At 36.0% G+C, this 57,671-nt stretch carries 52 protein-coding genes (2 of these 52 cut by a window edge); 28 read left to right on the top strand and 24 right to left on the bottom strand.

The window, feature by feature from the left end; genetic code table 11:
• Positions 1-1,515, bottom strand: the 5' portion of a protein-coding gene (gene amaB, locus AC5P2S_RS12960) for an L-piperidine-6-carboxylate dehydrogenase (protein WP_283416651.1). 24 nt of this gene lie to the left of the window's left edge; 1,515 of the gene's 1,539 nt are visible here — the first part of the coding sequence; the start codon lies at positions 1,513-1,515; the stop codon falls past the left edge of the window.
• A gap of 300 nt (positions 1,516-1,815) precedes the next feature.
• Here amaB and AC5P2S_RS12965 point away from each other — a divergent pair, with 300 nt between their 5' ends.
• Entirely contained in the window at positions 1,816-2,007 is a 192-nt protein-coding gene (locus tag AC5P2S_RS12965; protein ID WP_283416650.1) for a hypothetical protein, read from the top strand.
• 52 nt (positions 2,008-2,059) lie between these two features.
• On the opposite strand, the gene era is transcribed toward AC5P2S_RS12965, so the two are convergent.
• The gene (gene era / locus AC5P2S_RS12970; protein WP_283416649.1) at positions 2,060-2,935 is read right to left on the bottom strand and encodes a GTPase Era; all 876 of its coding nucleotides are present in this window, start codon (positions 2,933-2,935) and stop codon (positions 2,060-2,062) included.
• A 150-nt stretch (positions 2,936-3,085) separates the two neighbouring features.
• Here era and AC5P2S_RS12975 point away from each other — a divergent pair, with 150 nt between their 5' ends.
• On the top strand, positions 3,086-4,150 hold the full coding sequence (locus AC5P2S_RS12975) for a T9SS type A sorting domain-containing protein (protein WP_494555149.1): 1,065 nt from the start codon (positions 3,086-3,088) through the stop codon (positions 4,148-4,150).
• Positions 4,151-4,269: 119 nt separating this feature from the next.
• Entirely contained in the window at positions 4,270-5,274 is a 1,005-nt protein-coding gene (locus AC5P2S_RS12980) for a DHH family phosphoesterase (protein ID WP_494555150.1), read from the top strand.
• Positions 5,275-5,370: 96 nt separating this feature from the next.
• On the opposite strand, the gene AC5P2S_RS12985 is transcribed toward AC5P2S_RS12980, so the two are convergent.
• From AC5P2S_RS12985 to tilS, 7 genes are all read right to left on the bottom strand, one after another.
• Complete coding sequence (locus AC5P2S_RS12985; protein WP_283416646.1) at positions 5,371-5,736, bottom strand: DUF1304 domain-containing protein; 366 nt, start codon at positions 5,734-5,736, stop codon at positions 5,371-5,373.
• A 1-nt stretch (position 5,737) separates the two neighbouring features.
• Complete coding sequence (locus AC5P2S_RS12990) at positions 5,738-6,520, bottom strand: alpha/beta fold hydrolase (protein ID WP_494555151.1); 783 nt, start codon at positions 6,518-6,520, stop codon at positions 5,738-5,740.
• 3 nt (positions 6,521-6,523) lie between these two features.
• On the bottom strand, positions 6,524-7,021 hold the full coding sequence (locus AC5P2S_RS12995; protein WP_494555152.1) for a hypothetical protein: 498 nt from the start codon (positions 7,019-7,021) through the stop codon (positions 6,524-6,526).
• Positions 7,022-7,163: 142 nt separating this feature from the next.
• On the bottom strand, positions 7,164-7,682 hold the full coding sequence (locus AC5P2S_RS13000; RefSeq protein ID WP_494555153.1) for an ExbD/TolR family protein: 519 nt from the start codon (positions 7,680-7,682) through the stop codon (positions 7,164-7,166).
• A gap of 125 nt (positions 7,683-7,807) precedes the next feature.
• Entirely contained in the window at positions 7,808-8,242 is a 435-nt protein-coding gene (locus AC5P2S_RS13005) for a GNAT family N-acetyltransferase (RefSeq protein ID WP_494555154.1), read from the bottom strand.
• A gap of 2 nt (positions 8,243-8,244) precedes the next feature.
• Positions 8,245-10,314: a protein-disulfide reductase DsbD family protein gene (locus tag AC5P2S_RS13010; protein WP_494555155.1), complete on the bottom strand. Its 2,070-nt coding sequence runs from the start codon at positions 10,312-10,314 to the stop codon at positions 8,245-8,247.
• Between the two features lie 101 nt (positions 10,315-10,415).
• The gene (gene tilS / locus AC5P2S_RS13015) at positions 10,416-11,708 is read right to left on the bottom strand and encodes a tRNA lysidine(34) synthetase TilS (protein ID WP_494555156.1); all 1,293 of its coding nucleotides are present in this window, start codon (positions 11,706-11,708) and stop codon (positions 10,416-10,418) included.
• Between the two features lie 83 nt (positions 11,709-11,791).
• On the opposite strand from tilS, the gene AC5P2S_RS13020 reads away from it, so the two are divergent.
• The 3 genes from AC5P2S_RS13020 to AC5P2S_RS13030 all read left to right on the top strand — a co-directional run bounded on the left by AC5P2S_RS13020 (position 11,792) and on the right by AC5P2S_RS13030 (position 14,109).
• A complete protein-coding gene (locus AC5P2S_RS13020; protein ID WP_283416640.1) occupies positions 11,792-12,628 on the top strand; it encodes an OmpA/MotB family protein in 837 nt (278 codons plus the stop codon).
• Positions 12,629-12,714: 86 nt separating this feature from the next.
• Complete coding sequence (locus AC5P2S_RS13025; RefSeq protein WP_494555157.1) at positions 12,715-13,362, top strand: O-methyltransferase; 648 nt, start codon at positions 12,715-12,717, stop codon at positions 13,360-13,362.
• 30 nt (positions 13,363-13,392) lie between these two features.
• Positions 13,393-14,109, top strand: a complete 717-nt coding sequence (locus AC5P2S_RS13030) for a C40 family peptidase (protein WP_494555158.1) — start codon at positions 13,393-13,395, stop codon at positions 14,107-14,109.
• A gap of 50 nt (positions 14,110-14,159) precedes the next feature.
• On the opposite strand, the gene AC5P2S_RS13035 is transcribed toward AC5P2S_RS13030, so the two are convergent.
• The 5 genes from AC5P2S_RS13035 to AC5P2S_RS13055 form a co-directional block, all read right to left on the bottom strand.
• The gene (locus AC5P2S_RS13035; protein WP_283416637.1) at positions 14,160-14,414 is read right to left on the bottom strand and encodes a hypothetical protein; all 255 of its coding nucleotides are present in this window, start codon (positions 14,412-14,414) and stop codon (positions 14,160-14,162) included.
• Positions 14,415-14,432: 18 nt separating this feature from the next.
• Complete coding sequence (locus AC5P2S_RS13040; protein WP_494557033.1) at positions 14,433-16,640, bottom strand: TonB-dependent receptor plug domain-containing protein; 2,208 nt, start codon at positions 16,638-16,640, stop codon at positions 14,433-14,435.
• Positions 16,641-17,014: 374 nt separating this feature from the next.
• Positions 17,015-17,824 (bottom strand): 3-deoxy-8-phosphooctulonate synthase, encoded by an 810-nt coding sequence (kdsA, locus tag AC5P2S_RS13045; RefSeq protein ID WP_494555159.1) that lies wholly within the window; start codon positions 17,822-17,824, stop codon positions 17,015-17,017.
• A 119-nt stretch (positions 17,825-17,943) separates the two neighbouring features.
• Positions 17,944-18,477 carry a DUF1697 domain-containing protein gene (locus AC5P2S_RS13050; RefSeq protein WP_494555160.1) on the bottom strand — a complete coding sequence of 178 codons (534 nt, stop codon included), beginning with the start codon at positions 18,475-18,477 and terminating at the stop codon, positions 17,944-17,946.
• Between the two features lie 127 nt (positions 18,478-18,604).
• On the bottom strand, positions 18,605-22,090 hold the full coding sequence (locus AC5P2S_RS13055) for a glycosyltransferase family 117 protein (protein WP_494555161.1): 3,486 nt from the start codon (positions 22,088-22,090) through the stop codon (positions 18,605-18,607).
• Positions 22,091-22,309: 219 nt separating this feature from the next.
• Between AC5P2S_RS13055 and AC5P2S_RS13060 the strand changes: the two genes are divergently transcribed.
• Together AC5P2S_RS13060 and AC5P2S_RS13065 are read left to right on the top strand one after the other, a co-directional pair.
• On the top strand, positions 22,310-23,347 hold the full coding sequence (locus AC5P2S_RS13060; protein ID WP_494555162.1) for a PLP-dependent cysteine synthase family protein: 1,038 nt from the start codon (positions 22,310-22,312) through the stop codon (positions 23,345-23,347).
• 75 nt (positions 23,348-23,422) lie between these two features.
• The gene (locus AC5P2S_RS13065) at positions 23,423-24,694 is read left to right on the top strand and encodes an aminotransferase class I/II-fold pyridoxal phosphate-dependent enzyme (RefSeq protein ID WP_494555163.1); all 1,272 of its coding nucleotides are present in this window, start codon (positions 23,423-23,425) and stop codon (positions 24,692-24,694) included.
• Between the two features lie 77 nt (positions 24,695-24,771).
• Here AC5P2S_RS13065 and AC5P2S_RS13070 read toward each other — a convergent pair whose 3' ends face one another.
• The gene (locus AC5P2S_RS13070; RefSeq protein ID WP_494555164.1) at positions 24,772-26,307 is read right to left on the bottom strand and encodes a serine hydrolase; all 1,536 of its coding nucleotides are present in this window, start codon (positions 26,305-26,307) and stop codon (positions 24,772-24,774) included.
• Positions 26,308-26,664: 357 nt separating this feature from the next.
• Here AC5P2S_RS13070 and AC5P2S_RS13075 point away from each other — a divergent pair, with 357 nt between their 5' ends.
• The 3 genes from AC5P2S_RS13075 to AC5P2S_RS13085 all read left to right on the top strand — a co-directional run bounded on the left by AC5P2S_RS13075 (position 26,665) and on the right by AC5P2S_RS13085 (position 31,653).
• Positions 26,665-27,213, top strand: a complete 549-nt coding sequence (locus tag AC5P2S_RS13075; protein ID WP_494555165.1) for a DNA-3-methyladenine glycosylase I — start codon at positions 26,665-26,667, stop codon at positions 27,211-27,213.
• 198 nt (positions 27,214-27,411) lie between these two features.
• Complete coding sequence (gene pyrF, locus AC5P2S_RS13080) at positions 27,412-28,770, top strand: orotidine-5'-phosphate decarboxylase (RefSeq protein ID WP_494555166.1); 1,359 nt, start codon at positions 27,412-27,414, stop codon at positions 28,768-28,770.
• A gap of 66 nt (positions 28,771-28,836) precedes the next feature.
• A complete protein-coding gene (locus AC5P2S_RS13085) occupies positions 28,837-31,653 on the top strand; it encodes an aminopeptidase (protein WP_494555167.1) in 2,817 nt (938 codons plus the stop codon).
• A gap of 49 nt (positions 31,654-31,702) precedes the next feature.
• Here the strand turns inward: AC5P2S_RS13085 and AC5P2S_RS13090 are convergent, their stop codons facing one another.
• The 5 genes from AC5P2S_RS13090 to AC5P2S_RS13110 all read right to left on the bottom strand — a co-directional run bounded on the left by AC5P2S_RS13090 (position 31,703) and on the right by AC5P2S_RS13110 (position 37,240).
• The gene (locus AC5P2S_RS13090; protein WP_494555168.1) at positions 31,703-33,541 is read right to left on the bottom strand and encodes a S8 family serine peptidase; all 1,839 of its coding nucleotides are present in this window, start codon (positions 33,539-33,541) and stop codon (positions 31,703-31,705) included.
• A 3-nt stretch (positions 33,542-33,544) separates the two neighbouring features.
• Complete coding sequence (locus AC5P2S_RS13095) at positions 33,545-34,105, bottom strand: hypothetical protein (protein WP_494555169.1); 561 nt, start codon at positions 34,103-34,105, stop codon at positions 33,545-33,547.
• A 270-nt stretch (positions 34,106-34,375) separates the two neighbouring features.
• Positions 34,376-35,164: a T9SS type A sorting domain-containing protein gene (locus AC5P2S_RS13100; protein WP_494555170.1), complete on the bottom strand. Its 789-nt coding sequence runs from the start codon at positions 35,162-35,164 to the stop codon at positions 34,376-34,378.
• A 336-nt stretch (positions 35,165-35,500) separates the two neighbouring features.
• Positions 35,501-36,256 carry a T9SS-dependent surface endonuclease, AS87_RS02955 family gene (locus tag AC5P2S_RS13105; RefSeq protein WP_494555171.1) on the bottom strand — a complete coding sequence of 252 codons (756 nt, stop codon included), beginning with the start codon at positions 36,254-36,256 and terminating at the stop codon, positions 35,501-35,503.
• A gap of 195 nt (positions 36,257-36,451) precedes the next feature.
• Positions 36,452-37,240: a T9SS type A sorting domain-containing protein gene (locus AC5P2S_RS13110; RefSeq protein WP_494555172.1), complete on the bottom strand. Its 789-nt coding sequence runs from the start codon at positions 37,238-37,240 to the stop codon at positions 36,452-36,454.
• 151 nt (positions 37,241-37,391) lie between these two features.
• Between AC5P2S_RS13110 and AC5P2S_RS13115 the strand changes: the two genes are divergently transcribed.
• Positions 37,392-40,634 carry a DUF8818 domain-containing protein gene (locus AC5P2S_RS13115; RefSeq protein WP_494555173.1) on the top strand — a complete coding sequence of 1,081 codons (3,243 nt, stop codon included), beginning with the start codon at positions 37,392-37,394 and terminating at the stop codon, positions 40,632-40,634.
• Between the two features lie 64 nt (positions 40,635-40,698).
• Here the strand turns inward: AC5P2S_RS13115 and AC5P2S_RS13120 are convergent, their stop codons facing one another.
• Positions 40,699-41,529 (bottom strand): sulfurtransferase, encoded by an 831-nt coding sequence (locus AC5P2S_RS13120; RefSeq protein ID WP_494555174.1) that lies wholly within the window; start codon positions 41,527-41,529, stop codon positions 40,699-40,701.
• 95 nt (positions 41,530-41,624) lie between these two features.
• Between AC5P2S_RS13120 and AC5P2S_RS13125 the strand changes: the two genes are divergently transcribed.
• Both AC5P2S_RS13125 and AC5P2S_RS13130 read left to right on the top strand, forming a co-directional pair.
• A complete protein-coding gene (locus tag AC5P2S_RS13125) occupies positions 41,625-42,578 on the top strand; it encodes an NAD-dependent epimerase/dehydratase family protein (RefSeq protein WP_494555175.1) in 954 nt (317 codons plus the stop codon).
• 86 nt (positions 42,579-42,664) lie between these two features.
• Positions 42,665-43,417: a polysaccharide deacetylase family protein gene (locus tag AC5P2S_RS13130; protein ID WP_494555176.1), complete on the top strand. Its 753-nt coding sequence runs from the start codon at positions 42,665-42,667 to the stop codon at positions 43,415-43,417.
• 175 nt (positions 43,418-43,592) lie between these two features.
• Here AC5P2S_RS13130 and AC5P2S_RS13135 read toward each other — a convergent pair whose 3' ends face one another.
• Together AC5P2S_RS13135 and AC5P2S_RS13140 are read right to left on the bottom strand one after the other, a co-directional pair.
• Positions 43,593-44,798 carry a metallophosphoesterase gene (locus AC5P2S_RS13135; RefSeq protein ID WP_494555177.1) on the bottom strand — a complete coding sequence of 402 codons (1,206 nt, stop codon included), beginning with the start codon at positions 44,796-44,798 and terminating at the stop codon, positions 43,593-43,595.
• 82 nt (positions 44,799-44,880) lie between these two features.
• On the bottom strand, positions 44,881-45,960 hold the full coding sequence (locus AC5P2S_RS13140; RefSeq protein WP_494555178.1) for a 3-oxoacyl-ACP synthase III family protein: 1,080 nt from the start codon (positions 45,958-45,960) through the stop codon (positions 44,881-44,883).
• Between the two features lie 170 nt (positions 45,961-46,130).
• Here AC5P2S_RS13140 and AC5P2S_RS13145 point away from each other — a divergent pair, with 170 nt between their 5' ends.
• A complete protein-coding gene (locus AC5P2S_RS13145; protein ID WP_494555179.1) occupies positions 46,131-46,727 on the top strand; it encodes an IMPACT family protein in 597 nt (198 codons plus the stop codon).
• A 3-nt stretch (positions 46,728-46,730) separates the two neighbouring features.
• Here the strand turns inward: AC5P2S_RS13145 and AC5P2S_RS13150 are convergent, their stop codons facing one another.
• A complete protein-coding gene (locus AC5P2S_RS13150) occupies positions 46,731-47,441 on the bottom strand; it encodes a zinc metallopeptidase (protein ID WP_120213586.1) in 711 nt (236 codons plus the stop codon).
• Positions 47,442-47,540: 99 nt separating this feature from the next.
• On the opposite strand from AC5P2S_RS13150, the gene AC5P2S_RS13155 reads away from it, so the two are divergent.
• From AC5P2S_RS13155 to AC5P2S_RS13215, 13 genes are all read left to right on the top strand, one after another.
• The gene (locus AC5P2S_RS13155) at positions 47,541-48,671 is read left to right on the top strand and encodes a GNAT family N-acetyltransferase (RefSeq protein ID WP_494555180.1); all 1,131 of its coding nucleotides are present in this window, start codon (positions 47,541-47,543) and stop codon (positions 48,669-48,671) included.
• Positions 48,672-48,731: 60 nt separating this feature from the next.
• Positions 48,732-48,917, top strand: coding sequence for a hypothetical protein (locus AC5P2S_RS13160; RefSeq protein WP_283416617.1), 186 nt, complete (start codon positions 48,732-48,734; stop codon positions 48,915-48,917).
• Positions 48,918-49,037: 120 nt separating this feature from the next.
• A complete protein-coding gene (locus AC5P2S_RS13165) occupies positions 49,038-49,409 on the top strand; it encodes an NADH-quinone oxidoreductase subunit A (RefSeq protein ID WP_283416616.1) in 372 nt (123 codons plus the stop codon).
• Positions 49,410-49,480: 71 nt separating this feature from the next.
• Entirely contained in the window at positions 49,481-50,041 is a 561-nt protein-coding gene (locus AC5P2S_RS13170; RefSeq protein ID WP_494555181.1) for an NADH-quinone oxidoreductase subunit B, read from the top strand.
• A 36-nt stretch (positions 50,042-50,077) separates the two neighbouring features.
• Positions 50,078-50,572, top strand: a complete 495-nt coding sequence (locus AC5P2S_RS13175) for an NADH-quinone oxidoreductase subunit C (protein ID WP_494555182.1) — start codon at positions 50,078-50,080, stop codon at positions 50,570-50,572.
• Positions 50,573-50,640: 68 nt separating this feature from the next.
• Positions 50,641-51,864, top strand: a complete 1,224-nt coding sequence (locus tag AC5P2S_RS13180) for an NADH-quinone oxidoreductase subunit D (RefSeq protein WP_494555183.1) — start codon at positions 50,641-50,643, stop codon at positions 51,862-51,864.
• Between the two features lie 133 nt (positions 51,865-51,997).
• Entirely contained in the window at positions 51,998-52,507 is a 510-nt protein-coding gene (locus tag AC5P2S_RS13185; RefSeq protein ID WP_283416612.1) for an NADH-quinone oxidoreductase subunit NuoE family protein, read from the top strand.
• Positions 52,508-52,518: 11 nt separating this feature from the next.
• Positions 52,519-53,874, top strand: coding sequence for an NADH-quinone oxidoreductase subunit NuoF (gene nuoF / locus AC5P2S_RS13190; protein ID WP_283416611.1), 1,356 nt, complete (start codon positions 52,519-52,521; stop codon positions 53,872-53,874).
• Between the two features lie 45 nt (positions 53,875-53,919).
• Positions 53,920-54,756: a hypothetical protein gene (locus tag AC5P2S_RS13195; protein ID WP_283416610.1), complete on the top strand. Its 837-nt coding sequence runs from the start codon at positions 53,920-53,922 to the stop codon at positions 54,754-54,756.
• Positions 54,757-54,801: 45 nt separating this feature from the next.
• A complete protein-coding gene (locus tag AC5P2S_RS13200) occupies positions 54,802-55,830 on the top strand; it encodes an NADH-quinone oxidoreductase subunit G (protein WP_283416609.1) in 1,029 nt (342 codons plus the stop codon).
• Between the two features lie 35 nt (positions 55,831-55,865).
• A complete protein-coding gene (nuoH, locus tag AC5P2S_RS13205) occupies positions 55,866-56,927 on the top strand; it encodes an NADH-quinone oxidoreductase subunit NuoH (protein WP_494555184.1) in 1,062 nt (353 codons plus the stop codon).
• 74 nt (positions 56,928-57,001) lie between these two features.
• Positions 57,002-57,556, top strand: coding sequence for a NuoI/complex I 23 kDa subunit family protein (locus AC5P2S_RS13210; RefSeq protein ID WP_283416607.1), 555 nt, complete (start codon positions 57,002-57,004; stop codon positions 57,554-57,556).
• Positions 57,556-57,671, top strand: the start of a protein-coding gene (locus AC5P2S_RS13215; protein ID WP_283416606.1) for an NADH-quinone oxidoreductase subunit J family protein. It continues 382 nt past the right edge of the window; only the first 116 of its 498 coding nucleotides appear in the window; it begins with the start codon at positions 57,556-57,558; its stop codon lies beyond the right edge, outside the window. Before AC5P2S_RS13210 ends, AC5P2S_RS13215 begins: the two co-directional genes overlap by 1 nt.

Genomic DNA, 57,671 nt, shown 5'->3' on the forward strand with positions numbered 1-57,671 from the left:
AGCTAAAGGTAAATTAGTTGTGTAATTGATTGTGTTTGTTTGTCTTCTCATATAATATTTCCAGACATCCGAACCAGATTCCCGTCCGCCCCCAGTTTCTTTTTCGCCACCAAACGCACCGCCAATTTCAGCTCCGGAAGTTCCGATATTAACATTAGCTATTCCACAGTCAGAACCAGCGTGAGAAAGGAATAATTCCGCTTCTCGTAGGTTTTGGGTCATAATTGCAGAACTCAGACCTTGCGGAACATCATTCTGGATCGCAATGGCTTCATCCAACGTTTTATACTTGATCAAGTAAAGAATTGGCGCAAATGTCTCGTGCTGAACAATTTCGTAGCTATTCTCAACCTCAGCAATACAAGGCTTTACATAACAGCCAGAGTTGTAATTATCACCTTCCAAAACACCACCCTCAACGATGAAATTTCCGCCTTCTGCTTTGCATTTTTCGATAGAATCCTGGTATTGTTTTACCGCAGCTTTGTCAATCAGCGGACCAACATGATTAGTTTCGTCCAATGGATTCCCGATTTTCAGCTGTCCGTAAGCTTTAACCAATCGGTTTTTAACCTCATCATAAACAGATTCGTGGATGATAAGACGTCTTGTAGAAGTACATCTTTGGCCCGCTGTTCCAACAGCTCCGAAAACGGCACCGATAATCGACATATTGATGTCTGCATTTTCTGTAATAATAATAGCGTTGTTTCCACCTAATTCCAAAATCGATTTTCCAAACCGTTCAGCAACATTTTTCCCAACAATTCTTCCAACTCTTGTGGAACCGGTAAAGGATACCAATGCGATTTTTTTATCATTAACTAATTGATCTCCAATCTCATGATCAGCAATTACTAAGTTTGAAATTCCTTCGGGAAGATCATTTTCTTTTGCTACTTCATTAAAGATATTCTGACAAGCGATTGCGCAAAGCGGTGTTTTTTCTGATGGTTTCCAAATCACTACATTTCCGCAAATCCAAGCCAGAGCAGCATTCCAGCTCCAGACTGCAACAGGAAAGTTGAAAGCCGAGATCACCCCAACAATTCCCAGTGGATGGTATTGCTCATACATCCTGTGTCCGGGCCTTTCGGAATGCATCGTGTAACCATGAAGCTGTCGGGACAAACCAACTGCGAAATCGCAAATATCGATCATCTCCTGAACTTCTCCCAGACCTTCCTGAAGAGATTTCCCCATCTCATAGGAAACCAATTTTCCAAGATCCTCTTTGTATTCTCTAAGCTTATTACCAAATTGGCGAACCAGGTCTCCTCTTTTTGGTGCAGGAATTTTTCTGAATTCCAAATAAGCCTGTTCTGCTTTTGCTACAACTTTCTCGTAGTCTTGTTTATCTGATGTTTTTACCGAAGCGATAAGATTACCGTCTACCGGTGAATAACTTTCTATTGCTTTACCGGAAGAAAAGAAATCCAAACCTGTAGAAGTTCCGTTATTTTCTGTCGAAATTCCCAGTCTTTTCAGGTTTTCTGATATTGAAATTGAGGACATAAAGTTTTTTATTTTTAAAGTGTCTAAAGATAAAAATATATTTTGACCAGCAAAATCAAAAACTAACAATCGTTAGTAAATAAATAAAAAATACTGAAAATCATTGGCTTGAATAATTTTGGCGCTTTAATTGTTATTCAAAAAACTTTTAATTTACTTTTATGTTTGAAAACGAAATAGAGAACACGTCTAATTATTGGCAATTGAAATATTTGTTAATTATTTATAAAATACAGTTTTACTTATTTTGAATAAATCTAAATTGCACAATTTTTCTTATTTTTGAAAAAATAAATCGGGATGGAAAATAATGAGACCACTCAAAAATCTGAAAATAAATCGTCCAAGTGGAAAAGCCTGGTGAAAAAATTTGGTATCGGTGGTATTATTTTTTTTACTGTAAAAGGGATTATCACTTCTACTTTGATCTATTTTCTGGGAAAAAACTTTTGGATCATTATTAAAGATTATATCGCCCAATGGTTTGATTAAACCATGTTCTTACAACATATCGAAATAAAAAAATCCTTTATAATAAAGGATTTTATCTGTAACCGAAATTCTTAAGATCTCTGTCATTTTTTCGCCAGTCTTTTTTGACTTTTACAAAGAGATTAAGGTGTATTTTTTTGTTGAAGAATTTCTCCAGGTCAACACGTGCTTCTGTTCCCACCTTTTTAATGGCTTCACCTTTGTGTCCAATGATAATACCTTTTTGGGTATCGCGTTCCACGTAGATTATGGAATCAATAAAAATAATTCCTTCTTTTTCCTTGAACATCTCTGTAACAACTTCTACAGAATAAGGAATTTCTTTCTCATAATTCAAAAGAATTTTTTCACGAATAGCTTCGTTGACAAAGAAACGTTCCGGTTTGTCCGTAAACTGATCTTTATCGTAATATGGAGGATTTTCCGGCAACAAAGATTTCAGTTTCGGAAGAATAATATCCGTATTAAAGGCATTGAGAGCAGAAATTGGTAAAATTTCGGCTTTCGGAATTCTGTTATGCCATTCGTCCACCAGCTTTTCCAAACCTTCCTGATTGGTCTGATCTACTTTATTCAGAAGTAATAATACCGGAACCGGGATCTTGTTAAGTTTATCTATTAAAAATTCCGACGGTTCTTCTTTGTCGGTCACATCTACAATGAATAAAAAAACATCAGCATCCTGTAAAGAATCTTTTACAAAATCCATCATTTTTTCCTGCAGATTATATTTCGGATCCAAAACCCCGGGTGTATCGGAAAAAACAATCTGCAAATCTTCCTCATTGTATATCCCGAAAATCCTGTGACGTGTTGTTTGTGCTTTTTGGGTCACAATTGCCAGCTTCTCTCCCATCAATTGATTGAGAAGTGTAGATTTTCCTGCATTGGGTTTACCGACAATGTTTACGAATCCTGCTGTATGCATTATTTTTTTGAATATATTGAATAATGTACAAAGGTACGGAAATTTTGAAGTAAGAGTTTAAGAATTTACAACATGGAATATATCAACACTTTACAAAAAAATATCAGGATTTTTTTATAACTTTAAATCCTAATTATAAACTTATAACGTATGAAAAAACTCTACATTTTATTTCTTGGTATTTTAGGAATTTTAAGTTCTGCCCAAAATTCTTTACTGTTCAATAAAAATTGGAAAATTGAACAAGTGAATGTCAATGGATCAAACAAAGACATTTCTAATGATCAATATGCTTATTTTATAACTTTTCATTCGGATTTTTTATTTAATTACATCAGTACGATATGTTCGGAGAATTTTGGAAAGGTTAATTTCAGCAGTAGTTCGAATGATTTTGTTATTACGGAAGCTAAAACATCTTCTTCGAATTGTCAATCTAATGAATTGAATGACAATTATTCTTTATTCTTTACAAAAAATGCTTCGGCAAATAACAAAATCAGTTATAATATAGAAACAGTTTCTTACGGTTATAAGCTTAAACTGACCAATATCTCTGGGGATTATATCTCATACAGCTTTTATACACCTCCAACAGACCTTACAAATACTGTATGGAATATTTCTTCTCTCAAAATTGCATCAGTTAATTATTATAAGCCGACACACTGGGCAGGAAATAATACGACAATTTCCTCAAATGGAGATATCATAACTAGTTATTTCAACGCTGGTAGCGGAAGCGTTGGGTTTTATTCTGATAATAGATTTCGCGTATTGAACCTGGCTATAACTCTTGCTGACAGTTTTGATCAGGAAATCAATAACTTTGATGGATTATATTTTGGTAATTTTTTCAGCGGAACAGATGGCAGAATCAATCCCTATTCTTATGCTATATCCAATGGAAATGAGACATTAGTAATTACAAAGTATAACGGCGACACAGCAACATATACTAAAAAAGCATTAGCAACTTCCGAAGCTGCAAAATCAAAGATTTCAGTTTATCCGAATCCATCATCTGATGTTATAAAAATTGAAAAGTTGAAACCCAATTCATCATTAGAATTGACAGACAGTTCAGGAAAATTGATTAGAACAATTTCTAATATTAAATCGGATAAAACTGAGATTAATATCAAAAATTTAGCGTCCGGAATATATTATTTAAAAGTCGACGGGCAATCTGTACAGAAGATTATCAAAAAATAATTTTAAAAAATCAAAAAAATCGGTTCAAAATTGAATCGATTTTTTTTGATTAATATACCCAAGTGAAACTTTGGTTTTAATTTCATTATCTTTGAAACTTTATTCTCAAAAAGACATTAATGTTTACAGCCAAAGAAATCTCAGAAATCAACAATCTTCTTATCCCGAAAAACAACGTCGTCATCGTAACTCATCAAAATCCTGACGGCGATGCGATCGGCTCTTCTTTGGGACTTAAACATTATCTGAAAACAAAAGGGATTGAAGCGATCGTAATCACACCCAACGATTTTCCGAAATTCCTGAAATGGATGCCGGAAGCAAAAAAAATTGTTATCGGGGAATATAAAAGAAAAGTAGCTGGTGAAGCCATCTATAATGCTGACGTTATTTTTTGTCTGGATTTTAACTCACCCTCCAGAATTGGGATTCTTGGCGATTGGGTTACAAAATCACGTGCTAAAAAAATACTGATTGACCATCACCAGATGCCGGAACAGTTTGATTACGTTTATTCTGACACCACAGTTCCTGCAACATGCCAAATGGTTTATCATTTTATCCAGGCCAATCAAGATGAAAAATTGGTGAATGTTGATATCGCACAGTGTCTTTATACTGGGATAATGACCGATACTGGAGGCTTCAGATTCCGTTCCACAAGTGCCACAACACACAGAATTGTTGCTGATCTTATAGAAAAGGGTGCTGATCCCGCTATCATCACTTCCAATACTTGGGACACCAATACCATTTCCAGGTTACATCTTCTTTCTTTGGTTCTTGGCAGAATAGAATTGGTAAAAGATGGAAAAGTCGCTATTCTTTGGCTAAAGCGTTCAGAACTGAAAGAATTTGGTTTTGATAAAGGCGATACGGAAGGTTTCGTAAACTATGGGCTGAGTCTTGCCGGAACCAAAATGGCCGTTTTTTTTATGGAAGACCTTTATGAAGATTTTATCAAAATCTCTTTCCGTTCCAAAGACAATGTTGATACGAATCAGTTTGCAAGAAAATATTTCAATGGTGGCGGACACATCAATGCCTCTGGCGGAAAATATTTCAAAGCTATCGAAGATACTATTGAAGATTTCAAAGAAAGAGTTGAAGAAGAGGATTTCTAATATTAATCACAAAGTCCTAAAAGAAATCGACTTCCATTAAGTCTGAAAAACGAATTTATTTGAAACAATAATAATCTTTGTAACTTTTGTGGCAACCTATCTCAACAAAACGAAAAGCAATGCGATAATCGCGGGCAACGCCTGCACAAAAAATATCTTCTTCGAAGCGGACAATGCGCCGTAAATTCCTGCCGCAATAATACAGCCTAAAAAGAAAATTGCAACATTTTTCGCCCAGATCGAATCGCAAATAAAGAAACTCCAGATGAGCCCTGCAGAAAGAAATCCGTTATACAGACCTTGGTTGGCTGCAAGTTTTTTTGTCGGTTTAAACATCTCGTCCGGTAACGACCCTTTGAATGTTTTTTTACCTAATGTTTCCCATGCGAACATTTCCATATAAAGAATGTAAAGATGCTCCAGAGCAACGATTGCAACAAGGATTTTTGATATAATTTCCATTTTAAAAAACAAGATTTTTTGGTAAATGATGCAGTAATTCCGTATTGATAACAGAAGCACAAATCTCAGGCTTTTCCCAATGTCCATTGTGTCCGCAATCCAGAACGTAAGATTTGATATTGGTTCTTTCAGGGAGATTCTTAATGGTTTTTTCCGAATTGACCGCAGAATCATGCTTGCCTGACAAAACCAGAATTTTCCCTTCAAATTGTTCTAAAACCGAGGTTCTGTCGGCACGTTCTATCATGCCTTTCTGTGATGCCAAAACACCGTCAACAGATGATGTGTAAGCAATTTCTTTTGCCAGTTTGATTTTAGATTCCAAAACATCGTGCTCATTGGGATTGAAAAGATTGGGAACGCCGGCATTGACAAAAGCCCGAAGATTTTCTTTGATGATTCTCAAACCCTTTCTACGGGTTTCTTTTTTGGTCTCGTCATCGGCAAAATAAGTAGAAAAAAACAAAGTGAATGATTTCAGTAATTCCGGATATTTTTCTGCAAAAGCTAAAGAAATATAACCGCCCATCGAATGTCCAAGCAAATGGAATTCTGTCAAACCTAACTTATCCGTTACTTTTTTGACTTCGTCCGCCATTATCTCGGAAGTTTGGACTTCTGCAACAACTTCTGACTTTCCAAATCCCGGCAAATCAATTTTTACCAGCCTGAATCTCTCAGACAAAAACGGAATCATGCTGTCCCAAATCGACAGATTCTCCATAAATCCATGAAGAAGAACAAGATTTTCATTGCCGTCACCTTCTATTTCGTAGTTGAGCATCATTTACATTTTAATAATTATTTTGTCAGCAAATCCAGCATTATTGACGGATTCATAAAGCTTAAACGTTTTCCCGCCGTCTTTTGTTGAGAAATTTTTCTTGCCTTTTCTTATATCCAATTTCCCCTCATCATAGTCTGAAATACTTTGCGTAATGGTTCCGTCGAATTTAAGATTTTTTGGTGAAGTCATTCTTGCAGTTCCTTCAATTTTCAGAAAATCGCGGCCTCTTTTATTTTCACCTGATATTTTATATTCGTCCTGGCCTGTTTTTGTAAAACTTATTTTACCATTGCCGGAAATCATATCGTGTGTGAGAATATGCGTGCCTTCCAGATTTTTGTAACCGCGACTGATTCTAATACTGTCATTGATTTTCGTTCTCACCGCATTGATTGAATCGATGATTTTCGCACTGTCAACTTTCCGATCTGTAATTTCTTCGGATTTTTTACAGGAAATGACAGACAGTACAACAATAACAGGAATCAGTTTTCTCATAGTTTCTATTTTCCTTACGAAAATAATTAAATTAAATGAAAAACCTTTCTAAAAATTAATTCAGAAAGGTTATAAGTCACTCCTACGGACTTTGATTTGAATTTCTGCAAACAAACATTTCGCTCCTACGGAGCTTGCCCGGTTACTGCACTTTCTTTTCGTACAGTTCTTTTTCTTTATCATTCATTTCAGCAATGCCGTACTTTTCAGATTTTGTAATGGTCATTTCGTCCAACATGTCCACCATTGTTTTGTACTGCGAATCGTCAGCGGGTTTTATAATAATTGTAAAGTTTTCTTTTTTAGGAGCGTTCGCTTTTGCTGCTTCGATGGTTTTCGCCACCTGAGCTTTATCAAATGAAACTTCTGTAAGACTATTGTCATTCAAATCATTTTTCTCTGCCTGATAGTAGAAAACCCTTCCATCTCTACCAAGAATAAATGTTATTGAATTTCTAATATCAACGTGTGTTTCTATATCCGTTGGATTTTTCGGAGGGTTGGAAAAATTAATGGCGTTTGGTTTTGAGAAATTGGTTGTGAACATAAAAAATGTAATCAATAAAAATCCCAAATCTACCATTGGCGTCATATCCACACGAATTGGTTTCTTGTTCTGAGTTTTTCCGTTAGATTGCTCTTTAATTTGTACTTCTGCCATAGCTTCAATTTTAATAGTTAGTAATAAAAAATAAAAATCCATAATGATTTGTCATCATTATGGATTTCAAAATACAAATTATATACCTAATTTTTAATTTTAATACAAAAATACTATTTATCGAATTACAAATTCTGCCAATTCTCAAAAGTCATCTGGAATTTGATTTCTTTTCCGCGCGTTCCAATTTCCTCCCAACCTGAAAACCGATAGAATTGTGCGGCTCTTGTACCAGGTGCTGTTCCAAGCCATACAGGATTTTTGGTTTGTTTAAAATACCAATTCAGCATCTGGTTATGCAATTGTTTTCCAATACCCTGATCTTCAAATTCTGGTTTTACAAATAATGCCCAAACGTTATTTTCAACCAAATCTACGATGGCAAATCCGACAATTTCATTTTCAATTTCACAAACCCAGCCTTTTCCGTTGTCTGTTAAATAGATTTCATAATCTTTATCTTTGACAACATCCGGACTTGATAATTGATTTTCCTTCACAGAATTGCGGACAATCTGCATTTGTGAAATATCGCTGATATTAGCTTCTCTGAAAACCACAATTATTTATTCTTAAAATAATCAATTCCACATTTCAGGAACTTTTTAAAGTCCTCTTTTGGCATATATCCTGAAACCGGAGAATTAATCATCTTTTGGTCTGGTGTTACCAATACATAATGCGGTTGAGAATTATTATTGAAATTAACTTGTTGAAACAAACTCCATTTATCGCCAATCGTCTTTACTTTCTTCATTTGGCCTTCGCCCATATCGATTTTGATTTGCTCATTTTCCGGCAATTCTTCTTTATCATCCACATAAACAGAAGCCAGAATCACATCATTTTGGATCATTGGTAAAATATCTTCCTGGCTCCAAACAAACTCTTCCATTTTACGGCAGTTTTCGCAACCATAACCTGTGAAATCTATTAAAACGGGTTTGTTCTCTTTTTTCGCCACTTCTATGGCTTCGAAGTAATTGTGATAAGGCTTCAAACCAAGAATTCCATCTTCTTCTTTATGAAAATAACTAACATTCAACGGCGGTAAAATCCCACTTAGCAATTGTAATTTTGGTTTTTCCGAAGGAATCAATCCCTGAATCAAATATGCGATGAATACAATCCCGAAACCCCCAAGAATTCTTCTTCCTAAACTGATTTTCGGATTCTTATCATCGTGCGGAAATCTGATTTTCCCAAATAAATAAACCACTAATCCAATCGCAATGATAATCCAAAGCACGATGAATAATTCTCTTTTCAGCAAGAAAGTTTTGGAAACCAAATCTGCTTTGGATAAGAATTTCAACGCCAAAGCCAATTCGACAAATCCAAGAACAACTTTCACCGTGTTCATCCAACCGCCTGATTTTGGTAAACTTTGAAGTGCTTGCGGGAACAGTGCCAACAATCCGAAAACCAATGCCCAAGCCAATCCGAAACCAGCCAAAGCGAACGTCAACAATGTTGGAACATTGGTCGCTCCAGCTACAACACCACCTAATAAGCTCCCTAAAATCGGGCCTGTACAAGAGAATGAAACGATCACTAAAGTCAATGCCATAAAGAAAATCCCAATGATTCCGCCCGCTTCTTCAGCTTTGGAAGATTTATTGGCAATCCAGCTTGGCAAAACAATTTCATAATAGCCGAAAAAGCTAAGAGCAAAAAATAAAAATATAGCGAAGAAGAATAAATTCAGCCAGATATTGGTCGAAATTTGATTGAAAATATTCCCCGAAATTCCATCAATAATATGAAATGGAATACTCAATAAAACGAAAATCAACAAAATGAAAAATCCGTAAATAAAGGCATCACGCTTTCCTTTTGCTTTGTCTTTGTTTCCTTTTGTGAAAAATGAAACCGTCAACGGAATCATTGGGAAAACACACGGCGTAAGCAATGCAATCAGTCCGCCTAAAAATCCTAATCCGAGAACGAGCCAATTATCGTTAGCCGGTTTTTGCTGAGCAGTTCCACAATTGGTCAAAGGGTTTTTGAAATCCAAAGAATTGACCTTCAAACCGTCTTGTTTTGCAACAGTAGGCGTTGCAACATTTGTCGGTTTCAGAACTGTTCCGACTTTTCCGGACGGAGCAACCTCATAAACAGTGTCTTTTGTTTTACCAACATTTTCGTCAGAAGCAACGGTTGTTTTACTGCCTTCAATTTGTTTTTCAAATTCTAATGTATTTGGCGCCAAACAAACACGGTCATTACAAGTCTGATACATTATTTCAGCGGTAATTGTCGCCGATTTAGCCGCATCTTTTGGTTTGAATTTTTGCTTGAAAACGACTTTGTTTGAATAATAAACAATCTGAGCACCAAAAGCTTCCGAAAATTCATCATGTTTTTTTCCTATTTCCTGAACTTTACCAATCAGTTGGATTCCTTGTTTTGAAGTGATTTTAAATTCCGTTGGGATTCCGGAATCAGGTGGCAAATCCTGAGAATAAACGTGCCAGTTATCTTCAATTGTTCCTGTCAAAACAGCTTCATATTCGTCTTTCCCAACAGCATTAATATCGAACTTGAACTTAACCGGATTTTTTATCTGTGCATTGAATAGGGTTATTATTAATAGAAAAAGTGTGGATAACACTAATTTTAAATCTTTCATTTTTTGATATTAAATTTTATTTTTCTCACCACAAAGGTCACAAAGTTTTTTCACAAGAAACACAATTTGTGACCTTTGTGAAATCTCCGCAGTCTTTGCAGTTAAATTTCAAGTTCAAGATAATCGGATTTTTGAGATGAAAATCTTCTGTCCTGACGAAAAGGCAAAACACCTAAAACTTGGTCATTCGTATCACAAAGAAGCCAGATTTTTTGCTTCGCTAAAATAGACAATTTTTCATCTTTAAAAAACTTCGAAATTTTCTTTTTGCCAATCATTCCGATAGGAAAAAACAAATCGCCTTCATGTTTTCTTCGTAATTTCAAAGGCTTTTTAACTGTCTTATTATCAATTTTCCAAAAACAATGACCAAATTCCTGGATTTCATTTTTAATATTTTCAGGAATAATGATTTTGTTATCAATAATTTCAAGCTTTATTTCTTCTAATTTCTCATTTCCAACTTCTAAATTCTTATTAAAAATCAACTCATTCCTATTAACTACCAATTGAAATTCAGAATTGAAAAAAGAACTTCCGGTTTGAGATGTCAGAAACTTTTGCATTTCGTTTTCGTCATTAAAACCGAATCTTTTTAAAATCTCGTATCGAATCAACTCAGATTCTTCTGAGAATTTTTGTTTATCAATAATTATTTGATCTTCAGCAGAATTTAACTTTAATTTTTCATTTTTTTCATCAATTGATTGATCAATGAAACTCTTAGCTTGATTAATATAATTGATACTTCTTGAAAAATTGGTCAGAAAATCCGGATTGACTTTCTCCAATTCAGTAACGATATTGTGACGGATTTTATTTCTCAGATAATCCATTTTTTGATTGGACTTATCTTCACGGTATTTGATTTGATTCTCTCCTGCAAAATCATAAATTTCATCCTTAGAAAAACCAAGAAGAGGACGAATGATTCCGTTTTCATTTTGCGGAATTCCGCTCAAACCACGGATTCCCGATGCTTTGGAAAGGTTGATGATAAAAGTTTCCAACTGGTCATTCAGATGATGCGCTGTAACTAAAAATTCCAGATTTTCTTTTTTCTGAATCTCTCTGAAAAACTGGTATCGCAGTTCTCTCGCCCAATTTTGGATCGAGTTTTCCGGCTGAATATCCTTTTGAGAAATTTCATATAAATGAAAAGGAATTTTATGTTTTTCACAAAAATCGGAAACCAACTGTTGATCCAGGTTAGAATCCTCATTACGGAGATGATAGTTGATATGTGCAACATGAAAATCAAAACCCGAAACCTGAAATAAATCAGCCAAAACCATAGAGTCCACTCCTCCACTTACCGCTAAAAGGTATGTTTTTTGTTGCGAGTTTGAAAGTAATCGCTCAATAGCGTTTTGAAATTTTAAGAGACTTAACACAAATTTATAACGAAATATTAAGTTATAACCACAAATATACAGTTATTAATTCTTACTTTTGAAACGATTAAAATCATTATACTATGAAATTATTTAAGATTTTGACCATCACAGCACTGGGGCTTTCCCTTGCGTCTTGCGTCAGCAAAAAACAGTTCGATGCCCTTAATCTCAATTACAAACAATGTGTTGAAGATGCTGGTGAAAGAATGCGCCAGATCCAGGATCTAAAAGGTGAAAACTCATCACTAAAAGGTCAGAACGATTTACTTTTAGGACAAAACAATGCATTAAAATCCAGCTTGGATGCCTGTCTATCCAATGCAGGGAAAGGTTCTGCAAATATTGATAAACTGGTTGGAGAAATCAACGCTTCTAATGCTTACATCAAGCAATTAATTTCCGGGAAAAGTAGAAATGACAGTTTGAACATTGCTTTATCTAATAAATTGAAACGTTCCCTTGATAACGTCGCAGACCAGGATGTAGATGTAAAAGTTCTGAAAGGTGTAGTATTGATTTCATTATCGGATAAGATGCTTTATCAGGTTGGAAAATATGATATTCAGCCAGCCGCTGCGGATGTTCTTGCTAAAGTGGCTAAAGTTATCAACGATTACGATACTTACAGTGTGTTGATCGAAGGTAACACGGATAATACGCCATTGAACAGTGCCAATGCGCCAAGAGACAACTGGGATCTTTCTGCTCTTAGAGCGACTGCCGTTGCAAAAGTTCTACAAAATCAGTTTGGTGTGAATCCTAACAGAATAACTGCAGGAGGTAGATCAGAATATAATCCTAAGACAACTAACGCATCAGTTTCCGGAAGATCTGAAAACCGAAGAACAGAGATTATCATTATGCCGAAACTGGATGAGTTCATGAAGCTCATGGACATTGCTCCAGTTAAGAAATAATACAATTCTTAGAAATATAAAATAAACCTTGTCAGATTTTGGCAAGGTTTTTTTGTTTACTAAATTTGAACCTTAATCCTTGATCAATGAGTTATTTTGAAGAATTGGACAAAGAGATGGATCGATATCTGGAAGACAACGCTTCCGAAGAGCCTGTCATTTTAAAAAAATTAAGAAAGGAAACTTATCAGAAAACCACTCAGCCACATATGATCTCCGGTTATCTGCAAGGCCGTTTGTTAAGCATTTTGTCACATATTGTCCAGCCAAAATATGTTTTGGAAATCGGAACATTTACCGGCTATGCAGCTCTGAGTATTGCAGAAGGATTACCAAAAGACGGGAAAATCTACACGATTGATAAAAATGAAGATCTGGCTTACATTCCTCAAAAATATTTTGCAGAAAGTGATTATAAAAACCAAATCGAATTCATCATCGGTGATGCGAAAGAAGAAATCAAAAAACTGGATAAAGTTTGGGATTTGATTTTCATTGATGCAGACAAGGAAAGCTATTTGGAATATTTAATGCTCATCAAACCTAATCTCCGTTCCGGAAGTATCATTCTTATTGATAATGTTCTTTGGTACGGAAAAGTGCTCGAAAATAATCCGAAAGACAAGCAAACCGAACAAATCAAACTCGTGAATAAAATCATTACCGAAGATCCTGATTTCGAAAATCTAATCTTACCTTTGCGGGACGGATTACACTTGATAAGAAAGAAATAATTCGTATTTTTAAATTCATAATTGATTGAAATGAATAAAGGCATTTGCAATGTTTCCATCGCTCCGCTGAGAGCAGACAGTTCCGACAAAAGCGAAATTGTATCACAACTTCTTTATGGTGAATCTGCTGATATTTTGGAAGTAAAAGATAACTGGACCAAAATCAAAACCCATTACGACAATTATGAAGCGTGGATGGACACAAAACAAATTTCACCGGTTTCTGATGAATTTTTAGCATCAAGAAAAACAAACCTTGTGAAAGAATCTTTCCAATCTACAATGACAGAAAGTGGAAAAGTGCTTTTATCAATGGGTTCTGAAGTCAATTTTGAAACCACTTCGCCAACACGTGGCCACGATCTCAGCGAAAGCATTGTCAACTGCGCCAAGGAATTCCTGAATGTTCCCTATCTCTGGGGCGGCAAAAGCTTTTTCGGAATCGATTGCAGTGGTTTTACGCAAATTGTTTACAAAATCCACGGTATCAAAATCCCGAGAGATACTTATCAGCAGGCCGAGCTAGGAGATGTTTTGACTTTCATAGAAGAAGCAAAGCCTGGCGATTTGGCATTTTTTGAAAATTCGGAAGGAAGGATTATTCACGTTGGTTTTATCCTAGCAGACCAGAAAATCATCCACGCGCACGGAAAGGTAAGAATTGACAGCTTGGATTCATCAGGCATTTTCAACAAAGACCAAAACAGACACACACACAAACTGAGATTCATCAGATCTTATTTTTAAAAATAAAAAGCTTCCAAAAATTGGAAGCTTTTATTTATTATTAAGAAGAATTACTTTATCAGATTTCTTGATTTAGCTTCTTCTTTTACTTTTCCATGGCTCATAATATTGGCAATCAAAACCGGTAAAAATGCTAACGGTAAAAATGTAAACACTCCAAAACCCTGAGTAATGCTAATATAAACGCAGGTTATAATCATGATGAAAAAGATGACAGAAAAAGATATCAAAACTGTTCTTGCGATCTTCAGATTCTTCAACACTTGCTCATTGCTTAATTCTGAAAGGTTTTCTGATCTTTTCATAGGATTTGCTTTTGATAATTACAGTTTGAAATTCACTGAAACGTTAAAGAATCTCCCTGTCAATCTTACCGGAACCGGATAATAGACGTGCGGAGAAGAATTAACATCACTGATCCATTGATTGGCAATCGTGTTATTGATATTAAATGCGTTGAAAATCTGAACGCCTAAAGTTAGCTCTTTAAAATTTCTCCAGAAAGTTCCGCTGGCTTTATTATCTTTTTGATCAATGAAAACTTTTGTCAAACCGATATCCACTCTCTTATAAGCCGGCAACGTTTTCTGATAACGATAAGCCGCCAGATAATCCGGCAAACCATTAGAATCAAATAAAACAGGTGTTCCTGACGGTAATCCGCTTGCATAGGTCAAAGTCAGGTTAACTCTCATACTTGGGAACTTTGGCATATAATCCTGATAGAACATAGAGAATTTGAAACGTTGGTCAGTTGGTCTTGGAATATATCCCATTCCTTCGATATTCTCATAAACTCTTGCATAACTCGCAGAAACCCAGGAATCAATACCCGGAACAAATTGCCCGAATAATCTTGCATCAACACCATAAGCATAACCTTCGGAATTATTTTTTCCAGAATATCTAACTCTCACGTTATCTAAATAATACGGAATTAGATTTTCCATCTTTTTGTAATATGCTTCTGAAGTCAGCTTAAATTTCCTATCCTTAATTTGGAATTCGTAATCATTGGATAAAATAACCTGATAAGATTTCTGAGCTGTAATATCCGAATTAAAAGCACCCGTCAAATCTTTAATTTCTTTATAAAATGGCGCCTGATAATAAACTCCGCCCGCAAGCTTGAACAACATATCCATATCCCAGTTTGGCTTGACCGCAATCTGCGCTCTCGGACTGAATAATGTTTCCTTGTTAAAGCTCCAGTTCTGGATTCTCGCACCTCCGTTTACAAAAACTCTGTTATTTCCCCAATAGAATTTTTTCGAAAACTGAGCATAAGCTGAAATTCTTGTTGGTGTAATATTATTTTGCCCGGCAATATGGTAGTTAAGATTAAGTGTGGATATGTCTAATTGTCCAGGAATCACAAAATCTCTTGGATTACTGTAACCAATAGAATCTACAAATTGCCATTCATTAGTAAAATCCTTTATCGTTTCTCTCTCGAATTTTGCCCCAACTTCGATATCCGTATTGATGTCCGGAGAAAACTTAGTTCTGAACTGGGATCCAACCACTCTAACTAATAAGTCATTTCTGGCGTGATCGATCTGTCCGCCAGCGTCATAGCCAGCAACAGGATTTCCATCCTCATCAAAAGCTTCTAAAATATATCCCGAAGCTATGGAATAATATTCTCTCTCTCTGTTTTGATAAGCAAAATTATCAAGTGTAAACTGCCATTTTTTGCTTGGCTTAAAATTCACACTTACAGTTCCCATCATATTTTTATATTGGTCATCTTCTTGCCCATTATAGAAAACCGTCAATTTCAATGGCTGTAAAAGACTTCCAAAATCTACTTCTTTTTTCTTAGGATACATCTCATAATCGTTCTTTGCAAAATATCCTAAAAACGATAAAGACCACTTGTCATTAAACTGATAATTAAGATAAGACTGCAAATCAAAATATCTTGGATTGAAATCCGTATCTTCATTCAAAGTATTAAGAACCAAATTAGTATTTCTATATCTCCCGGAAATGATCCCTGAGAATTTTTTATCTTTTGAAGCAAATCCTGTTGATAATCTCCCACCAATTAAACTCGCTTCTCCGGAAAGTTCAAATTTTTCCGGTTGTCTGTAATAGATATTAAGAGCAGACGACATTTTATCACCATATCTTGGTTCAAAGCCACCAGCAGAGAAATTAATTGTGGAAACCATATCGGGATTAATGATACTCATCCCTTCCTGTAAAGAATTACGAACCAAAAATGGTCTGTAAAGTTCAATATCATTAATATAAATCAAATTTTCATCATAGTTCCCTCCTCTTACCATATATTGGGAGCTCAGCTCCGCATTGGAGTTTACAGAAGGTAAACTTTTGATAAGGCTTTCCACGCCGCCGCCTAACGAAATTACAGTCTGAGCTTCTTTTGCAGAAATCTCTATGGATGTCAGGTCATTGGTTTTATTTTTAGCTCTTTTCTGGAAAACAACTTCCTGAATCTCATTCTCCTTAACCGCCGGCAGGAAAAGGACATTGATCGATTGTGATCTTGGCGATGTTTTGATGAGCTTGGAAAAACCTTTGAAGTTTTCCTTTTGAACCTTTAATTCCTGTTCAGAATCTGCTAATGGAATCCTGATGAATCCGTTTTTATCGGTCTGGTAAGTTTGATTATTATAAGTGACTTCTGCTTCAGAAACGGTTTTTCCATCTTCGTCAAGGACTTTTAGATTGATTTGAGAAAAAGCCAGTACCGGCAGAAAGAAAAGAATTAAAAGGATATAATTTTTCAAAGCTGTAGTTTTTTATCTAAATTTATTTTTAACGCATTCTTGAATCAACAAAAATAGCAATTAATACAAAGAACGAAAGAATATTTGTAAATCTTATACGAAAAACTGAAATTAATAAAAAAGTCCGGCAATTCCGGACTTTATTTTTATAGTATCGCTTCTCGGATTCTTGTTAATTTTCCGAGTAAACCGTCCAGTAAATCCAATTTTAGCATATTGGCGCCATCGGATTTTGCAACAGAAGGATCAGGATGTGTCTCTATAAACAAGCCGTCTGCTCCAACAGCAATTCCCGCTTTGGCAATGGTTTCAATCAACGCTGGTCTTCCGCCCGTAACACCGGAATTCTGATTCGGTTGCTGAAGCGAGTGCGTTACGTCCAATATCACCGGAGAATATTCTCTCATGGTTGGGATTCCACGGAAATCTACTACAAGATCTGTGTAACCAAAAGAATTACCTCTTTCAATGATGGCCGTCTTATCGTTTCTGGAATCCTTTACTTTCTGAACTGCAAACTTCATTGACTCTGGCGAAAGAAATTGTCCTTTTTTAAGTGTCACTGCTTTTCCTGTTTCTGCTGCTGCAATCAACAAATCGGTTTGTCTAACCAGGAAAGCAGGGATTTGTAAAACATCTACATATTCCGCAGCCAAAGCCGCATGACCATTTTCATGAATATCTGTTGTTGTAGGAATATTAAAGGTCTCTCCTACTTTTCTAAGAATCTTTAAAGCTTTCTCATCACCAATTCCTGTGAAAGAATCGACACGACTTCTGTTGGCCTTTCTGAAAGAACCTTTGAAGATATAAGGAATATTGTATTTGTCAGAAAGCTTCACGATATGTTCTGCAATCTGCAAAGCCATTGTTTCATCTTCGATCGCGCAAGGTCCTGCAATCAGGAAAAAGTTCCTGGAATCTTTGTGATGAATGTTATTTAAATATTGTATCATTTTTTTGATTTTAAATTATAAACTTCAGATTGTTTTCTGTCTGAAAATCGAATACAAATATACGGAATTAATGCAGGAAAACCTTTTCCAACCCAAACTATCGAAAGGGTTGAAATTATCTATTTATTGAATTTCTTCATAATCTTTTCAAACGTATTGACATTCCTGCTCGTCATTTTATCTTTCAGACTTTTCTTCCCGAGAACTTTACCGAAATCGGAATCCAAAGTCTGACCTTTGGGAACTTGCCAATAGAATATATTATTGACGATTTTCCCTTTTTCGCCTTCTGATTTGCTTGATTTCTCGAATTCTTCTAATAACGTTTCTTCTACTTTTTCTGAGCCGAGGAAAATGTAATTGTGGAAATTCTCTATTGGCGGAAAAGGGTCATTTTTCAAGATTTCGTTGATTTCTTTTTCATTTTTGATGAAGAGAAAAGCTTCGTAATTGAAATGTTCCGACATTGCTTTTTCCAGAATTGTCTTCAGTTCCGTCGAATTTTTATCTGATTGAAACAGGATATTACCGCTTGCCAAAACCGAAGATACATTTTGGACGCCAGCATCCGAAAAGACTTTGCAGACATCTGCCATTTTCATATTAGTTCCTTTGACATTGACACCTCGGAGAAAAGCACAGAAATTGATCATAGTTGATAGTTGATGGTTGATGACAAAATTACATTTTAAAATTTTGACTGATGGATAATATTTAAACAAAACCCTTTCAGAGTTTTAGAACTCTGAAAGGGTTAATATATTTTGAGAAGATAACATTCTACTGGGTGACTTTCATCAGCTGTTTCGTGATGTTGTCCATCTTTTCAGCTTCATAAGTCGTATCGTAATCTTTCATAATATCGAAAAGATAAGAATAGAACGATGTCACTTTCTGGACATCATCTGCTTTTTTGAAAGCCTTTTCTTTGCCCATCTCCTGCAAATCTTTGATGAATGTATTGAATCTCTTATCAATGACATTCAGAGATTTTATAAGATATTGATAGCCTTTTTCTTTCTGGCCGATTTTGTTATAAGCATCAGAAACCGCACCAACTACCAAAGAATATTCCATCGGTTTGGTTTTCATTTGTCTTGCTGCATAAACCTGAAATTTCGGCGATAATCTGGTGTAATAATCATACTCTTCGAAGATTCCTTTCTTAAGGTCTTCTGCCAGTTTTAGCCCTTTTTGCTCTTGTCCGGCAACGATATAGGCGTAAACAATAGAACTCAAAGACCTTGGGTCATTGTATTTGGAAACCGGGATTTCTCTGCTTGCCAAATCTAGAACTTCGATCGCTTTTTGCTTCTCGCCTTTCAGAACCAAAGCTTCTGCAGCTCTGCTTGCAGATGACCTGTAGCTTACAATATTCTGTGTACAAGTCTCATCAAAATGAACTTTCAAATCCTTGAAATTACCCCATCTGTAATTTTTTACAATGTTGTAAAGCTCGTCAGCATTCACCATTCCCAATTCGCCGTCCGGAGATTCTTCCGTTTTGATTGGAACCAATCTGTAACTGAATCCATCAAACTTAAGATAATTGGACAGGAAGAATAGATTGCTTCCGTCATAGATTCCACCGCTTGAGAAGTTGATCGGACGTTTCCAATCGAAGTTCGCAAGGATATCCAGCATCATCATATTATTTTTGAACATACTAGAACCTTTATAATCGATGACGATTTGTTTTTCTGCTTTTTGCGCTTCGGCTGGCGTGATGATTCCTGATTTAATGGCATTATTCACATTCACCGGAAGTACAAATTTGGAAACCGGAAGGAAGTTGAATTTCTCATAACGCTCTTCCCCAAAAATCATTTTAACGATTTCATCTTTTGCAGGAGATTTCATTTTCAAGAAATTAATAGCCTCTTTCATCGTAATCGAATCCTGGGTCAGATATTTTCTGAAAGCCGCAAATTCTGTATCTGGCACACCCTGGTCTTTTAGATTCGCAAAAATATTAGACCAATCATCTTTAGTCATCATATAAACCTGGTCGTTGGAACCTTCGCGGTAATCTTCATGAGTTAAAGTTGAAGGAACCGGCATTGAATTATATGTTCTTCTTTTAACCTGGTCAATGTTCCAGGGTGTCGATAACAATGTGAAATTGACCACTTTTACATCCGGACGGAATTCCTCAGTCTCCTGAATGGCCCAAACTGGATACGTATCATTGTCACCATAAACGAACATTATGCCGTCTTTCGGTAAAGATTTTAAACTTGAATAAGCGTAATCGTAAGCTGTGTAACGTCCACTTCTGTCGTGAACATTATAATTCTGAAAGCCCATCATAAAAGGAATTCCTAATAAAACTACGCCTACAATAATCTGAGCTGATTTGCTTTTTACTTTTTTCTGAAGCAACCAATAGATTGCAGCGACACCTAATCCAATCCAAATCGCAAATGCGTAGAAGGAACCGACCATCGCATAATCTCTTTCACGAGGTTCGAATGGCTTCATCCCTGTGTAAAATACAATCCCGACACTTGTTAAAATGAATAAAGATAATATCGCGTAGAATCTTCCAAAATCTCTATTAAGTTGAAAGAAAAATCCTAGTAATCCCAAAATTAATGGAAGCATAAAGAACTTCACTGTACTTTCATTCTGGAATTTAGCAGGCATCTCGCTCTGGTCGCCCCAAATATTATTATCGATGAAAGGAATCCCTGTAATGAAGTTTCCATTCGTATTTTCCATATGCCCTTCGACATCATTCTGGCGACCTGCAAAATTCCAAAGCAAATATCTTCCGAAGTAATAGTAATTCTGGAATGTGATGAAATAGTCAAGATTCTGAGCTAAAGTCGGTTTCTGAACATTGATAATTCCGAATTGTTTCGCTTTCAGATAATCATCCATTTTGATGGTTCCGTTCTCATATTTTTGACGAAGTTCATCAAAGAATTGTTTTGCTTCCGGACTTTCGGAGATTTGCTCATTCCCATAATTGAAAGTGAAATCCGGCGCACCGTACATTGAGATGTAATTCGGCATTACTGATTTATCCTCACTAAACATTCTTGGCAAGAAACCAACGTGTTCTTTGCTGTAAACATAATTGAACTTCTCTCCTACTTTGCGATATTGTCCAGTTGTAGCATCTTTCTCGTAAGTATCACCTGTTTTTTCAGTTTTGTAACTTCCGTCTTCATTTTTCTCGATTCCATTCGGATCTAGATAAGCGGTATAATTTTGTCCGTACAACGTTGGCCAGTCACCATATTGTTCACGGTTATAGTAATCCAGCATTCCCAAAGCGTTGTCAGGGTCATTAAGGTTCATCGGTGGATTGGCAATAGCTCTGATCGGGATGACCAGCCAGCAAGAAAATCCAATTATCATATAAACAACTGATAATGCAACTGTTTGATACAATGATTTCCCGGTTTTTCTTGTATAAGTAATGAATAAATAGCAAAGAACTGACAAAATAACAAATGCGAAAACTGTCCCTGAGTGAAAAGGCAGACCTAGTCCGTTAACAAAGAATATTTCAGATTTTCCGAATAACGTCATTATGACAGGGAAAATAATCTTGAAGACAATCGCCAGAATTACCAGCGTAATTCCATTAGCCCAAAGGAAAGATTTCCAGGTGAACTTATAATTTCTTGTATAATAGATCAGGCAAACTGCCGGCAATGCCAACATACACATCATATGTACACCGATAGACAAACCGATCACGAAAAACAAAAGGATAATCCAACGTTCATTATCTTTTTCCAGATATTCATTTTCCCATTTGGTAATCAACCAGACAATCAATGCAATAAACATACTTGCCATTGCATAAACCTCGCCTTCTACCGCTGAAAACCAAAATGTATCCGAAAATGTAAAACATAAAGCACCAACTGCTCCTGCAAATAAGGTTGCAATTTCTTCGGCAATTGTAATATTTTCAAATTCTTTATTGAGTAATCGTCTTACAAGATGGGTAATCGTCCAGAATAAAAACAGAATTGTAAACGCACTAAATAACGCAGACATCGCATTAATCACCAAAGAATAATGCTGACCGTCACCAAAAGCAAATAATGCAACAACGGCTCCAACCAGTTGGAAAAGTGCAGCTCCCGGTGCGTGTGTAACCTCCAATTTAACAGCGGAAGAAATGTATTCTCCACAATCCCAAAAACTGAAGTTGGGTTCTATGGTTGATAAATATGTGATAAATGCAATTACAAAAACTACCCATCCAAGAATAGTGTTCCATCGTTTAAAAGTCCAATTCTTCATACGGAAAATGAAATATCGGCGAATTTAACGTTTTTGATTCAGTTATTTAAGTTTTTAACAAAAATTAAAATTTTGGTGCGCTTTTTGAAAATTGCAGAAAATCAGCTGAATTATTAATAATATTTTCAATGCAAAATCAGATTCACAGCTCAAAAATAAAAACATTGCAATTTTTTTTTTATTTTTGCAGACAGTTTTTGAGAGAAAAAATGATATAAAATGACGAATGTATACGATAATATTCTTGGTTTGATTGGCAACTCACCGTTGGTCAAGTTAAATCAGGTTACCAAGGACATTCCTGCGACAGTATACGCTAAGTTGGAATCTTATAACCCAGGGCATTCTACAAAAGATAGAATTGCACTTCATATTATAGAAAATGCAGAAAGACAGGGAATCCTGAAATCAGATTCTGTAATCGTAGAAACCACTTCCGGAAACACCGGTTTTTCTATTGCAATGGTTTGTATCGTCAAAGGTTACAAATGCATTCTTGCAGTTAGCGATAAAACAAAGACTGAAAAAATCGCTTATTTAAAGGCACTTGGCGCAACAGTTTATGTTTGCCCGGCTTCAGTTCCTGCAGATGACCCAAGATCTTATTATGAAGTAGCTAAAAGAATTGCTGCGGAAACTCCTAATTCGGTTTACATCAATCAGTATTTCAACGAATTGAATATTGATGCACATTACCAAACCACAGGCCCTGAGATTTGGAAACAGACGGAAGGCAAAATAACTCACCTTTTTGCCTGCACAGGAACTGGCGGAACGCTTTCCGGCTCCGCAAAATATCTGAAAGAACAAAATCCTGACATCAAAGTGATTGGTGTAGATGCGGATGGCTCTATCCTGAAAACTTATCACGAAACAGGAAAAATCAATAAAACAGAAATTCATCCTTATCAGATTGAAGGTCTTGGAAAAAATTTGATTCCGGGTGCGCTTTTATTTGATACGATTGATGAATATGTACGAGTTAATGACGAGATGTCAGCTTACAGAACCCGAGAGATTGCTTTGAAGGAAGCAATAATGGGCGGTTACACAACTGGAGCAGTAACTCAGGCTTTGATTCAGTATGCCAATTCCCATGAGTTCAAAGAAGATGACTTGATAGTATTAATTTTTCCAGACCATGGTTCCCGCTATATCACTAAAGTATACAGCGACAAATGGATGGAAGAACAAGGCTTTATCAACAACTGTTTTCACAACTATGATGAAGTTTTCAAAACAGAAATCATCAAATAAAATTTAAACACAAAATTCATAACCTTTTGTCATACAAAAGGTTTTTTCAATCAATAAAAATATCAGTTAGAAAAAATGGACATTTTTGAAAGAATAAAACAAAATCCAGGTCCGCTGGGACAATTTGCAGATTATGGTGAAGGATACTATATTTTCCCAAGATTAGAAGGACCAATTGGACCGAGAATGAAGTTTCAGGGGAAAGAGGTTATTTTTTGGAGTGCTAATGATTATTTGGGTATGTGTAATCATCCCGAAGTTTTGGAAGCTGATGCCAAAGCCGCTGCAGAGTTTGGAATGTTTTATCCGATGGGAGCCAGAGCAATGTCCGGAGAAACTGTACAGCATTTGCAACTGGAAAGAGAATTGGCGGATTTCGTTAAGAAAGATTCTGCTTATCTTTTGAATTTCGGTTACCAGGGAATGGTTTCTACGATTGACGCTTTGGTCTCAAGAAATGACGTGATTGTTTATGATGTAGATTCTCACGCTTGTATCGTGGACGGTGTCAGACTGCACGCTGGAAAACGTTTCACTTACAGACATAATGATATCGAAAGTTTTGAAAAGAACTTAATCAGAGCTCAAAAGGTCACTGAAGAAACAGGCGGTGGAATTTTAGTAATTACCGAAGGTGTTTTCGGAATGCGAGGACAACAAGGTAAACTGAAAGAGATCTGCGCGCTTAAAGACAAATATAAATTCAGAATCTTGGTTGACGATGCTCACGGATTTGGAACATTGGGAGAAACCGGAGCAGGAGCTGGTGAAGAGCAAGGTTGCCAAGATCAGATTGATGTTTATTTCTCTACGTTTGCTAAGTCTATGGCTGGTTTCGGAGCATTCTTAGCTGGAGACAAAGAGATTATCCGTTATTTGAAATTCAACCTAAGATCTCAGATTTTTGCTAAATCTCTGACAATGCCAATGGTAATCGGAGGTTTGAAAAGATTGGAACTGTTGAGAACAAGACCGGAAATCAAGGCTAAGCTTTGGGAAAATGTTGAAAAACTTCAAGGTGGATTGAAAAAAATCGGATATAATCTTGGTGACACCAACACTTGTGTAACGCCGGTTTTTATCCAGGGAACACCTGTTGAAGCGACTTTATTAGTTAAAGAATTAAGAGAAGATTACGGAATTTTCACATCTGTTGTAGTTTATCCGGTAATTCCAAAAGGAATGATTCTTCTTAGATTAATTCCAACCGCTTCTCACACCGATGCTGAAATCAACGAAACACTTGCAGCTTTCGAATCGATTTACAACAAATTAGCAAGCGGTTATTACAAAGAAGCTGAAGCTAAATTATTGAAAGAGCAAAACTTAGAATTTAAGCCAATTTAATGTGGTTTGAATTCTTATAAAATAAAAACGCCTAAACAAAATTGTTTAGGCGTTTTTATTTTATCAAATCAACTTTTCTAATTAATCTTCTTCAAATCCAAATCCTCAAAATCAAAACTAAAATCCGTCACATCAGAAATCGGTTTCATTTTCGCAGAAACCGCTTTTCCGTTTTCATCAAAATTCAAAATAAAAAACGCATCGGCATCGTAACTTCTGTCATCCCATTTCGCCACAAAAGAATTCGCAGAATAGGGAATCAAATCACCTTTCAGTCTTGGAGAAGATTTAGAGATGATTCTGTAACCTTTGCCTTGTTTGGAAACCTCAACAATCCCGAACCAATCATCTTTGTACCAGCCGATAAATTGGTCGTCTTTCAAATCAGATTTGAACTTCGAAGCTTTATCATAAACATCTTTCTTCTGCTTGGCAAAAGTCTCTTCATTTTTTTTATTTCTGTCACCGTAAAGTTTCAACCAATCACGGTTTTCAACACCTAGATATGCATCTTTCACAGAATTGGTAATCGTAGAAAATGCCGCACCAGATTGTTGATTCGTCAAAACTACAATTCCCAGTTTCAAATCAGGAATCAATGTAAAATGGGTTACAGTCCCTATCAAACCTCCGGAATGCTGAACCTGCAAATGACCTTTAACATCGCTCAAAAACCAGCCCAATCCATAACCATAAAAATGCGTATCATAAGGCGAAGTCATCCCAACTTTATCCGGAATTTGAAGACTCCATAATTCGTGAGCGTTTTTCTCAGAAACCAGACGTTTCCCGTCTTTGGTCACAAATCCATTCAGAAGGAAATTGGCCCAAGTCGTCATATCCTGAATATTGCTCATTATACCGCCTGCAGCGTTCGCCGTCTCGTTCCAGTCGTGTGGAACAGCAATCGCTTTCCCATCAACCGGAGCGTGTGCATCGATAATATTCTGAGAATTTTTCGCTCTATTATAAGAACCAAAACTCGCCGTCATCCCGACAGGTTTCATAATTCTTTGCTCGATAAAATCTGCCCATTGTAAACCGGAAACTCTATGAATCACTTCTCCGGCAACAATGAACATGATATTATTATAATCCAAAGTTGTTCTGAAAGGATTTTCCGGCTTGAGGAATCTTACATTATGAACAATATCATTCACTGTCAAATTACCACCTTCCGGAAAAAACATTAGATCACCTTGTCCCAATCCCAATCCTGCTCTATGCGTAATCAAATCTTTTATCGTTACATTTTGAGAAACGTAAGGGTCAGCCATCTGGAATTCCGGTATGTATTTGGTCACTTTATCATCCCAATTGAGTTTGCCTTCGTCTGCTAAAATGGCAAGAGCTGTACAGGTAAAACCTTTACTGTTAGAAGCAATACCAACCAGGGTATTGGCGTCCATCGGCTGATTATTGTTGAGCGAGCGAACACCAAAACCTTTCGCATAAATTAGTTTTCCATCTTTCACAACGCCAACAGACATTCCCGGAACATCAAAAGTTTTAAGAGAATTTTGAATAAGTTCATCCAGTTTTTTTTCCTCAATCTGAGCATTGATAAAGACAAAAGAGAAAAGTAAAAAGAAAAAAGATATTGATTTATACATTTTAAAAAAGCTTTGCACGAAGATAAGAAATTGTTAATTCTAATCCTTAATCATATTCACAGCTTATTAAACAATATTTCAAACCAGATATCATTGTTAAATTTTAAACTTTGACTGATAATCTACTTAAGATCTTTGATTGTCTACTGAACTCGTCTGAATGCTCACTAAAGACCCCTGACTATCTACTCAAGTCTTCTGACTACTTACTTAACTCTTCTGAATGCTTATTCAAGACCTCTGACTGTCTACTCAACTCTTTCTTTTGTTTACTTTACTCTTCCTTTTACCTATTTTAGGGAAATTTTAATAACCGGTAAAAAAAATTACCTTTACATTCAATTTTAAAAATATAAGATGTCATACTGCCAAGCCATAGAAACAATGCAGCCCGAAGACCGGAAAGCGTTGCACAAAAACTACCACGATAATCACTACGGTTTCCCTATCCATAACGATGATGAATTGTTTGGAAGACTCATAATGGAAATCAATCAGGCAGGATTGAGTTGGGAAACGATTCTCAAAAAGGAAGATTCTTTCCGAAAAGCCTACAGCAATTTCAGTATCGATAAAATTGCCGCTTACACAGAAAAAGACCGGGAGAGATTATTGGCTGACCCGGGAATCATCAGAAACAAACTCAAAGTCAATGCAGCCATAGAAAACGCCAAAACCATTTTGGAACTCAAAAAGGAATTTGGCTCATTCGAAAAATGGTTGGAACATCATCATCCGAAAACAAAGGAAGAATGGGTAAAACTGTTCAAAAAAACCTTTAGATTCACAGGCGGCGAAATCGTCGGTGAGTTTCTGATGAGTATTGGTTTTCTGAAAGGCGCACATTCCGACGATTGCAAAATCAATGAAAAGATTTTTGCTGCGAATCCGAAGTGGAAAGAATAAACCACAAAAGTCACAAAAGAAAGTGGTGAAAAATTCAATGAAATATTTTGAGCATTTAGTTGTCATTCCGTAGGAATCCCTACAGAGTTTGCTTAGATTCCTACGGAATGACAAAATTGTGTTTTTGATTTTCAAACTTTTGTGCCTTTGTGGTTAATAAAAATTAGCCTTAAATTTGTCGAAATCTAAAGAAAGTCAATGGAAAGTAAAAAAGAATTCTTCCTCGAGTGTTATAAACTCGGGATTATCAAGTTTGGGCGTTTTACACTGAAAAGCGGAATAGAAAGTCCGTTTTATGTGGATTTGCGGCCACTCGCTTCTGATCCGAAAATCCTGAAAAAACTAGCTAATTATCTCTTGGAAATGTTGCCGCTGGATAATTTTGATATCATCTGTGGTGTTCCTTATGCAGCGCTTCCAATGGCGACAGCAATGTCGCTGGAAAGTTATCTCCCATTAATTATTAAGAGAAAAGAAGCCAAAGCTTACGGAACAAAAAAACTGATTGAGGGAATCTACGAGAAAGGACAAAACTGTCTATTGGTAGAAGATGTCATCACATCCGGAAAATCTTTGGTAGAAACCATTGATGAGGTTGAAAATGAAGGCATCAAGGTTTCTGACATTGTTGTAGTTCTTGATAGACAGCAAGGCGGAAAAGAAAAACTAGAAGCTAAAGGTTACAAAGTTCATTCGCTTTTCAATATCTCTGAGGTTGTGGAAATCCTGAGAGAAGTTAATTACATCGATGATGAGGAAGTATCGAGAATCAGAGATTTTGTGAACGGAAATCAAGTGGTTTTTGAAGAGAAAAAACGTCTGTCTTACGAACAAAAACTGGAAGTAGCGGAACATTCTTTTGCTAAGAAAATCCTTGAAATCGCTATTGAAAAAAGATCAAACTTAATTGCATCGGCAGATTTTATTACCACAAAAGAATTATTGGATTTCGCTGACATTGTTGGTCCTCACATTGTGGCTCTTAAAACTCATATCGATATTCTGAACGATTTTGATGCTGACGAAACCATTCTTCCGCTCAAAGATTTGGCGACAAAACATAATTTCCTTTTGATGGAAGACCGGAAATTTGCTGACATCGGGAACACTCAGGAACTGCAGTTTTCTTACGGAACTTACAAGATTTCCAACTGGGCAGATTTGGTAACTTCCCACGTTATTGGAGGAAGCAAAAGCTTAGATTGCTTTATGAATGTTGGTGTGGTCGCGATTTTAGGAATGTCTTCTGAAGGAACTTTAACAGATTCTCATTATCGTGAAGAAGCTTTGAAAATCATAGAGAATCATCCAAGTATAATCGGTTGTGTAGCACAAAATCAAGTTTCTGACCAAATCTTATTGTTTACACCAGGTGTGAATTTGGGTACAAGTGGCGATGACAAAGGCCAGCAATACAATTCTCCGGAACATGTAATTAAAAATTACGGTACCGATTTCATCATCGTTGGACGCGGCATCTATAAAGCAGACGAGCCGGAACAAGAAGCTTTACGTTACAAAAACGAAGGCTGGAAAGCTTATCAGGATTCTTTGTAATTTTAACAATATAACATCTCGCTTCATCAGAAAAAAAGTAGTAGTTTTAATTACTTATATTTTTTGATGAAGCGATTTCTTTTATGTTTGGTCTTATTTCTTCCTTTTTTCTGGGCAAAGTCTCAGCAAGACAGCATTTTGTTGAATGTAAAACTGAATGATGATCAAAAATCGATTTCTGTAGAACAGACTTTGATTTATCATAATCCGCATCAGAAATCCATTAATCAAATCAAGCTGCTGAATTGGGTTTCGGCTTACCAAAATCGCAAGACACCACTTCTCAAAAGAAAAGTTGAAGACAGGAAAAAGGATTTGTATTTTGCTAAAGATGATAAACTGGGGAAATTAGAAAATCTCCAATATTCTTACGGGAATATCTCCTCAGAAATCCTTAATAAAACTCAGGAAAACATTTTTATTCCGCTTGGGCAGCCTTTGGAATCTGGAAAGAGTATTAGACTTAATCTGAAATATCAAATTCAGTTGCCTGACGCCCGTTTTACAGGTTATGGTTTGGATGCCAATCGCATTCTTTTAAAATATTTTTTCCTGGTTCCGGAAACTTATGAAAATGAAAATCAAAGTAACGTTTCATATAGAGATACGGAAGAAACTGCCAACGCCGGCTCATTTTGGAATGTGAATTTTGAAATTCCAAACAGTTGGAAAATCTATTCTAACCTTAATCAAAAATCAGATTCCAAATTTGAAGGAACTTCGATCAATGACCCGGAATTTCAATTGTCCAGAGAGATTTATCCCGAATTTTTATTAGATGTTGACGGTCAGAAAATCAATATCCAACTAGGTTATCAAATCACTGAATATCAAAGACAGGTTTTAAGTTTTCTTTTGCCGACACAACTCAAATTCATAAAGGCAAGAGTTGGAAATCTTCCTGACAAATTGTTCATTACTCAAAAATTCCTGAATAAGGAAGAATTTATCGGTATTGATGACATCAAATTCTGGAAATTCAAATTCCAGATGTTTACGGATTATGAAAAGACGGATCTAGATTACTTCAGTGCGGTCTCAAAGAAAATAATGGACGAATATTTCATTACTAATAAAACGGAAGAACACTGGCTGAAAAACGGCTTGAAATCCTATCTGGAAATCCAATACCTGAAAAATTTCTACCCCAATCATAAGCTTCTTGGGAATCTTCCCGATAATGCAAAGATTTTCGGAATCAAACCTTTGAAATTATTTCATGCTTCCAAGCTGAAGCTTTCCGAGCGTTACGGACTGGCTTATCATTATATCTACACGCAGAATCTCGACCAGAAAATAACAACGCCATATTATCTGTTGAGCAATTTTAATACAACTGCAATCAGTCAATTTGAAATGGGAAGTCTTTTGAATTATATTTCGGAATACCAAGGGCAAAATTCGTTTGATTTTTTCCTGAAAAATTATCTGTCTTCTAATTATAAAACCAAAACAACAGGTAAAGATTTCCTCAATAATATTGAAAAATTCACTTCCGGAAAATCAGTCTTTCTGAGTCCGATGATGGATGAGAAGCACAGGATTAATTTTAATTTGAAAAATATTAAAGAACAAAACGATCATTATCAGGTAAATATCAAAAATAAAAATGCTTCCAATATCCCTTTAAAAATTGAATCGGAAAATAAGAATGATGAGAAAGCAACTTATTGGAAAGATGGCAGCTCCATAGCAAAAGACTCGATTCTGATTCCAAAAGAAAATGTGGCAAAAATTGTTTTAAATGATAATTACATTTTTCCTGAATCCAATTACAGAGACAATTATATCTATACAAAAGGCTTATTTTCCAACACAAAAAAAATAAAATTCAAGCTGATTAAAGACATTCAAAACCCTGAATACAATGAAATCTTTTTAACACCGAGATTAACATTCAATGCTTACGATAAGATTTTGGTTGGTCTCAATTTTAAGAATCAGGGGATCTTTGACCAGAAATTTGATTATTCGTTCACACCGTATTACAGTACAGGAACAGGGAAATTGACGGGTTCGGGTGCACTTGGCTATTCGATTCTTCCACCGAACAGCTTTTTCAGGAGCTGGAATTTTGCAGTTTCAGGTTCCTATTTTCATTATAATACGGATTTGGCTTATAAAAAATTTGGAGCAGCAACGGCTCTCAATTTCAACAAAAATCCCAGAAGTGCCATCGGAAGAAGTTTATATTTCTCATATAACTATTATGAGCGGGAATTGACACCATTGATGATTGAGAATAACTTGTATTCCAAATATAACCTTTGGAATCTTGGTTATTCCTATTCCGATAACCGATTGATTCACGAAAAATACATCTCGGGCAATTTGCAATGGATGGAAGATTTTCAGAAAATTTCTGCTGAAGCGTTTTACCGCTGGGAATTTGCTAAAGACAAAAAAATCAGCTTCCGTTGGTTTGCAGGCTATTTTTTGAGGAACGACACGAAGAATGCTTTGTTCAATTATGGGATATCCCGTGTTTCCAATTATTCTTTTTCTTATGGATTATTGGGGCAGAGTGCCACCTCGGGAATCCTATCTCAACAGTTTATTCTGGCAGAGGGCGGTTTCAAATCGATGTTTAATACATCTGTGAATCAATTCATCACAAGTATTAATGTTGATTCTCATCTTTGGAAATGGTTCAACCTGTATGCTGATGCAGGGATTTATAAAAATAAAAGCAGAAGCACCGAATTTATTTGGGATTCCGGCGTAAAGGTAAAAGTGGTGCCAGATTTTTTGGAAATCTATTTTCCTGTAGCGTCCAGTTTAGGATTTGAGCCCTCATTCAAAGACTATGGTTACAGGATACGATATACCTTGGTTCTGAATCTCGGTGCTCTGATTAATAATCTTAGACGAGGAGTTTATTAAAAAAGGCCTCCAAAATTTGGAAGCCTTTTTGTTTTTAATAAATTAAGAATTAGTTTTTGATAAATTTAATAGTTTCAACTTCATTATTTGATAATTGTACTTTAACCAAATAACTACCTTTAGGCAAATCTTCAACATTCATTCTTTTTACTGAATAACTAGTTTTTACAATTTTACCAGCCATATCATAAATGTCTGTTCTTTGAATATTATCTCCTGTATGAATATTGATGAAATTTCTAGAGGGGTTAGGATATAGTTTAATATTTGAATGGGACAATTCAGTACTATTAGCTTTTTTTCCGACAATTTCTGTTGGATTAAATGATTTATTAAAGTAGAAACAAGTGTCCGTATTCTCCACATATAAGTAATGGCTCTTTCCCGAACCTGGAGCCAACAAAGTATTAGTATCCAAAGTAATTCCTTTTTTTGCTCGGAATTTCACATTTGTATTTTGGATAAATCCTTCATTTTTTAATCTTATATATTCGGGAGAATTAAGGAGTTCGAAGTCCCAACGTTCGAATGTTCTATTCTTAAGTAATACTTCCCCTCCATTAGCAGGATTCATCTGCCATGCAGCTTTAGTTGCTTTTCCTACATCCATTCTACCTGCGCCTAATTTTCCGAGATAAGGTAAATTTTCTTGTATTGAATCAAGTTTTACAGATGTTAACTTTAATAGCGATTCCACTTCATCCGGATTTAAACAAGAATTTGCCGTGAACATGAGACTTATAGCTCCAGAAACCTGAGGTGCAGCTATAGATGTCCCAAAAATATGTGCATATTTAGTTCCTTCATTATTATATCTAGGATCAAACAATGATCTAACATCTGTACCAGGCGCTCTCAAGTCAACCTGATCATTGGTTTGATGTCTCACTTCTGGATGACCAGGATAAATTTCAACCCGATCTCGCCAATTATAGTTCTCCCCAATATATGGTCCACAGCAAGCTAAATATCCAACTTCTGCCATACCAACAGAGGAAACACTAATTACATGATCATAACTTGCAGGATATACATATGTATCAGCATAGTTGGAAGAGTTACTACAAGTACTCCCATTTCCAGCTGCCGCAACTATTACTGTTCCATTGTTATAAATTTCGTTCATTACTAATTGTTCATCAGCACTATAAGTACATGTGCCATTATGCCAACTTGCATTCACAACTCTAGCTCCATTTTGTGATAGCAGTAATAATGTATTCATCATTTGCAAAGGAGTTCCATAGTATGTTTTGAACAATGCTTTAGAATTAAAACCAATTCCAGGTATTCCTATATTATTATCAGTATTTGCCGCTGCAATACCTACTACTGAAGTACCATGCCAATCAGTTGCTAAATCAAGAGCTGAAACTTTACCTATTAAATCTTCATGGTTTAAATTAATTCCGCTGTCGGAAATCCCAATTAGAAAATCAGGATCTCCTTTGCTGTAATCCCAAGCCTCTCGAACATTCATTAAATCATAATTAGCATGATGATAAACAGGATCATTCAAATCCCAATCATTTGGAGTATATAAAAGTTCTCCAACAGCATTTTGTTCTTCTATCGTAGGAAAATAATTGGTGTGATTTGTTTTCAAATTATTAAATAAATCAGAATTGCCAGATTCTATTAAATATAATTTTTGCAATCTCGGGGTTGTAGCAGTCGGAAATATTCTTTCAAACTTATAAATACTGTAATTAGAAAATAATGTATTTAGATCATTATTAACAAACGAAAGACTTACCGTGCCATTTCTTCTATATGAAATTTCTGGTACAATTGTGCTATTTGGTATTTCTATATAAAATTTAAAATGCTCCTGAGCAAAAGAAAATGTAAAACTTAGAAATACCAAAATTGTAATTATGGTTTTCATATTTTACTTTTTATGGTTAGCTTCCAACTCTTCTATTCTCTTATTCTGCTCAATCAGATGCAATGTTAATTCTTCCACTTTCTTAAGAAGCAGGATATTCATCTCTTTTAGCTCTATACCGTTTTTAATCGCTTCTTCTGTAGATGGTACTTCCGGAAGATGACCATTTATATTAATATAGTTTTCCACTTCTTTGAGTGGCATTAGCTTATAATCTTTAGCAAAAACATAATCTGCCCAATCATTTTCAGAAGCTATTTCCACCTTCACTTTCTCAGTTTTTATTCCATCCTTAACAAAAAGTCTATAATTTTCTACAGGAGGACAATCCAAGCTATTACAGACAGCGAGTTCAGGAAAAGACGTAACTCCAATTCCTACTTTTCCATCCGTGCTAATCCTCATTTTTTCTGTATTGCCAGTTTTAAAAATTAAATTTTTGTTATCAGTTGTACCCACAAAATTAGCACCTGGTGTTGTTCCAGCGTTTCCTGATAATGACCAGCTCTGTGCATTAATGGTTAATCCACATAGGATTCCCATTAGAATAATTGTTTTTTTCATAGTTAAATATTAATTTGTTATTGTTTTCCTAAATTATAAATAAAATTGACACCAAACAATTATTATATTATTCATAAACACAACCATATTAATAAAATTATTACAATACTTATAACTTGAAATTTATAATATGAAAGATCCTTCGACAAGCTCAGGATGACATCGCAAATACTAGCAGAAATGATTAAGAGCTCCAGACAAAACACATATAAAACAAAAAAGACTTCCAAAATTTGGAAGCCTTTTTGATTTTTAAGTAAAAAACTATAATTAGTTTTTGATAACTTTTTGAGATACTTTCTCACCGTTTACTGTACCTGTTACGATATAAACACCTTTTGCAAGAGAAGAAACATTCAATATAGAACCTTCTGTTACTTTAGCGGCTTTTACAACTTGTCCAGCAGCGTTGATAATTTGGATGTCAGCAGTTTTAGCAAAAGAGATAGATTCACCAACAACAGTATTCTTAACCAAGTTAGAGCTTGCTTTTGTGAAATCAGCAACTGCAAGTGATGCAGATCCTTTGATATCATCTACAAACAATGCATTAGTTGAACTTTTTTGTAATTTGATAGAGAATGCTGGAGTTGGCCCCCAATTTACACCAGTAAGATCCAATGTAATTGTGATCCAATCATTAGCATTAATGCTTCCCGTATAGGCATTTGCTCCTGTTGCAGTCAAAGTAACATTGCCAGTAGTACCTGCAGGAACATTAAAATACTTACTTCCGGTAGCTGTTCCATCTCCGGCGTTGAAAGAAATTCCACCAGCAACACCTTTTACTTTCAATGTTATATAATTAATTCCTGTTACATTCATATTTTTATTAGCTGTCATCACATAAATGTTTGATGTGCCTGTATTATCAGTAATTTTCAATGCACCTGTTCCGCCAACACCACCTGTTGTACTTTGTTCCCCAGACTTAAGAGCGAAGCCTAAGCTTGATTCGAAAGCAGTCCAGTCATTAAAATCAGAACCAGCAAATAGATTTGATTGTGCAGAAACTGTCATTGCAGCTGCAATACTTAAAATTGTAAAGATTTTTTTCATTTTATTAAAGTTTAAAAAATTGTTTATATTTTTAATTGTTGTAAAGGGATGCTAAGTTAACAAAAAAATGCATTCAGCAAAATTTAATTTATTTTTTAACATTTTTATATTGATAAACATCATTACAGTCAATGTTTCTGAATTTCTTACTGGCAAAAATTAACATTCTGTAAGCCCTGCAATTCCCCCTTTTTCCTTCCGCAAATGTAAACACATTAATGTGATGAAATGTTAAGCCTGCTTTAAATCATATATAATAAACATTAAACTCAATAGCTTTTAAACAAAAAAACATTGCCAGGATTGGCAACGTTCATTTATAGATTTAGTGTAAAATTATTTCTTGATAATTTTCTGAGATACTGCCTGTCCATTAACAAGACCTGTTAACACATAATTACCTTTTGGCAAAGCAGAAATATCCAATCTTCCATTTTCTGTAACATCAGCAGCTTTTACCATTTGTCCCGCGGTATTATATACAGATACTTTTGAAGAAACACCAAAAAACAATTCATCTGTTGCAATGGTATTTTTAACCAGATTGGTTTTTGCTTTGATAACATCTGCAACAGCCATTGTTGGAGCTGTGACTTTTATATCATCAATAAAAAATCTGCCGTTTGCAGGTGCATTACCTTCAAAAGCAATAACCAGATTTCCGGTTGCATTGGTTATATTAACGGTATAAGTTGTGTAACTGGCTTTCACAATGGTCACCGTAGCCAAGCTCAAAGTTCCTCCTGTAGCAGAAATTTTCAAAGTAGTTTGCTCATTATTTCCGTTCCAGGCTGCCGCTCTGAAAGTAAGTGTTCCGTTACCTGTCAAAGTAATGCCTGGTGTTTTTAATACTCCCAAAACACTTGCAGTTCCCATTTTCAGACAACCTCCACCTTTATAAGCTCTCGTCAAATCCCAGTTGCCTCCTGTTGTATAACTTGCAAGCGCATTACTTGCAACACTGGAAGACCAGTTACCATCACTACCTCCTGTTCCATCCACATCATCAAAAGTGGCATTGAAAACTGTTGTTTGTCCATACATTGTTGCTGTTAAAACAACTGCTGCGAAGAAAGAATAGATCTTTTTCATAATTAGATTATTTAGATTTTATTTGTGCCAAATCTATCACGATTCATCTTACTTTAGATTACCAAAACATTAATAAAACAATAACAATCAGAAACTTACAGTTAAAAATTTGTTATATTCTAAATAATATTCAGTTAATAAAAAAAGCGCTGCCAAAACTGACAGCGCTTATATATACAATAGAAATATTTTAAATTACTTCTTGATAATTTTTTGAGAAACAGCTTGTCCGTTAACAAGACCTGTCACAACATAAGTTCCTTTAATCAAGCCAGAAACATCTAATTTTGAATTTTCAGAAACTTCAGCAGTCTTCACAACCTGACCAGCAGCGTTATAAACTGAAACTTTTGCAGAAACACCGAAGATCAATTCGTTAGAAACGATAGTGTTTTTCACCAAGTTGGCTTTACCTTTTGTAGCGTCTACAACAGCCATTGTAGGGCTTTCATAAACTACTACGATAGAAGTAATGTAAGCTGCGCTAGCACCTCTTTTAACCGCGAAGAATCTGTAATCTGTTCCTTCAAGATCTGTAGCAGTCCAACCTGTTGTAGAAGCAGCTCCCACTTGAGTGCCTCCTGTTACTGTGTAATCAGCAGTAGTATTGTTCACCAAACGAGCAGATCCTCCGAAAAGTGAAGATTCTCTAGCAGTCCCAACTGAATTGATAGTTACACTAATGATTTTACCAGGCAATGCCGTCGTATTATAAATAACACCATTGTTTGCTTGAGTTTGAATATTAGATCCAGCAGCAGCACCAGCAACTGGAGTATTGTTTGCATTCCCAGTAATTGCTTTTCCACCGAAATCGATAGCGTTAGTAGTCCAAGTTCTTTCTGCACCACCATTATAATTACCTGTTCCCAAAGCAGCAGTTCCACCAATGCTTGTCGTGTTAATTGTAATTGTAGCCGTTGTTTGTGCATTGATTGTTGCAGTCAAAGCTACTGCAGCTAATAAAGAATAAAATTTTTTCATAATATAAAGTTTAAAATTGTTCAGTTTTATGCTCGGCAAATATAAAATTTTAATGCTAAGTATAATTTTACGCACCCTGTTTCCGTTTTAAATAATTGTTAATTCGTTATAAAGCCTATTATTACTACATTTACACATCACAAGAAAAAGGGTGTCGAAGATAAATAAAATTTTCCTAATAATCTGTATTTTTTTTGCAATAATTAAGATTAATGCACAGATTTTCAATTGGAAAAATCCAAATATTCCACAAGATTCCCTTAAAAAAGACAGTGTTATTATTTCTAAAATCAATCAGGACTTTTACACCAAAGACACGCTTGATTTTATCAAAAAACAGAATCGCGTCATTTATGACGAAGAAGTCCTTGTAAAAAACGACAAGAAAAGAATCCTCGGCGAACTCAATTCCAAAGGTTCCATTATCAGAGGTATTACTTTTGGAAATAACCAGGGCTCATCTGTGCAGAGTTCTATGGATATGCAGATTTCCGGAAAGTTAAGTCCTGATGTTTCGATTTTGGCTTCCATTTCGGATCATAATCTTCCTGTTCAAGCGGATGGATATACTCAAACTTTACAAGAATTTGATAAGATCTATCTTCAGCTTAATATCAAAAACCATAGTATCATCCGAGCCGGACATCTAGATCTCAATGATGAAGCCACCTATTTCGGACGCTATCAAAGGAGAAGTATGGGATTACAGTTCTTGACAAATTGGGAAAAGAATGGTAATAAAACTTCTGTAGATGTTTCTGGTGGTGTTGCACGAAGCGAATTCTTCAGAATGCGATTCCAAGGAATTGAAGGCAATCAAGGGCCTTATCGATTGACTGGGAAAAATGGAGAATTGTTTATTACGATTATTTCGGGTTCGGAACAGGTTTACATCGACGGAATATTGATGAAACGTGGCGAAAATCAAGATTATATTATTAATTATAATACGGGCGAAATCACATTCACCAGTTTTCGGCCAATTTATAAACAGAATTTCATCAACGTATCTTATAATTACACCAATCGGAATTATACAAGATTTTTGATTACAGGAAACATCAGGCATCAAAGAGAAAAACTGAAAGCCGGATTCAGCTGGTTTATGGAGAATGACAATAAAAATGCGCCTTTATCTTTGAATCTTAGCGATGAAGACAAACAAACACTGGTTAATGCAGGAAACAATCAGGATTCTATGTATTCGCCGTCTGGTGTGGAAACGGAATATGACGTTAATAAAATTCTCTACAAAAAAGTATTCACTACCGATCCTTTCCACTATGAGTTTTCTACCGACCAGACTCAGGTGCTCTACCAGGTGTCTTTCACTTATTTCGGAAGTGGAAAAGGCGATTACCAACTGCAGCAATCCACCAACAACGGCCGCGTTTTCCAATATGTAGGAACTGGTTTGGGAGATTATATGGCAGTAAGAAAACTCCCCGCTCCGGAAAAATCACAGGTTTATTCTGCTAACGTTGAATATGCATTAAATGAAGGTGTTATTGGAACTGATGTTTCGATGAGCAATTACGATCTCAACCTTTATTCATCGAAAGATAATAAGCAGAATATCGGATATGCGGCAAGAATCTATGCTAATAAAACCTTCCGAAAAAATACTTGGACAGGAACACCAATGGTCGAATATCAGGTCATACAGAAGAATTTTCACATTCTGGACAGAATTAACAATGTTGATTTCTGGAGAGACTTTAACCTAACCAATGAATTTAGTCAGATTACGCAGAATCGATTTATCTTTTCTTTTCTGAATGACTTTAATAAAAAATCATCTGTTAATTATAAAATCAATTATCTCGAAGAAACCAACACTTACAAAGGAATCAAAAATGATTTGGATGCCACCTGGAGAATCGGGAAATTCACCAACCTCGGAGCTATTTCTTATTTGGATACCAAATCCACAGACCTTAACACCACTTTTATCAGAGGAGCGGTTTCAACCGAATTAGCTGGTAAAAAAGGCAGTTGGATGTTGGGCGGTTCTATGGAACATAACGAGAAAAAATATAACGCAACCCAGACATTGGACCTGACAAGTTTTAGCTGGAAAGAAGTTTTCGTTCAGAAGAAGATTGCAGATTCTGTAAGAACCAAATTACTGACAAAAATGTATTTCCGAGGCAATGACTCTGTTCTGGATAATCGCTTACAAAAGATGAATAATATTCTCGGGATTCAGGCGGAAAGTCAAATCATCAAAACCGAGACTACTCTATTATCGACTTTGATTCATTATAGAAAATTCTTTTATGAGAATCAGACTTTTGCAAACGATCAGAATCAGGATTTTGTTGTAGGAAATATTCTTTATAATCAGCAGTTATTCAAAAACGGAATGCGTCTGCAACTTTTCTATGAACTAGGAAATGGTCAGGAAGCGCAACGTGAATTTCAATATATCAAAGTGACCGACGGACAAGGTGTTTACAAATGGACGGATTATAACAACGACGGCATTCAGCAATTAGACGAATTTGAAGTGGCAGAATACGCAGATTTGGCGCAATACATTAGAGTTTACACCAACAGCGTCAATTATCTTGCTTCTAATAAAAATAAGCTTCAGGTCGCATTATTCGTCAATCCTTCTGTCATCATCAGTTCGGAAAATGCTTTCCTTAAACGATGGAACTTTAACCTATCCTTACTTTCACAGAATTCTTATCTGAAAGGCAGCAAGGTGTTGGTTTGGAATCCTTTCGAAAAACAAAGTGATCAATTACTGAGAACTCAGAATATTCTGGCTTCGGCTTTATTTAATTCCAATGACAAATCCGGCTGGAACGGAAGTTACCGATACACGGACAATGATAATTTGGTGAACGCTAATTTCAGCAATGAGGAACATTCTCAGAAATCTCATTTTATGAATCTCGGTTATTCCTTTACAAAAACTTTTCGTGCAGATTGGGAAAACACGCTCCAGAATGTGACCAATAGCTCACAAGTTTACAATACAAGAAACTACCTTCTTCAAAACTGGGAAACCAAACCGAAAGCTACATACAAATTAACCGAAACTCTGCAAACAGAATTATTTGGAGCATTGCGCCAGAAAAAAAGAACCGACGGCGAAGAACTTTTAAAAACCTACGAAATATCAGGAACGCTTCAGTGGGAAAAAGCGAAGACGTCCATTAGAGCTAACTTTTCTTTCATCAACAATGACTTCACAGGCAACAGCTACAGCATTGTCGGAAATCAAATGTTAGAAGGTCTGAAAGCAGGAAAAAACCAAGTCTGGACTTTATATATTCAACAAGCCATTAATTCCTTCATTCAACTCAATGTGAATTACGAAGGGCGAAATTCCGGTGACAGAACTATTCATATCGGAAGTATGCAAATCCGTGCAAGCTTTTAAAAGTGAAGAGTTATGAATTATGAATGCATTTGAAAACTCATAATTCACAACTTATAATTCATAACTAAACTTCATTTCTGCTCCACTCGCTCCAGCTTCCAACATACAAATTGGGGATATCGAAACCTGCATAATCCAAAGCTAACAAAGAATGACAAGCCGTTACGCCGCTACCGCAATGGAACGCGATTTTGCTTTTATCATAATTTTCAAATAATTCTGAATATAGATTCCTAAGTTCTTCCGGAGACTTGAAGAAGCCTTTTTCATCCAGGTTATCAATAAAAGGAAAATTAAGAGCATTCGGGATATGACCGGCAACTAAATCAATTGGCTCGGTAATACCTTCATAACGTTGTGACTCTCTTACATCCACAATCACAGCATCAGAAGCTTGAATTGCTTTTTTCACATCATCCATCCAAACCTGTGGCAATTGCCAATCGTTGAATTCAGAAATATATTCGGTTTCAGAATAAGAATATTCACCAGAACTTAAAGGGTAATTTTGATTTTCCGCCAATTGTAATCCTCCATTGAGAACTTGAACATTATCATGACCAACCGCACGCAACATCCACCAGAATCTTGCAGCAGCATTGGCGCCATTTTTATCGTCGTAAATCACAACGTGAGAATCTTTATCAATTCCTAATTTGTTTAATGTCTTGACAAAATTTTCAAATTTCGGAAGCGGATGTCGACCTCCATTTTTTGGATTATCAATTTCTGCCAAATCAGAATTCAAATCAACAAAAACTGAATTCTTGAGATGTTTTTTAAGATATTCTTCTTTGGCAACAGGACCAGTTCTAACATCAAAAATTCTGAGATTCGGATTTTCAGATATCTTAATTAATTCATCAATTTCTATTATGGGTGACTGATTTTGCATATTATGATATTTTTAAAAAATTTATTGGAATTCTTTTTGATTCTCAATCCCAAATTTAATTAGATTTGCGAATCAGGAAAAGTAAAAATGAAACTATGACAGAAAAAATTCTCATCACCGGCGCACTAGGGCAAATCGGAACAGAACTAACCTTAAGATTATCAGAAATTTATGGTAAAGAAAATGTGATTGCTTCTGGTCTCGATAAGTGGAAAGAAGGCATTACGGAAGCAGGTTATTATGAAAGATTAGATGTTACTAATTTTCAAGCCGTTACAGACGTTATCAAAGAACATAACATTACTACTGTTTATCATCTAGCATCGCTCTTATCCGGAACTTCGGAAAAACAACCACTTTTTGCGTGGAAACTCAACCTTGACCCATTGATTCATCTTTGCGAATTGGCAAAAGAAGGTATGATAAAAAAAATATTCTGGCCGAGTTCCATTGCAGTTTTCGGAAAAGGAATTCCTAAAGAAAATGTGGGACAGGAAGTTGTACTTAATCCGACAACCGTTTACGGAATCTCGAAAATGGCAGGTGAAAAATGGTGTGAATATTATTTCGAAAAGTATGGCGTTGATATCAGAAGTATTCGTTATCCCGGTTTGATTTCATGGAAAGCACCAGCAGGTGGAGGCACTACAGATTATGCTGTTGAGATATTTTATGAAGCTGTAGAAAATGGAAAATACACGAGCTTCATCAGCGAAAATACAGCGATGCCAATGTTGTATATGGACGATGCTATTGATGCAACAATCAAGCTGATGACTGCTCCGAAAGAACAGGTGAAAATCCGTTATTCTTATAACCTTGGAGGAATGAGTTTTACACCAAAAGAACTGGCTGCTGAAATCAAAAAAACGATGCCGGATTTTGAGATAAAATATGAGCCGGATTTCCGTCAGGCGATTGCAGATTCCTGGCCGGCAAGCATTGATGATTCTGCTGCAAAACAAGATTGGGGATTGGATTATAAGTTTGATATTTCATCAATGTCAATAGATATGATAAATAATCTTAAAAAGAAATTAGAAAAATAACAGAATCTAAATAATTAATTCAATTAAAATACATTTTAACATCTGATTTTAAATTATTTACAAACAATATATAAATTTTAGTTTAAGTGATTTTATTAACTTTTAACATATCGGTTTCTGAAAACAAAATATTAAATCAAAAATATATTTCAGAAAAAGAATTGATAAAAGCTATCGAAGAAAAGACAGAAATCATTCTGCTTTTATTAGAACTTCACGAATTCAAAGCTACTTTTTTCGTAGAAATTCCTCTTGTGGAAAAGCTCCAAAAGTTAATTAAAACTATCTCTTTTTCAGGCCACGAAATTGCATTTTATAATGTCAATTCCACACCAGAAAACATAGAAAAAACTAAACAGAATTTAGAGCAATTTTTGGAAAAACCGGTTCGTGGTTTAAGACAAAAACATCATCAGATTTCTTACTCAGAAATTAAAAATCTGGACTTCAATTACGTATCCAATATTGAAGAATCCAGACTCAATTTTCTGTGGCGAAAACTGACCGAAAAAACCGAAGTTCATATCCACAATGATTTGACCGTAGTTCCGGAAAGCCAGTCGCCTTATTCGCAACTTCCGTTCAATGATTATGTGCTCCAGGTAACACCAATGAAGTATTATGAAAGCATGCTTCTGGAAAGCTTGAAGAACAATGAATACGTTATGATCTATGCCAATGCATGGCAGTTTTTCAATTCCGCTGAGTTACCGTTTGAACTTCCGTTTTATAAAAGGATCAACATTGGTCGCAGATTCGAAGACCGTATTGAGCAGCTGTTTCAGTTCATCGATGAAAATGAAATAGCTGTTTCGAGAATGAAGGATTATTTGTTTTAATAAAAATTAAAGATTTATCAAATAAAAAGATTTATTTTTCAATTATTAATAACAAGATTGAAATAAAACCAAGGTAAAGGAAGTGTACAGCGGATGTACAGAAACCATATAGAAAAGCCTGTTATCGTTGTATTGATAAACAGGCTTTTTTATTATTAAAAAGAGAATTGATAAATTAACTCAATTCAAAAACAGTAATCTCTGGCAACACCCCTACTCTACCAGGATAACCAATCACTCCAAAACCCCGGTTAACATATAGATATTTGCCTTCACTCTCGTAGAGGTCTGCCCATTTCGGGTATTTGTATTTCACAGGTGACCATTTGAAGTTTTTCAAGTCAATACCGAACTGCATCCCGTGTGTATGCCCGGAAAGTGTTAACTGGATGTTTTTAGGATGCTTTTTAACTACCGCATCAAAATGGGAAGGATCGTGTGACATCAGGATTTTAACTGCATCTGTAGGCACATTTTCCGAAGCCTTATCCAGATCTCCAAATTGTGGAAACGGTGGAATCCCCCAGTTTTCGACCCCAAGAATATATAATTTTTCACCATTCCTTTCAATTATCCGATGTTCATTTCTTAGCATTTCGAAACCAGCTTTTTTCTCATTTTCGATAAGTTTAGGAATATTATTTTTTCTATCGTCAATGTTTTTCCAAACTCCATATTCGCCATAATCGTGGTTTCCGAGAACTGCAAACTTACCATCCTTTCCTTTGATCTGGGAAAACAAATCGATAAACGGGACAAACTCATCCGCATAATTATTCACCATATCACCAGTAAAGAGTACCAAATCTGCATTCTGCTCATTAATCAAATCAATGGCGTGTTGCAGATGTTTTGGATTCTGAAAACTGCCGCTATGCACATCAGAAATCTGAACGATTTTATAACCTTTGAAACTTGCCGGAAGATTCTTCAGTTTAAGCCTTACTACTCTTGCTCTATGGCGGTATTTTCCGAAGATAATTCCATCCAAAATAATTCCCGCCAAAATAGCTCCTGAACCAAGTCCAACCAAACTTATGAATTTTCGTCTTGATGGATAACCGTGATTCTCTGTTGCGACATAATTGTAACCGAAATTCAGTAGTCTCATTAAATCTTCGATCAAAAGAAATATAGCTACCAAGAGCTTTGGTAATACAAAAATCAAAATCACAGAAAATACAATCTGAAGATTGAGATACTTATGCGAAGCTCTGTCAAAAGTGAGAATCGAGTAAAACAAAAAAGCATAAACCAGAATCGTTGGGATCCAATAGATTAATCTTGCATTCTGATTAGAATAAAGTGTTTTAAAAGCCTGATAAACATAAATTTCCAGAAGTAAAAATATACCGAGAAGAAATAAGATGGTCTTTTGCATAATATTATAAAAAAACAAAAGGAATAAAAACTATTCCTTTTTTGTTATTGACGTTTAAAATATAGATTTACTTTATTGTAATTTAAATTTTCCCTTCCGGAAATTTGTAAACCACACAATTGATATTCATCCCGGCTCCTACAGACGTAAACAAGATATGAGAACCCGGTGTGAATTGCTGACCTTCCATTTTACCTTTTCTGATAAGATCAAACAAAGTCGGAACCGTAGCAACAGAAGAATTCCCAAACTCCTGGATTGTCATCGGAGAAATCGCGTGGTCGTAATCTTTTTGTCCATATAATTTGAACAATCTGCCGATCATTGCATAATCCATCTTTGCATTGGCCTGATGAATCAATATTTTACCAATATCGGAAATATCCAAGCCTGCTTTATCAATCGTCGCTTTGATTGCGTCAGGAACATTTTTAAGTGCATATTCGTAGATTTTACGGCCTCTCATTCTGATGAATAACTGACTTTGATCGTGCTCCAGATTCAAAGATGGTCCGTTTTCCAAATAACACAATTCTTCCCCGTTATCACAAAGTGTATTATCTGCCAAAACACCAACTGTAGAATCTTCGGTAGCAGTCACCACAACAGCTCCGGCGCCATCCGCAAAAATCATTTTATTTCTGTCATAAGGGTCGGTAACTCTGCTTAATGTTTCGCCGCCAACAACCAAAACGGTTTTAGCTTTTCCAGCCTTGATCATCGTATCAGCTAAAATCAGAGATTCCACCCAACCCGGACATCCGAAAATCATATCATAATTGATACAATCTCTTCTTTTGATGCCCAATTTACCTTTCAGTCTTGCTGACATTGATGGCATAAAATTCGGAATTCCGTTCACATCCACCTCACCAAAATTGGTAGCGAAAATAATATAATCAATTTCTTCCTTATCAATACCGGCATCTTCAATAGCCTCAAGAGACGCTCTGTGAGCCAAATCTGAGTTAAAATCTTCCGGATTGGCGTATCTTCTTCTTTCTATCTCTGTAATGTCCACAAATTTCTCGATAATCTCCTCTGTTGGTTTTTCGATCAACTGATGGTTATCATCATAGAAGACAGCATCTTTGAAATGAGAACCTTCTATTACGTTTTCCGGAACATAACTTCCGGAGCCAATGATTAATGTATTAGGCATTGATATTAAAAAATTTTAAATGCAAAATTACATAAAAATTAATTGACGGAATTTTATTTTTTCTGATTTTTTGAGACTTACACAAAAGCGTTGCTATTATTGGGCAGGAATGTTTTTTTTACTTTAGCAAATTGGAAAGATTTTAATTTAAGAATTTCTATTTTTGACAAATGTTTGAATTCCAAACCATAAAAAAGCCAATAGAAGATGCCCTGTTAAAAGAGAAAGGAAGCAAGTTCATTGGATTCGCTTACCCTGTTAACTCTGATTCTGACATAAAAGATCGACTGAACCATCTTTACGAAATCCACCCCAAAGCAACACATCACTGTTACGCCTATAGATTAGGAATCAATGGAGAAAATTACCGCGCCAATGATGACGGTGAACCTTCAGGAAGTGCTGGTTTGCCTATCTACAATCAGCTTCTTGCTCATCAGATCACAAACGTTTTGGTGGTCGTTATAAGATATTATGGCGGAACAAAATTAGGAGTTGGCGGTTTGGTTAAAACTTATAAAGAATCTGCAAAATACACATTGGAACAAGCAGAAATCATTACCAAAGAATTAGAAACCGAATTAGATATTCAGTTCAAATTTTCTCAGCAAAATCAAATCTTCACCCTGCTGAATAAATACGACGCAAAAATCATTGAGTTTGACGCAAAGGAAATCTGTATCATCAAAGCTAATATTAAAACTTCTAAAAAAGAAAACATCTCAAACGAATTGTCTGAGATGCTGTTGGAATTTAATTTTTCATAACTTTTAATCCCGTCTATTTCCCATAAGCATCGAAGCAAAATAAAGAAGCTGAGCCAACGATCCCAATGCTGCAACAACATAAGTTCTGGCAGCCCATTTGAGAGAATCCTCTGCGCCTTCATATTCTTCCGCTGTAACTGTTCCAGTAGATTTCAACCATTTCAATGCACGGTTGCTCGCATCATATTCAACCGGCAATGTTATAAATGCAAATAATGTGGTCACCGCAAAAAGCGCAACACCTATTGCCAAAACAGTTGTATTTCCGTTTGGATTATCAATAGTTCTTGTTCCTACCATAATTGCAATACCAGCGAACAAAACAAATTGTAAAAGTCTGGAACTTATGTTAACAACAGGAACCATTTTTGATCTCAACTGCAACATAGAGTAACCCACGGCGTGCTGGACAGCGTGTCCGCATTCGTGAGCCGCAACTGCTGCCGCCGCTGCATTTCTCTGCATATATACAGCTTCAGAAAGATTCACGGTTTTATTTTCCGGATTATAATGATCTGTTAACTGTCCCGGCACGGAGATTACCTGAACATCATTAATCCCATTATCCCTCAACATTTTTTCTGCCACTTCTTTTCCGGACATCCCGTTTCTGAGATGTACTTTGGAGTAGTGCTCGAACTTCGATTTGAGCCTTGCGGAAACAATCCAGCTAAACAACATCGAAATCCCAATAATTAAATAATAGCCTGTCATTTTTATAAAAAATAATTATGTGATTTTAAGGAAAAATTATGCCAAAACATTGCTTATTTTGCCTTAAAACCTATCTTTGTGTTATTGATAAGCAAGAATATGGAAAAAGTTGTTATAAAGCAAGTGATTACAGAGAATGACCTGATGAAGTTCATAAAATTTCCGATGGAATTGTATAAAAACAATCCCAATTATGTCCCGCCATTGATTAACGAAGAAAAGAACATTTGGAAAAAAGAAGAAAACCCGGCTTTGTCATATTCTGTTGCTAAACAATTTCTTGCTTATAAGAACGATAAGGTTGTTGGTAGAATTGCCGTAATGATCAATAATAAAGAAGCGCAGGAACTTGGAGTCAAAAAAGTGAGATTCGGATGGCTGGATTTCATCGACGATCAGGAAGTTTCCAAAGCTTTAATCGACACGGCAATACAATTTGCCAAGAATAATCATATAGATAAGATCGAAGGACCAATGGGTTTTACCAATCTTGATAAAGCCGGAATGCTGACAATGGGATTTGACAAACTGGCAACAATGATCGGTCTTTATAACTTTGAATATTATCCTACACATCTTGAAAATCTTGGCCTTGCCAAAGAAAAGGAATGGGTAGAATTTGAAATTAATTTCCCAGAAGTTTTACCGGAAAAAGTGGTAAAATTTAGCAGCTTGATCGCCGAGAAATACAAACTGAAAGTCATTAACTTCAAGTCAAAACAAGAGATACTTCCTCTCGTTGATCCGATGTTCAAATTACTAGACGAAACCTATAAACATCTCTCGACCTACACGCCAATTTCGGAAGAACAGATCAAAACTTACAAAGAAAAATATTTCCCTTTTATTGATAAGAATTACATTATTTGTGTAGCCGATGAAAATAACGAACTCGTATCTTTTGCGATAACAATGCCTTCCTATTCAAAAGCTTTGCAAAAATCCAAAGGCAAACTTTTTCCTTTTGGCTGGTGGCATTTTCTGCAAGCCGGAAAGAAAAACGACAGAGCTAATTTTTATCTGATCGGCGTTCATCCGGAATATCAAAGACGTGGTGTTACAGCCATTATTTTTAAGGAAATATTTGATCGCTTTACAAAAATGGGAATTAAGTTTGCTGAAACTAATCCGGAACTGGAAGAGAATAAAAACGTACAGGTTCTCTGGCAGGACTATAATCCTGTCAATCACAAGCGGAGAAGAACGTATTCATTAGAAATCAAAAACTAAACAATCGTTTAACGAATTTATTTTTCGAAATTACAGTTCAACCTTAAAATCAATTTCGATTTGAAAAAGCAATTATACATCTACGCCGTCCTTATCATTCTGTTTGTCCTGTACAACTTTCTGAATCCAATCGAAGACAAAAAAACAGATACAATCATCAACATCCTGTTTGCCAGCGTCTTATTTCTATATATCGCTTACATTGCCTATCTTGTTCTCAAGAGAATCGGTAATAAAGAAAAATAATCCCTTATTTATAATTATTCTAAATTTATAAAAACAGACTTTTCTCTCCTTTTCGTAAGCCGGATAATTTAATATATTAAATCTTTATTTAGTATTTTTGCATAGTTAAATTTAGATCTTATGAATTTACCGGAAAATTATATTCCAATACTAATTCAGGCAGCAGTTGGACTTGGTTTTGTCATTATTTCTTTATTAGGTGCTCATTTCCTTGGGCCAAAACAAAAGAAAGGGAACTCTGTTAAAAACCAGAGCTGGGAATGTGGAGTTGCTGTAGAAGGAAACGCAAGAACGCCATTTTCCATCAAATATTTCCTGACTGCAGTATTGTTTGTACTATTCGATATAGAAATCGTATTTTTTTATCCTTATGCTGTTAACTTCAGAGAATTTGGAATGGAAGGCTTTTTAGCGGTTCTTACATTCGTAGCTATTTTCTTTGTGGCTTTTTTCTATGTTTGGAAAAGAGGCGCTCTGGATTGGGATAAGTAAAATTAATTATTAATGATAAATTTTCTGGAAATCATTTATCACTAATCATTTATAATTTATAATTAAAAGAAATGTCAGATAAAAAACCAGTAATAAGAACAGATGCACCAGCTCCTGAAGGATTTGAAGGAGAAGGATTTTTCGCAACTAAATTGAGCAGTGTTATCGGGATGGCAAGAAAATATTCTCTTTGGCCGTTACCGTTCGCTACTTCTTGTTGCGGTATCGAGTTTATGGCTACATTGAACCCAACATACGATGCATCAAGATTCGGGATGGAAAGAAACTCTTTCTCGCCAAGACAAGCAGATATGTTGATGGTTTGCGGAACTATTTCCAAAAAATTAGGTCCGGTTTTGAAAGAAGTTTACACCCAGATGGCTGAACCAAAATGGGTTGTTGCTGTTGGAGCTTGTGCTTCCAGCGGCGGTATTTTTGATACTTACTCCGTTCTTCAGGGGATTGACAAAATCATTCCTGTTGACGTTTACGTTCCAGGTTGTCCGCCAAGGCCGGAACAAATTATCGAAGGCGTGATGCAGGTTCAGGCTTTAGCAGAAAGCGAAAGCATCAGAAGAAGAGATACACCAGAATATCAGGCCCTTTTAGACTCTTATAACATTAGTAATTAAAATTCGATTATTGAATTTTAAATTTTGAATTTAATTATGACGAACGAATTTGTATTAGAAGCTATAACCAGGGAATTTCCGGATTCAGTGATATCCAGTTCAGAACCTTACGGGATGCTGACAGTGGAAATCAAGAAAGATGATATTAAAAAAGTAATTCATTACTTAAAGGATTCAACTTTGGAATTCAATTTTCTGACTGATATATGCGGAATCCATTATCCAGAAACTCCTGAAAAAGAAATTGGCGTTGTTTATCATTTGCATAATATGATGGCAAATTTCAGAATCCGTCTGAAAGCTTTTATGTCGAGAGAAAACACAGAAGTTGATTCTTTGACAGAACTATATGCAGGTGCCAACTGGATGGAAAGAGAAACTTTTGATTTTTACGGAATCAGATTCAAAGGACATCCGGATTTGAGACCAATCTTGAATATGGAAGACCTGGGATACCATCCGATGCTGAAAGAATATAAGCTGGAAGATGGAACAAGAACGGACAAGAACGATGCAATGTTCGGAAGATAAAAAATATAAATGATTAATGATGATTGATTAATGATCAATTATCGCTTATCAATTATCAATTATATATTATGAAAGATAACTCATTATCTAATATACTTAACCAATACGAAAGCAAGGAGCAAATCGACGGGCAATTATACACGTTGAATCTTGGTCCTACTCACCCTGCGACTCACGGGATTTTCCAGAACGTTCTTACCATGGACGGAGAAAGAATTCTTCATGCTGAGCAGACAGTAGGTTATATCCACAGAGCTTTTGAAAAAATTTCTGAAAGAAGAAATTTCTCTCAGATTACCACGCTTACTGATCGTATGAACTATTGTTCTGCACCTATCAATAATCTTGGCTGGCATATGACAGTAGAAAAGCTGATTGGTGTTAAAGTTCCAAAGCGTGTAGATTACATGCGCGTTATTCTGATGGAATTGGCTAGAATTGGTGACCATTTGATTTGTAATGGTGTGACAGGAATGGACTCTGGAGCAATTACCGGCCTTACTTATATGTTCATTGAAAGAGAGCGTATCTACGATATGTATGAGCAGATTTGTGGTGCAAGGATGACAACCAATATGGGAAGAATTGGAGGCTTTGAAAGAGATTTTACACCGAAGTTTCATGAGTTATTGAAAGATTTCCTAAAAACTTTCCCGCCAAGATTCCAGGAGTTCTGTAACCTTTTGGAAAGAAACAGAATCTTTATGGACAGAACCATTGGAGCAGGAGCAATTTCAGCGGAAAGAGCCTTGAGCTATGGTTTCACTGGGCCTAATCTTCGTGCCTGTGGTGTGGATTATGATGTGAGAGTGGCGCAGCCTTATTCTTCTTATGAAGATTTTGATTTTATTATTCCTGTAGGAACTGCCGGTGATACTTATGACCGTTTTATGGTTCGTCAGCAGGAAGTTTGGGAGTCTATTAAAATCATCAAACAAGCTTACGAAAACCTTCCTGAAGGACCTTTCCATGCAGATGTTCCGGATTTTTATCTTCCCGAAAAAGCAGATGTTTATCAAAAAATGGAAGCTTTGATTTACCATTTCAAAATCGTCATGGGCGAAACTGATGTGCCTAAAGGAGAAGTTTATCATGCAGTAGAAGGCGGAAATGGAGAATTAGGATTCTATCTGGTAAGTGATGGCGGAAGAACTCCTTACAGACTACACTTCAGAAGACCTTGCTTCATCTATTATCAGGCATATCCGGAAATGATTACAGGTTCAGTAATCTCTGACGCTATTGTTACAATGTGTAGCATGAATGTAATTGCGGGAGAATTAGACGCGTAATTCAAATTATAAACTTTAGATTATAAATTTTGATTAATCTAAAATACTATTCAAGATAAATGTTAAATGATAAGATTTTTAGACTATGATTTTCATCGTAAAATCTAAAATCTAAAATCTAAAATCTTTAAATATGAGCGAAACAATTGCTTTTAAACCTGAAAGCTTAGCGCAGGTTCATAAAATTATCGCAAGATATCCGGAAGGGAGACAAAAGTCTGCTCTTATTCCTGTTTTGCATTTGGCACAGAAAGAATTTGGTGGCTGGCTGGCTGTTCCGGTAATGGATTATGTTGCAGAATTATTAAATATCACACCAATTGAAGTATATGAAGTTGCGACATTCTATACAATGTTCAATATGAAGCCGGTCGGAAAATATGTTTTGGAAGTTTGCAGAACCGGACCTTGTATGCTGAACGGAAGTGATAATATATTAGACCATATCCGTAAAAAGCTCAACATAAAAGATGGGCAAACTACAGAAGACGGATTGTTCACTCTTAAACCAGCTGAATGCCTTGGAGCATGTGGATATGCACCAATGATGCAGTTGGGCAAATTCTATCACGAAAATTTAACTATAGAAAAAGTTGACGAGATTCTTGACCTTTGTAGACAAGGAGCCATCGCTTTAGATTAATTATTAAGAAAATGAGTAAAAAACTTTTACTTAAGAATGCACATATAGAGGGAATTCGTTATTTCGAGACTTACCGTAAACACGGCGGTTACGAAGCAGCGGAAAAAGCGCTTAAAATGACTACCGATGAAGTTCTGGAAGAAGTTAAAGTTTCCGGACTTAGAGGAAGAGGTGGCGCCGGTTTCCCAACGGGAATGAAGTGGAGTTTCTTGGCCAAGCCGGAAGGTGTTCCAAGACATTTGGTTGTTAATGCCGATGAATCTGAACCCGGAACTTTCAAAGACAGATATCTGATGGAGTTTCTTCCTCATCTTTTGATCGAAGGCATGTTGATTTCATCTTACTGTTTAGGTTCCAACACATCCTATATATATATAAGGGGAGAATATTCCTGGATTCCGGATATTTTGGAAGAAGCCATTGAAGAGGCAAAAGCTGCCGGATTTCTTGGAAAAAATATTCTTGGAACTGGTTACGATTTGGAAATTTATGTTCAGAGAGGTGCTGGTGCTTACATTTGTGGTGAAGAAACTGCTCTGCTTGAATCTCTTGAAGGAAGAAGAGGAAATCCGAGATTGAAGCCACCATTCCCTGCGGTAAAAGGACTTTGGGAAAGACCAACGGTTGTGAATAATGTTGAATCTATTGCAGCAGTTGTTCCAATTATCGAAATCGGTGGTGCAGAATATGCTAAAATAGGTATTGGAAGATCAACAGGAACTAAATTGATTTCAGCTTGTGGTAATATTAATAAGCCAGGCGTTTACGAAATCGATATGACAATTACCGTTGAAGAATTTATCTATTCTGATGAATATTGCGGTGGTATCCCAAATGGTAAAAAGCTTAAAGCTTGTATCCCTGGAGGAAGTTCTGTTCCAATTGTTCCAGCCAATCTTTTACTGAAGACCATCAACGGCGAACCAAGATACATGAATTATGAATCTCTGGCAGACGGTGGTTTTGCTACCGGAACAATGATGGGTTCGGGAGGATTTATTGTTCTGGACGAAGACCAATGTGTGGTTAATCATACGATGACTTTAGCAAGATTCTACAACCACGAGAGTTGTGGACAATGTACACCTTGCCGTGAAGGAACGGGATGGATGTACAAAATTTTGAAAAAAATTGAGAAAGGAGAAGGAAAAATGGAAGACATCGATTTGCTTTGGGATATCCAGAGAAAAATTGAAGGCAATACCATTTGTCCTTTGGGAGATGCTGCTGCCTGGCCGGTTGCTGCCGCTATCAGACACTTCAGAGATGAGTTTGAGTGGCATGTCAATAATCCTGAGCTATGCCAAACGCAAAATTACGGAATAGCAAACTATGCAGATCCTATTCCAGCTGTTAGTAACAGTTAAATAAAGATTTAAATAGAATTTGTATTTTCAAATTCACTAGAAATAATGAAGAAGTTCTTTGAATTCGTTTTTGTATTTTTTGTTGGGATAACAATTGTATTCGGACAAAATCAAGACACTATTGATAATGATAAATCCACATTAAAAAAAGGAACAATGTTCGTTTTTTGGGGTTGGAACAGGGCTGGATTCAGTAATTCCGATATTCGGTTCAGAGGAAACGGGTATGATTTCACTTTAAGTAATGTTGTAGCGCACGACAGGCCTTCGGAATTAAGTATGGCTTATATCGATCCAACAAGACTTTCAATTCCGCAATTCAATTTTAGATTAGCTTATTTTATTAAGGATAATCTAGCGGTTGTAATTGCGCAGGATCATATGAAGTATGTAATGGATCAGGATCAGATTGCAAAATTCAATGGTCATATTTCTGACCCGGCATATGCAGCAATGGTCCAGAATGGTCAGGTTAATCTGACTGATGAGCAGTTTCTGACTTTTGAACATACGGATGGATTGAATTACATCAATGCAGGTCTGGAAAAGTATAAAAACGTTTTATCAAAAAAGAATTTTGACATCTTTTGGGCTTATGGCGGAGGAATTGGTGCTCTGATGCCTAAAAGTAATGTGAAGTTATTCGGAAACGAAAGAAGCGACAGGTACCATTTAGCAGGATTTGGTTTAGATGCGAGAACTAATATCAATTTTGTTTTTTGGAATCATATAATGGCAAGAGTAGAAGGAAAATTTGGTTACATCAATATGCCGGATATCAAGACTACTCTTAATAATAAACCTGATAAAGCCAGTCAGGATTTTGTATTCTACCAAGTTAATTTTGGGATTGGATACGTATTCAATAGAAAATTAAAATAAAAAATTAAGACTATTGCTGCACGCATATAGCCAAAAGCAGAAGATATGAGCGAAGAAGTCAAAAAATTTAAAGTTACCATAGACGGACAAACTACCGAAGTTTTGCCGGGCACTTCTATTCTGGAAGCGGCTAGACAAATCGGTGGAAAATCTGTGCCTCCGGCAATGTGCTACTACAGCAAATTGGAAACCAGTGGTGGTAGATGTAGAACTTGTCTTGTAGAAGTTTCCAAAGGCTCTGAAGCAGACCCAAGACCAATGCCAAAATTGGTTGCAAGCTGTAGAACTGGTGTAATGGACGGAATGGAAGTAAAAAACTTAACTTCTGAAAAAGCACAGGAAGGCAGAAAAGCAGTTACGGAATTCCTTTTGGTAAATCACCCATTGGATTGCCCTGTTTGCGACCAGGCCGGAGAATGTCACCTTCAGGATCTCGGTTACGAGCATGGAAATCTTGAAACGAGAACAGAATTTGAAAGAAATACTTACGATGCAGATGACATCGGTCCATATATCAAATTGAATATGAACCGTTGCATCCTTTGTGCAAGATGTGTATTGGCCGCCAATCAGTTGACAGAAAAAAGAGAGCACGGAATCCTTTACAGAGGTGACCACGCAGAGATATCAACAATGCTGAACAAAGCTTTGGATAATGATTTCATCGGAAACGTGATTGATGTTTGTCCGGTTGGCGCTTTGACGGACAGAACCGCCAGATTTGCAAGCAGAGTTTGGTTTACTAAGCCTTATAACGCCACTTGTAGTTGTACAAAATGCAGCGGAAAAGCGGTACTTTGGATGAAAGGTGATGAAGTGGTAAGAGTAACGGCCAGAAAAGACCAATATGGTGAAGTTGAGGACTGGATCTGTAACGAGTGTCGTTTTGAGAAAAAAGATACTGCACTTTGGAATATCGAAGGACCGAGACATATCGACAGACACTCTGTAATTTCTCTCAACCATTATGAGAAAAAAACAGACAGTTATAATGTTTTGGAAAACCCTGAGGCTAAAGAAATTGGCTTGAAAGACGAAAAAGAAATTGAAAAATTAGATAACGAGATCATTTAAGTTCTTCAATCTAATCAAATTTCAAATAAAAACTTATGGAATTAATTACATTCAAATTGATATTGGTACTTGCCCTGTTCTTGTTAGCATTAACAATTGCTGCATATTCTACCTGGGCAGAAAGAAAAGTTGCTGCAGTAATGCAAGATAGAATCGGCCCTAGCAAAGCCGGACCATTCGGATTACTGCAACCACTTGCCGATGGTGGAAAGTTTTTCTTTAAAGAAGATTTTACACCGGCCAATGCAGAGCGATTTCTTTTTATATTAGGACCTTCATTAGTCATGTTCATCTCTCTGATTACCGGAGCAGTAATTCCTTGGGGAAAAAGTCTGAACATTGGCGGAACGTCTTTCGATCTTCAGGTTGCCAATATAGACGTAGGTGTTCTTTACATCATTGGTATGGCTTCAATCGGAGTTTATGGAATTATGATCGGAGGCTGGGCTTCTAATAATAAATATTCTTTGATTGGCGCAATCCGTGCTTCTTCTCAGATGATCTCTTACGAATTGGCAATGGGACTAGCGCTTCTTTCTATCATTATGATGACAGGAAGTCTTGATCTTAAAGTCATTTCTGAATCTCAGGCTACAGGAAAACTTTGGGGATTATTCGAATTAGACGGAATGAACTGGAATATTTTCTATCAGCCATTAGCATTTTTGGTTTTCATTATTGCAGCTTTGGCAGAAACCAACAGACATCCTTTTGACTTGCCGGAATGTGAATCAGAATTAGTAACAGGATATTCTACAGAATATTCTTCTATGAAACTGGGATTGTATATGTTTGGAGAATATGTGAATATGTTCATTTCCAATGCATTTATGGTTGCTCTTTTCTTCGGAGGTTACAATTTCCCTGGAATCGAATGGGTTACTCAGAACTGGGGAGAAAATGCAGCAGGAATTCTAAGTATCGTAGCATTCCTTACAAAAACAATCATCGGAATTTTTATCTTTATGTGGATCAGATGGACACTTCCAAGATTCAGATATGACCAGTTGATGCACCTTGGGTGGAAAACTTTAATCCCATTGGCTTTGATAAACCTGATGATAACTGGTGCCGTAATTTTGGCATTCGGAAATTAATATTGAATATAAAATTAAGATAACAGACAAGATTAGTCTAGATCTAATGTCTAACATCTAACATCTATAATTAAATGAAACTTACTAACAGATCAAAAGTTGTTTCGAACAAGGAAATGACCCTTGCAGAAAAAATCTACCTTCCGGCGATATTCAAAGGAATGGGGATTACATTGAAGCACGCTGTCAGAAATATTGTAAAAGGTCCGCCAATCTATCCTTATCCGGAGGTTGACAAACCGAGAGCGGAAATATGGAGAGGACAACACGTTCTTAAAAGAGATGAAGAAGGAAGAGAAAGATGTACTGCTTGTGGGCTATGCGCAGTAGCTTGCCCCGCTGAAGCGATCACCATGACGGCAGCTGAAAGAACCAAAGACGAAAAAGATCTTTACAGAGAAGAAAAATATGCCTCAATCTATGAAATAAATATGTTGAGATGTATCTTCTGCGGTATGTGTGAAGAAGCATGCCCAAAATCTGCAATCTATCTTACCGACAGGCTGGTAGATGTGGAAACCAACAGAGGTTCTTTTATCTATGGTAAGGACAAACTGGTAGAAAAAATAAATGAAAGGATTGACATTACCACAAGACAATCTGAGAAACAAAAAAATGCAGTAAAATAATGGATCAGTTTTTATTTTTCTTAGTAGCATTTTTAGCTATTGCAAGTGCTGTTTATTTTGTATTCGCAAGAAATCCTTTGTATGCAATCCTGTCACTTATTGTCACAATGTTCTC

Source organism: Epilithonimonas sp. 33E (assembly GCF_059372615.1).

What these genes read in the sequence shown, in the direction of transcription:
- AC5P2S_RS13175 (WP_494555182.1), top strand. Translation starts at nt 50,078, where the DNA reads ATGACGAACGAATTTGTATTAGAAGCTATAACCAGGGAATTTCCGGAT.
- kdsA (WP_494555159.1), bottom strand. Translation starts at nt 17,824, where the DNA reads ATGATACAATATTTAAATAACATTCATCACAAAGATTCCAGGAACTTT.
- AC5P2S_RS13050 (WP_494555160.1), bottom strand. Translation starts at nt 18,477, where the DNA reads ATGATCAATTTCTGTGCTTTTCTCCGAGGTGTCAATGTCAAAGGAACT.
- AC5P2S_RS13150 (WP_120213586.1), bottom strand. Translation starts at nt 47,441, where the DNA reads ATGACAGGCTATTATTTAATTATTGGGATTTCGATGTTGTTTAGCTGG.
- AC5P2S_RS13170 (WP_494555181.1), top strand. Translation starts at nt 49,481, where the DNA reads ATGTCAGATAAAAAACCAGTAATAAGAACAGATGCACCAGCTCCTGAA.
- AC5P2S_RS12975 (WP_494555149.1), top strand. Translation starts at nt 3,086, where the DNA reads ATGAAAAAACTCTACATTTTATTTCTTGGTATTTTAGGAATTTTAAGT.
- AC5P2S_RS13070 (WP_494555164.1), bottom strand. Translation starts at nt 26,307, where the DNA reads ATGTATAAATCAATATCTTTTTTCTTTTTACTTTTCTCTTTTGTCTTT.
- AC5P2S_RS12985 (WP_283416646.1), bottom strand. Translation starts at nt 5,736, where the DNA reads ATGGAAATTATATCAAAAATCCTTGTTGCAATCGTTGCTCTGGAGCAT.
- AC5P2S_RS12965 (WP_283416650.1), top strand. Translation starts at nt 1,816, where the DNA reads ATGGAAAATAATGAGACCACTCAAAAATCTGAAAATAAATCGTCCAAG.
- AC5P2S_RS13095 (WP_494555169.1), bottom strand. Translation starts at nt 34,105, where the DNA reads ATGAAAAAAACAATTATTCTAATGGGAATCCTATGTGGATTAACCATT.
- nuoF (WP_283416611.1), top strand. Translation starts at nt 52,519, where the DNA reads ATGAGTAAAAAACTTTTACTTAAGAATGCACATATAGAGGGAATTCGT.
- AC5P2S_RS13025 (WP_494555157.1), top strand. Translation starts at nt 12,715, where the DNA reads ATGAGTTATTTTGAAGAATTGGACAAAGAGATGGATCGATATCTGGAA.
- AC5P2S_RS13120 (WP_494555174.1), bottom strand. Translation starts at nt 41,529, where the DNA reads ATGCAAAATCAGTCACCCATAATAGAAATTGATGAATTAATTAAGATA.
- nuoH (WP_494555184.1), top strand. Translation starts at nt 55,866, where the DNA reads ATGGAATTAATTACATTCAAATTGATATTGGTACTTGCCCTGTTCTTG.
- AC5P2S_RS13020 (WP_283416640.1), top strand. Translation starts at nt 11,792, where the DNA reads ATGAAATTATTTAAGATTTTGACCATCACAGCACTGGGGCTTTCCCTT.
- AC5P2S_RS13030 (WP_494555158.1), top strand. Translation starts at nt 13,393, where the DNA reads ATGAATAAAGGCATTTGCAATGTTTCCATCGCTCCGCTGAGAGCAGAC.
- AC5P2S_RS13210 (WP_283416607.1), top strand. Translation starts at nt 57,002, where the DNA reads ATGAAACTTACTAACAGATCAAAAGTTGTTTCGAACAAGGAAATGACC.
- AC5P2S_RS13100 (WP_494555170.1), bottom strand. Translation starts at nt 35,164, where the DNA reads ATGAAAAAAATCTTTACAATTTTAAGTATTGCAGCTGCAATGACAGTT.
- AC5P2S_RS12995 (WP_494555152.1), bottom strand. Translation starts at nt 7,021, where the DNA reads ATGAGAAAACTGATTCCTGTTATTGTTGTACTGTCTGTCATTTCCTGT.
- AC5P2S_RS13195 (WP_283416610.1), top strand. Translation starts at nt 53,920, where the DNA reads ATGAAGAAGTTCTTTGAATTCGTTTTTGTATTTTTTGTTGGGATAACA.
- AC5P2S_RS12980 (WP_494555150.1), top strand. Translation starts at nt 4,270, where the DNA reads ATGTTTACAGCCAAAGAAATCTCAGAAATCAACAATCTTCTTATCCCG.
- era (WP_283416649.1), bottom strand. Translation starts at nt 2,935, where the DNA reads ATGCATACAGCAGGATTCGTAAACATTGTCGGTAAACCCAATGCAGGA.
- AC5P2S_RS13165 (WP_283416616.1), top strand. Translation starts at nt 49,038, where the DNA reads ATGAATTTACCGGAAAATTATATTCCAATACTAATTCAGGCAGCAGTT.
- AC5P2S_RS13090 (WP_494555168.1), bottom strand. Translation starts at nt 33,541, where the DNA reads ATGAAAACCATAATTACAATTTTGGTATTTCTAAGTTTTACATTTTCT.
- AC5P2S_RS13155 (WP_494555180.1), top strand. Translation starts at nt 47,541, where the DNA reads ATGGAAAAAGTTGTTATAAAGCAAGTGATTACAGAGAATGACCTGATG.
- AC5P2S_RS13110 (WP_494555172.1), bottom strand. Translation starts at nt 37,240, where the DNA reads ATGAAAAAATTTTATTCTTTATTAGCTGCAGTAGCTTTGACTGCAACA.
- AC5P2S_RS13035 (WP_283416637.1), bottom strand. Translation starts at nt 14,414, where the DNA reads ATGAAAAGATCAGAAAACCTTTCAGAATTAAGCAATGAGCAAGTGTTG.
- AC5P2S_RS13105 (WP_494555171.1), bottom strand. Translation starts at nt 36,256, where the DNA reads ATGAAAAAGATCTATTCTTTCTTCGCAGCAGTTGTTTTAACAGCAACA.
- AC5P2S_RS13135 (WP_494555177.1), bottom strand. Translation starts at nt 44,798, where the DNA reads ATGCAAAAGACCATCTTATTTCTTCTCGGTATATTTTTACTTCTGGAA.
- AC5P2S_RS13055 (WP_494555161.1), bottom strand. Translation starts at nt 22,090, where the DNA reads ATGAAGAATTGGACTTTTAAACGATGGAACACTATTCTTGGATGGGTA.
- AC5P2S_RS13185 (WP_283416612.1), top strand. Translation starts at nt 51,998, where the DNA reads ATGAGCGAAACAATTGCTTTTAAACCTGAAAGCTTAGCGCAGGTTCAT.
- AC5P2S_RS13010 (WP_494555155.1), bottom strand. Translation starts at nt 10,314, where the DNA reads ATGAAAGATTTAAAATTAGTGTTATCCACACTTTTTCTATTAATAATA.
- AC5P2S_RS12990 (WP_494555151.1), bottom strand. Translation starts at nt 6,520, where the DNA reads ATGCTCAACTACGAAATAGAAGGTGACGGCAATGAAAATCTTGTTCTT.
- pyrF (WP_494555166.1), top strand. Translation starts at nt 27,412, where the DNA reads ATGGAAAGTAAAAAAGAATTCTTCCTCGAGTGTTATAAACTCGGGATT.
- AC5P2S_RS13125 (WP_494555175.1), top strand. Translation starts at nt 41,625, where the DNA reads ATGACAGAAAAAATTCTCATCACCGGCGCACTAGGGCAAATCGGAACA.
- AC5P2S_RS13065 (WP_494555163.1), top strand. Translation starts at nt 23,423, where the DNA reads ATGGACATTTTTGAAAGAATAAAACAAAATCCAGGTCCGCTGGGACAA.
- AC5P2S_RS13180 (WP_494555183.1), top strand. Translation starts at nt 50,641, where the DNA reads ATGAAAGATAACTCATTATCTAATATACTTAACCAATACGAAAGCAAG.
- AC5P2S_RS13140 (WP_494555178.1), bottom strand. Translation starts at nt 45,960, where the DNA reads ATGCCTAATACATTAATCATTGGCTCCGGAAGTTATGTTCCGGAAAAC.
- AC5P2S_RS13060 (WP_494555162.1), top strand. Translation starts at nt 22,310, where the DNA reads ATGACGAATGTATACGATAATATTCTTGGTTTGATTGGCAACTCACCG.
- AC5P2S_RS13075 (WP_494555165.1), top strand. Translation starts at nt 26,665, where the DNA reads ATGTCATACTGCCAAGCCATAGAAACAATGCAGCCCGAAGACCGGAAA.
- AC5P2S_RS13085 (WP_494555167.1), top strand. Translation starts at nt 28,837, where the DNA reads ATGAAGCGATTTCTTTTATGTTTGGTCTTATTTCTTCCTTTTTTCTGG.
- AC5P2S_RS13200 (WP_283416609.1), top strand. Translation starts at nt 54,802, where the DNA reads ATGAGCGAAGAAGTCAAAAAATTTAAAGTTACCATAGACGGACAAACT.
- AC5P2S_RS13145 (WP_494555179.1), top strand. Translation starts at nt 46,131, where the DNA reads ATGTTTGAATTCCAAACCATAAAAAAGCCAATAGAAGATGCCCTGTTA.
- AC5P2S_RS13000 (WP_494555153.1), bottom strand. Translation starts at nt 7,682, where the DNA reads ATGGCAGAAGTACAAATTAAAGAGCAATCTAACGGAAAAACTCAGAAC.